Source organism: Pseudomonas sp. DL, from assembly GCF_047199225.1.
GTDB classification, from domain to species: domain Bacteria; phylum Pseudomonadota; class Gammaproteobacteria; order Pseudomonadales; family Pseudomonadaceae; genus Pseudomonas; species Pseudomonas aeruginosa.
In genome coordinates this window covers 1,689,513-1,743,522 of sequence record NZ_CP178323.1, presented here as the reverse complement: position 1 = coordinate 1,743,522, position 54,010 = coordinate 1,689,513, and the positions used below count along the sequence as shown (strand labels likewise).

Here is a 54,010-nt window from a genome sequence, read left to right as displayed (position 1 = left end):
GCCGCGACGCCCGGCAGGCCGCCGAACTCTACGCGAAGCGTACCGGCAGCCCGCGCGCGGGGATCGGCGAGGGACTCAGCCACCACATGCTCAACCTCGACCCGCCGGACCATACCCGCCTGCGCTCGCTGGTTGGCCGCGCGTTCACCCCGCGCCAGGTGGAGCGCCTGCAACCGCATATAGAACGGATCACCGAGGCATTGCTGGACGCCATGGCCGGCCGCGAACAGGCCGACCTGATGGCCGACTTCGCGATCCCGCTGACCATCGCGGTGATCTTCGAGCTGCTGGGCATTCCCGAGGCCGAGCGCGAACACGCCCGCCAGTCCTGGGAGCGCCAGGCGGAACTGCTGTCGCCGGAGGAGGCCCAGGCCCTGGCCGATGCGCAGGTCGACTACCTGCGCGTGCTGCTCGAGGCCAAGCGCCGGCAGCCGGCCGACGACGTCTACAGCGGGCTGGTGCAGGCCGCCGACGAGAGCGGCCAGTTGAGCGAAGCGGAACTCGTCTCCATGGCCCACCTGCTGATGATGAGCGGCTTCGAGACCACCATGAACATGATCGGCAACGCGCTGGTCACCCTGCTGGTCAACCCGGAGCAACTGGCGTTGCTGCGGGCGCAGCCGGAACTCCTGCCCAACGCCATGGAAGAACTGGTCCGCCACGACAGTCCGGTGCGCGCCTCGATGTTGCGCTTCACCGTGGAAGACGTGGAACTGGACGGGGTCACCATTCCCGCCGGCGAATACATCCTGGTCTCCAACCTGACCGCCAACCACGACGCCGAGCGCTTCGACGATCCCGACCGCCTCGTCCTCACCCGCAACACCGATGGCCATCTCGGCTACGGCTTCGGCGTGCACTACTGCGTCGGCGCCTCGCTGGCCCGGCTGGAGGGGCGGATCGCCATCCAGCGCCTGCTCGCGCGCTTCCCCGACCTCCAGTTGGCGGTGCCCCACGCGGAGCTGCAGTGGCTGCCGATCACCTTCCTCCGCGCCCTGATCAGCGTGCCGGTGCGCACCGGATGCAGCGCCCCGGCGAACACCGCCTCCCACGCCAACCCGATCGAGAGGATCGCCCAATGAATGCCAAGGAAATTCTCGTCCACAGCCTGCGCCTCCTGGAAAACGGCGATGCCCGTGGCTGGTGCGACCTGTTCCATCCGGAAGGCGTACTCGAATTCCCCTACGCCCCGCCGGGCTGGAAGACCCGCTTCGAGGGCCGCGAAACCATCTGGGCGCACATGCGCCTGTTTCCCGAGCACCTGACCGTGCGCTTCACCGACGTGCAGTTCTACGAGACCGCCGACCCCGACCTGGCCATCGGCGAATTCCATGGCGACGGCGTGGCCACCGTTTCCGGCGGCAAGCTGGCGCAGGACTACATCTCGGTGCTGCGCACCCGCGACGGACAGATCCTGCTCTACCGCGACTTCTGGAATCCGCTGCGGCACCTCGAGGCCCTGGGCGGGGTCGAGGCCGCCGCCAAGATCGTCCAGGGAGCCTGAGCCATGCCGCGCGCCGCCGTGGTCTGCGGCCTGGGCAGCTACCTGCCCGAGGCCGTGCTCAGCAACGACATGCTCGCCGCCGAGCTGGACACTTCCGACGCCTGGATCAGCAGCCGCACCGGCGTGCGCCAGCGGCATATCGCCGGCGACCTCGGCAGCGGCGACCTGGCCCTGCGGGCGGCCTCCGCCGCGCTCGCCTCGGCGGGGCTGGAGCGAGTCGATGCGGTGGTGCTGGCAACCAGCACCGGCGACTTCTGCTGCCCGGCCACCGCGCCCAGGGTCGCGGCGCGCCTGGGGTTGGTCGGCGCGCTCGCGTTCGACCTGTCCGCCGCCTGCACCGGCTTCGTCTACGGCCTGGCCAGCGTCGGCTCGCTGATCAGCGCCGGGCTGGCGGACAGCGCGCTGCTGGTCGGGGTGGACACTTTCAGCCATACCCTCGACCCCGCCGATCGCTCGACCCGCGCACTGTTCGGCGACGGCGCCGGAGCGGTGGTGCTGCGTGCCGGCGATGCCGAGGAAGAAGGCGCGCTGCTGGCCTTCGACCTCGGCAGCGACGGCCACCAGTTCGACCTGCTGATGACCCCCGCCGTCAGTCGCGCCGAACGCAGTTCCGGACAGGCCTCCAACTACTTCCGGATGGACGGCAAGGCAGTGTTCGGCCAGGCGGTGACGCAGATGAGCGACTCGGTGCGGCGGGTGCTCGACCGGGTCGGCTGGCAAGCTTCGGACCTCCATCACCTGGTCCCGCACCAGGCCAACACACGCATTCTCGCGGCGGTCGCCGACCAGCTCGACCTTCCCGTCGAGCGAGTGGTGAGCAACATCGCCGAGGTGGGCAATACCGTCGCCGCCTCGATTCCCCTGGCCCTGGCCCACGGCCTGCGCCAAGGCATCCTGCGCGACGGCGGCAACATGGTCCTCACCGGTTTCGGTGCCGGACTGACCTGGGGTTCGGTCGCCCTGCGCTGGCCGAAGATCGTTCCGACAATGGACTGAAGAGGGAAGAACAATGCCCAACGACATGGAAGACCATCTCCTCACCGTGCTCAGCGTCGCCAGCGGCGTGCCGAAGGAGGAAATCAGCCGGGACAGCAGGATGGAAGACCTGGCTTTCGATTCGCTGGTGGTCAGCGAGCTGTCGCTGAAGCTGCGCAAGGAGTTCGGCGTCACCGGGGTCGACGACGAACTCGACCTGCTGGAAACGGTGGACGAACTGTTCCAGCTGGTCGAGAAGCACCGCGCCGCCTGAGGCCAGCGAACGCCGGCGTTCCGTCGCTTCTCTGCCAGGCGAAGGCGGTGCCGGGACATGGGAACGCGCATCGCCTTCGATCAACCAACACCAGAGCGAGATTCGCTGGAGGAAGAGGTGAGTCAGAACATGGATCTCACGATCGGGACGCATCGGGAGTCGGCTTTCTACGAGCTGGAGTTCGGACCGAGGACGATAATGACCCTGGCCAACTTTCCGGACGACGTGCTGCCGTTGTTGCAAATGGAAAGCCTGATGACCTTCGAGGCGATGGCCTACCTGCGCTGCGACGCACTGGTCGAGCTAGGCTGCTACGACGGCCGGGCGCTGGAAATCGCGCGCCTGCTCAATGCCCGCTATCTCGGCGTCGACCTCGACCAGCGGGCGATCGAGACGCTGCGCACGCGGATCGAGCGCGAGGGCATGAGCGATCGCGCGGACACGGTGGTCGACGACATCCTCAACCACACCAGGCGCGGTGCCTCGGTCGGCTCGCGCGCGCTGTACCTGCTGCCGTTCAACCTGCTGGGCAACTTCCGCGAGCCGAAACGGCTGCTCGACTCCCTCGCCGAGCGCAGCGTGGCGGCGGTGGTCTCGGTGTTCGGCGACAGCGCCGAGGCCACCCGCGTCCGCCAGAGCTACTACCGCCGTTGCGGGGTGCAGGGCCTGGAGTTGCACACGCGGGACGACGGCACCGTGTTCACCGGCAGCGACGGCTTCTACTCGCGCTCGTATTCACGCGCCTGCCTCCACGCCCTGCTCGCCGAGTGCGGGCTGACCGTGGTGCGCAGCGCTTCGAACCTGTTCGCCCACTGCGTGACGGTGCTGCCCGAAGGCGCCGACCAGGGCTTCGGTTCGTCGGCGGCATGAGTCGCCGTCGTGCATTCATCGCGCGGCCACGGCACGGGCAGGTCGCCGTGGCTCGCTTCATCGTCGTCTGAACCGCTCGGGAGCTGGAAACATGCCTTTGATTGTCTACGTGCTCGGTGCCGCGATCTTCGCCCTGACCACCAGCGAATACATGGTCGCCGGGCTGATGCCGGCGCTGGCCGCCGAATTCGGCGTGTCCTTCGCCGCGATCGGCTACCTGGTCACCTTCTACGCCGGTGCGATGGCCGTCGGCGGCCCGCTGTTGACCACCGCCCTGCTCCGGGTGCCGCGCAAGAACGCCCTGCTCGGCCTGATCGCGCTGTTCGTGGTCGGCCAGGTCATCGGCGCCCTGGCGCCGGGCTATGCGGTGATGGTCGCGGCGCGACTGGTCACCGCGGTCGCCGCCGCGGCCTTCTTCGGCGTGGCGCTGACCGCCTGCGCCGAACTGGTCGAAGGCAACCAGTTCGGCCGCGCGTCGTCGCTGGTGCTCGGTGGCCTGATGGTCGGAACCGTGCTCGGCCTGCCCGTCGCCACCTGGCTGGGCGAATGGTACGGCTGGCGCGCGAGCTTCTTCGCGGTGGCGCTGGTGGCGGTGCTGGTCGGCCTGCTGGTGTTGCAGCTGATGCCGGCGATCCCGGGGTCGGCGGGCAGCGGCTCGCTGCGCGAGGAACTGAAGGTGTTCAGGAACGCCCATCTATGGTGGGTCTACGCCACCAGCCTGCTGCTGATCGGCGCCACCTTCGCCGGCTTCACCTATTTCGTGCCGATCCTCACCGAGGTCAGCGGCTTCTCCGCCTCGACCGTACCGCTGCTGCTGGTGGTCTACGGCCTGGCGACGCTGGTGGGCAACAACATCGTCGGCCGCCTGGCCGACCGCCATACCATCGCGGTCCTGGCCTTCGGCCTGCTGGCGGCCATCGCCGCGATGGTGGCCTTCGCCCTGTTCGGACAGGTTCCGGCGGTGGCGGTGGCGGCGCTGGTGGTGATCGGCCTGACCGGGGTGTCGATGAACCCGGCGCTGGTGACCCGCGGCGCACGGGTCGGCCATAACAACATGCTGGTCAACTCGGTGCACACCGCCTGCATCATGCTCGGCGTGATGGCCGGTTCCTGGATCGGCGGCCTGGGCATCGCCGGCGGATTCGGCCTGCAGGGCGCGCTCTGGGTCGGCGCGGCCCTCGGAGTACTGGCGCTGCTGACCCTGCTGCCGGAGCTGCGCTTCGCCCGCGCCCCGGTAGGCGGGGCACTGGGCCGCTGAGCAGGATCCCTCAGGCGCTGCGCGCCAGCCAGCGGCAGTAGCCGGCGACGCCCTCTTCCAGGCTCTGGAAATCGTCGCGGTAGCCCGCCTCGCGCAGCAGCTCCAGGTCGGCGCAGGTATGGCTCTGGTAGCGCGCCCGCAGCGACTCGGGGAACTCGCGGTAGCCGAGCAGGCCGCTTTCCACGGCCTGTTGCAGCGACAGGGGCGGCTGGTCGGCGTTGGCGCGGACGCTATTGATCACCGCCAGGGCGACCTCGTTGAAGGTCCGTGCCTGGCCGCTGCCGAGGTTGAAGATTCCCGAACGCTGCGGATGGTCGAAGAAATGCAGGTTTACCCGCGCCACGTCCTCCACCGCGACGAAGTCGCGCAGGTGGCCGCCGGGCGGGAAGCCGCCGTGTTCGCCGAACAGTTCGACCCGCCCGTCGCGGCGCAATTGCTGGTAGCAGTGGTAGGCCACCGAGGCCATCCGCCCCTTGTGTTCCTCGCGCGGCCCGTAGACGTTGAAGTAACGCAGGCCGACCACCTGGCTGCGCGCCTGCGGCAGCGCCCGCCGCACACGCTGGTCGAAGAGGAACTTGGAATAGCCGTAGACGTTCAGCGGCCGCTCGTACTGGCGCGCCTCGCGGAAGGTCCGGCCGGCGCCGTAGACCGCCGCCGACGAGGCGTAGAGGAACGGCACGCCGAGTTCCAGGCTGCTTTCCAGCAGGCGGCAACTGTAGCGGTAGTTGTTCTCCATCATGTAGCGGCCATTGCTTTCCAGGGTGCTGGCGCAGGCGCCCTGGTGGAACAGCGCGCGGACCGTGCCGAAGTCGCCGCGGGCGTAACGCTCGAGGAAGTCGTTCTGGTCCAGGTAGTCGGCGATATCGGCGTCCGCCAGGTTGCGGAACTGCTCGCCGTCGGTGAGATCGTCCACCGCGATGATGTCGGTCTCGCCACGCCGGTTCAGCGCCTGCAGCAGATTGCTGCCGATGAAGCCGGCGGCGCCGGTGACGATGATGCTCATGGGCACTCCCTTCGACAGGATGAATGCCCCCAGGCTATGCCTATGCGCCGTGCCGCCCGTTGACCTGCAACAAGCCATGGGCGGACGGCAGCGGTTCAGCGGGAAGGACGATCGTTGTGACCGAGGTCGCGTTGCGGGTCGATGCGGTCACGAACCCGCTGCTTGAGCGCCTTGGCCTCGGGGAAGCCGCCGTCGGCCTTGCGCTCCCAGACCTGCACGCCGTCGCAGGTGATGCGGAAGACGCCGCCGGTTCCGGGCTCCAGGCAGACTTTTCCGAGATCGTCGGCGAAGGTGCTGAGCAGTTCCTGGGCCAGCCAGGCGGCACGCAGCAGCCACTGGCACTGGGTGCAATAGGTGATGACGATTTCGGGCTTGGCGGTGGGCATGTCGGCGGCTCAGGGGAAACGGTCGCGCCTATAATAGCCGCCTTTTCACCCGGCTCCGGATCGTTCTCATGCGCCGCCTGCTGCTCGTACTGCTGCTCCTGCTTCCCCTGTCCGCCCTCGCCGCGGAGGCCCGGCCGAAGATCGGTCTGGTCCTCTCCGGCGGTGCCGCCCGCGGCCTGGCCCATATCGGCGTGCTCAAGGCCCTCGACGAACAGGGCATCCAGATCGACGCCATCGCCGGCACCAGCATGGGCGCGGTGGTCGGCGGCCTGTACGCCTCCGGCTACACCCCCGCCGAACTGGAGCGCATCGCCCTGGAGATGGACTGGCAGCAGGCGCTGTCCGACGCGCCGCCGCGCAAGGACGTGCCGTTCCGGCGCAAGCAGGACGACCGCGACTTCCTGGTCAAGCAGAAGATCAGCTTCCGCGACGACGGCACCCTCGGCCTGCCGCTGGGGGTGATCCAGGGCCAGAACCTGGCGATGGTGCTGGAAAGCCTGCTGGTGCACACCAGCGACAACCGCGACTTCGACAAGCTGGCGATCCCCTTCCGCGCCGTCTCCACCGATATCGCAACCGGCGAGAAAGTGGTGTTCCGCAAGGGCCACCTGCCCCAGGCGATCCGCGCCAGCATGTCGATCCCCGCCGTGTTCGCCCCGGTGGAGATCGACGGCAGGCTGCTGGTGGATGGTGGCATGGTCGACAACATCCCGGTGGACGTGGCGCGCGACATGGGCGTGGACGTGGTGATCGTGGTCGACATCGGCAACCCGCTGCGCGACCGCAAGGACCTGAGCACCGTGCTCGACGTGATGAACCAGTCGATCACCCTGATGACCCGGAAGAACTCCGAAGCCCAGCTGGCCACGCTCAAGCCCGGCGACGTGCTGATCCAGCCGCCGCTGTCCGGCTACGGCACCACCGACTTCGGCCGCGTGCCGCAACTGATCGACGCCGGCTACCGCGCCACCACGGTGCTCGCCGCGCGCCTCGCCGAGTTGCGCAAGCCGAAGGACCTCAACAGCGAAGCGCTCGACGTGGCGCGCACGCCGAACCAGCGCAAGCCGGTGATCGACGCGATCCGCGTGGAGAACAACTCGAAGGTCAGCGACGAGGTGATCCGCCACTACATCCGCCAGCCGCTCGGCACGCGCCTCGACCTCGGCCGCCTGCAGGACGACATGAGCACCCTCTACGGCCTCGACTACTTCGACCAGGTGCAGTACCGGGTGGTCAAGGAGAAGAAGCTCAACACCCTGGTGATCCACGCCACCGGCAAGAAAGGCGGCACCGACTTCCTTCGCCTGGGCCTCAACCTGTCCGACGACATGCGCGGCGAAAGCACCTTCAACCTCGGCGGCAGCTACCGCATGAACGGCCTCAACCGGCTCGGCGCCGAGTGGCTGACCCGGGTCCAGCTCGGCGACCGCCAGGAACTCTACAGCGAGTTCTACCAGCCGCTCGACGTCGGCTCGCGCTACTTCGTCGCGCCCTTCCTGTTCCACGAGGCACAGAACGTCGACGTCACCGAGGACAACGACCCGCTGCTGCGCTATCGCCTGGAGCGCTACGGCTACGGCCTCAACGTCGGCCGGCAGATCGCCAACAACGGCGAAATCCGCCTGGGCGCGGTGCAGGCCTACGGCAAGGCCGACGTGCGCATCGGCGACCCGAGCCTGCCGGACATCGACTTCACCGAGGGCTACTACGAACTGAAGTACTCGTTCGATACCGTCGACGACGTCAATTTCCCCCACGAGGGCGAGGAGATCGGCCTGACCATGCGCCGCTACGACAAGTCCCTCGGCTCGGACGACAGCTACCGGCAGTGGGACCTGCGGCTGAACAAGGCGCTCAGCTTCGGCGCCGACACCTGGGTGTTCGGCGGCGGCTACGGGCGCACCCTGGACGACGCCGAGGTGGTCACCTCCAGCTTCACCCTCGGCGGCGCCCGCGAGCTGTCGGGCTTCCGCCGCGACGCGCTGTCCGGGCAGAACTACAGCCTGGGACGGATCGTCTATTACCGGCGCCTCACCGAACGTTCCTTCCTGCCGCTGGACTTCCCGCTGTACCTGGGCGGCAGCATCGAGCGCGGACGCATCTGGAACAACGACAACGAATACGACAGCGGCTACATCAACGCCGCCAGCCTGATGATCGGCTTCGATACGCCGCTGGGGCCGCTGACCTTCAGCTACGGGATCAACGACGAGAACTTCAAGGCGTTCTACCTGAACCTCGGGCAGAACTTCTGAGCGGAGTTCAGGCGATCAGCGCCAGCAACTCGCGCGCCTCGGCCTTCTGCCACGGGTCGCCGTGCGCCACCACCAGGCGCAGGATGCGGCTGGCCTGGTCGAGATCGCCGCTGTCGATGCAGGCGCGGGCCCGGTCCAGGCTGGCCGAGGCCTCCTCCGGCGGCACCGTGGCCGGCTCCGGCTGGTCGAGTTCGAGGTGTTCGTACTCGGCGACATCCGGCAGTTCATGGAGATTGCTCTCGAACGCCAGGGGCTCCTCCGCCGGTTCCGCCTTGCCGGCAGCGGCGCGGCGCGGCAGGTCGGGGTTGTCCAGGGGATTCTCCAGGGCGCCCCAGTCGAGATCGAGATCGAGGTTGAGGTCGCCGAAGCCGTCGGCGCCCGAGGACGCATCCGGTTGCTGCAAAACGGGCGGCTCGGCCAGCGGCAGGTCGCTCCAGTCGTCGTCCTTGGTTGTTGCCGCCGGCGTCTCGGTCGCCGGCATCTGTAGCAGCGCCGGGTAGCGTCCGCGCAACTCGTCGATGGCCTCCGGGTTGCCGCCACTGGCCAGGGTTTCCTCGGCCAGCGCGTCGAAGCCGGCCGCATCGCCCAGCTCAGCCAGCACCAGCAACAGCTTCATCCGCGCGCTCAGGCGCTGCGGCTGCTCGGCGAGTACCTGACGCAGCAGGTCGCGGGCCTGTCCGTAGCGACCGTAGGCGATATAGATGTCGGCGCCGTCCAGCTTGTCCGCCGCAGCCATGGCGGCGCGCGGAGCGGCGGCCGGAGCAGGCGGAGGAGACGGCGGCGGGCTGGAGGGAGCGGCGACCGGCGGCCTGGCCTGTTCCTCGACCTTTGCCGGCGCCGGTGCGGCCGCCGGGGAGCGCGGCGCACGCCGCAGCGGCAGGTTCAGGGCGACCCGGCGCTTCGGTTCGACCGCCGGGACAGGAGCCTCTTCGCGGCGGCGACGCAACAGCAACACGCCGAGCAGAGCGAGGACCAGCAGCAGGACGATCATCCAGCGCCAGTACTGCGAGTCCGTCGGCGTTTCAACCGGTTGCGCAACCGAAGGCGCGGCCGCGGCGGGCGGCGGCGCCGCGGGCCGCACCGCCTGGCGCCGGGCCAGTTGCTGTTGCAGTTCGGCGACCTGGTGATCGCGCTGCTGCAGTTGTTCCTGCAAGGCCTGCAACTGGCGTTGCAGATCGTCCATCCGCTGGCTCAGTTCCTCCCGTTGCCGGGCCAACGCCTCGGCCTCGGCATCCGCCTGGCGCTGCGCCTCGACGAGAGCCGCCGGAGCGTTTTCCACCACGGCGGCATCGGCTGGCGGCAGGACTTCCACGGCCGCCTCCTTCACGGCGCCGGGCGCGCCTCGCTCCGGCTGGTAGCCGGCCGGCAGGCGCAGGCGCGCGCCGGCCTTGAGCCGGTGCCGGTCGGCATTGACGAAGGCCTGCGGATTGAGCTGGTACAGGGCCTCCATGAGTTGCGCGCGATCGGCGTTGCCGGCACCACGCAGGCGTCCGCTGATGGCCCAGAGGTTGTCGCTGGGGCGAGCCAGGTATTCGTCGCCCGGCTCCAGCAGTGCCGGGTCTACGACGACCGCGGCACTACGCGGCGCAGGCACCGGCGTCGAGGATTGCCGCTGCGGCTCGATCCCGCTGCGCGCGGCCGGAAGCATGCGCGGCGTATAACCGAGCGGATCGAGCAGTACGGTGAATTCGCGCACGATGCGGCCGTTGGGGCGGGCCACCTCCACCAGGAAATTCAGGTAGGGCTCCTGCACCGGTCGGCTCGAGGACACATGGATGCGATTGCCACCGCGCCCCTGGAGCACCGGACTGAAACGCAGCTCGTTGAGGAACTGCAAGCGTTCCACCCCGGCCGCGGCGAAGACGTCGGCGCCCGCCAGGCGGACCTCGATCTCGTCCGCGCCGAGATCGCCGACGTCGAGCAGTTCGATATCCGCATCCAGCGGCTGGTTGAGCGCCGAATGCAGGGTGATGTCTCCCACTCCCAGGGCGCTCGCCTGCCCGGCCAACAGGCACGACCAGGCACACAACATGACACGCAAGGCTTTACCGGGCATTCCGTTCTTTTCTCCGCACTTCGAGCACACAGCCGGCCAGCGGTCGACTGCTACATCTATTTCACGTTAGCCCGAATTTCGCCCCGTACAGGGCTGAACGCACCACATGGCGCAAGACATGGCTTTTTGCCATCACTGAATAGAGGAATGCCGTGGAAACGGTCAAGATTTTTCGTCAGAAAACCGACGAAAACCTCTGCAGAGGGCTTTCGGACGAAAGCCCAGGAGGTGATGCCATAAAAATGGCGATTCTAGCGGAATTTCGTGACGCAGTGCTCAGCGCTTTTCCAGGTTCGCCAGGATTCGCAAGAGCACCTGCTGGCACAGCGCCTGCTCGGACTCGTCGATGCCGGTCAGTACGTCGTTGCGAACGCTGGCGGCGATGGCCTCGATATCGGCGATCAGCACATCGGCCTTGGGCGTCAGCACGATGTGCTTGGCCCGCCGGTCCTCCGCCACCGCCAGGCGCCGTACCAGGCCCTGGGACTCGAGGCCGTCGAGCAGCCGCGCCAGGGTCGGGCCTTCGACCCCGACCGATTGGGCCAACTCGCGCTGGGTGGGCGAATCGCGATGGCGCGCCAGATGCAACAACACCAACCAGCGCGCCTGGGACAGGCCGAGGTGACTGAGGCGGCGGTCGAGTTCAGCGCGCCAAGCACGGGAAGTCTGGGCTAGCAAGGTGCCGAAATAGTGCTTGTCTGTCTGAGCCATAGGAAAAAGGAGGTCCGATATTTCATTTGACTAATTATTAGTCGGCTAATAATGCCCGTCCAATTTCCCCCCGTACAATGACAAATTGTCGCACGATATGCCCAGGCCAGGCCCTGTCTACCACTTCGCGTACTGGTCCTCGACGAAGCCCCAGAGCCGCTCGATCCTCACCTCGGCACGACCTCGCGGACGCAGCACACCGCTGAAACAACCGAATATCTGCTTGAAGTTGCTCGCCAGCAGACCGAGGTTCAGCCGCTCCTGATGCATGCCGTGAGCCTCGAAGCGCAGCTCCACCTGGCCATCGTATGAACGGATGGTCCAGGGCCGCAGCGGCTGGTCGCGGTCGAAGTCGAAGCGCACGCTGTCGACCTTCAGCAGTTCGCCGTCCAGCCAGTAGCAGTTCTCGGTGAAGCTGGTCTCGTTGACCCCGCACGACAGGTTCAGGCCGACCCGCAAGCCGTCCGCCTCGCCGGACAGGCAAGCCCAGTTCCAGAAGGTTTCCGGGCGCATGTAGCCCGCCGACCAGTCGTGATGGGCGAAGGCGTCCAGCGCCTGCAGGTCGTGGTCGCCGAGGGCGCTGCGCACGTCGCCGCGACAGCGCACGCCGGCCACCTTCTGCGCGTAGACCCAGCCGTTCACCGCGGTCGGCGTACACAGGCACATCGGCTGGAAGCTCGGCGCCTCCTCGCTGAAGCAGGCGTCGATGCGGGTGCCATCGTCGAGTTCCACCAGCAGGCGTTTCTCCCGGTGAGCCATACGGTTCTCCAGGCGTAGCAGGTTGCGCCCCTGGCGCAGTTCGCAGACGCCGTCGTCCGGGGTCTGGGAAAACCGGGTTCCGAACCCCAGCGGCAGCTTGAAGCGCCGCTCCAGCATGCGTCCGCTGGAAGGCTGGTAGAGGTAGACGAAGCCGACGCCAAGCAAGCTCAGCTGGGCCAGGGCGCAGCCGCCGATCAGCTCCGGGCTGATCAGGCCGAAGTACTGGAACTGATGGAAGCGTCGCCATTTGCCCAGGGCCCCCACGCGCCGGCCCATCGGCGAACGGAAGTCGAAATCGCGGTAATTGATGTGCTGCGGGGCACTCGGGAAGATGCCGTAGTGCGGTTGGCCGTTGGCCTGGATCAAGCGCTGCATGGGGTCCGTCCGGAAGTCGTCTCGCGGTGGGGCCGGCAGCTCTGCGAAGAGCGGCCGTGCCTGGCATTTTTTCCTGTCGAACCTAGCATTCGCCGCCTCGTCCCGCAGTCACCGGCGGCGCCAGCCACAGGGACAAAATCGGCCATGGACTCAGGCCACCACCTGGTTGCGGCCGAACGCCTTGGCTTCGTAAAGCGCGCGATCGGCATGCTCGTAGAGATCGTAGAGACGCTTCAGGTCGTTGCCCGGGGTCGGCCACAGGCAGGACACGCCGACCGACAGGGTCACTTCGCGCGCCGTGTCCGACGCCTCGTGCTCCATGCGCAGCGCCTGGACCTGTGCGCGCAGCGCTTCCGCGCGCAGCCTCGCCTCGTGCTCGTTGGCGCCGTACAGCAACAGGGCGAACTCTTCGCCGCCCAGGCGCACCGCCATATCCAGCGGACGCCTGGCATTCGCCTCGAACACCGCGCCGATGCGCTGCAGGACCGCATCGCCAGCCTGGTGTCCGTAGCGGTCGTTATAGGCCTTGAAATGGTCGACGTCGCAAAGCAGCAGCGCCAGGGTCTTCTGTTCGCGCTGGGCCTGGCGCCAGAGGCGGTCGAGGTGCTGGTTGAAGCTGCGCCGGTTGTGCAGGCCGGTCAGGCTGTCGTGGTCGGCCATCACCCGCAACAGGCGGCTGATGAGGAAATGCTCGCGCGACTTGAACTCCAGCAGGTAGCAGCCGACCGCGCCGATCAGGTTACCGAACAGCAGGAACAGCAGGTTGTTGCCCAGCGGCTCCTGGGTACCCGCCCACCACTCGAAACCCAGGTAGGCGAGCAGCACGACCAACGCACAGCTCAATGCCTGCGACAACCGCAGGCCGGCGAGGAAATAGGCGGCGAAACTGACCAGCAGCAGGCCTTCGTAGGGATAGCCGGGATCCGCCCGGTGCGCCAGGCCGACCACCGCCGCCGCACCGACGCCAAGGGCGAGGACGCAGGCGATGCTCAGCGGCACCATCAGCTGGATGTGCCGGCGCAGCATGATCAGGCAGCCGCAGACCAGTAGCAGGACCAGCACGCCAAGGCGCACCGCCAGTACGCCCCACAGCGGGGGGCCAGCGAGGATCAGCAGGTCGATGCCGATGAACGCCAGCCAGACGAGCATGCCGACGCTGAGGGCGATGCGTTTCAGCGCGAAGCTGTCCTCCAGCATGTAGCGCCGGTAGTCACGCTCCAGTTCGGGAAGGAAACGCAGACCGCGGAAACCGCGGTTCAATTGGTCGGCATAGAGATTGGAACGGGAGTCGTCCAACCGGTCCTTCTGTGTCACGCACACCTCTTCTCTTGGAGGGCTTGGCGTCACAGTAGACGCTTGCGAAGGACGTCACAAGATTGGCGTCAGAAAATACCGGCAAATGGCCATATCACGACTCCAGTTCCACCTGCAGGGCGGCGCGCACGCAGTGCAGCACGCCACTCGGCACCCGCTTGCCGAAACGCTCCTCCAGCGCCGCCACCGGCGGCAGTTCGCCGTCTTCCTCGAGGAAGGCGTCCTGGATTTCGCCGAGGAGTTCCTCGGGCAGATCCAGCGCCTGCTCCAGGCTCACCTGCTGACCGGCGATGGCCTCGGCGAGCATCGCGTAGACGTTCTTCTCGCTGCAATTGAGCTGGCGGGCTATCTGCGCCGGGGTCATCCCCGCACAGGCCAGGCTGGCCAATTCGTGGCGCAGGTCCTGCGGCGGCGCGGCGGGCGCCGCCGGCGAGTCGGTGAGGACATCGAGGAAGGCCTGGCCGTAGCGCTCCAGCTTGCGCGCGCCGACCCCGCTGACCTGGGCCATGTCGGATAGCGAGCGCGGCTGGCTGCGGAGCATTTCCAGCAGGGTCGCGTCGGGGAAGATCACATAGGGCGGCACCGAATGCTCTTCGGCCAGCTTGCGCCGCAGCGCGCGCAGGGCCTCCCACATTTCCCGCTCTTCGCTGCGCACCAATTGGCTGGCGGCGCTGGCGCCGCCGCTGGAGGAGCCCTTGGCGCGCTGGGGTTTGAGGTCGCGGCGCAGCTCCAGCCGCACCTCGCCCCGCAGCAGCGGACGACAGGCCTCGGTCAGGCGCAGGCCGCCGAAGCCGTCCAGGTCGACGTCGGCCAGGCCGCGCGCGACCAACTGACGGAACAGGGTCCGCCACTCGTCTTCGCCACGCCCCTTGCCGATCCCGAACACCGCCAGGTGCTGGTGGCCGAGACTGCGGATCTTCTCGGTCTCGCGGCCGAGCAGGATATCCACCAGATGGCCGACGCCGTAGCGCTGGCCGCTGCGGTAGATCGCCGACAGCGCCTGGCGCGCGGATTCGGTGGCATCCCAGGTTTCCACGCCGTCCACGCAGTTGTCGCAATGCCCGCAGGGCTGCGGCATCTCCTCGTCGAAATAGGCCAGCAGCGCCTGGCGCCGGCAACGGGTTTCCTCGCAGAGCGCCAGCATGGCTTCCAGCTTGTGCCGCTCGACGCGCTTGTGCCGCTCGTCGCCCTCGGAACTCTGCATCATCTGCCGCAGCAGCAGGACGTCCTGCAGGCCGTAGGCCATCCAGGCGTCGGCCGGCAGGCCATCGCGGCCGGCGCGGCCGGTTTCCTGGTAATAGGCCTCGAGGCTCTTGGGCAGGTCGAGGTGGGCGACGAAACGCACGTTGGGCTTGTCGATGCCCATGCCGAAGGCGATGGTCGCCACCATGATCAAGCCTTCCTCGTTGAGGAAGCGCTTCTGGTGGTGGGCACGCAGTTCGTTGGACAGTCCGGCGTGATACGGCAGCGCGGGGAAGCCCTGGTTGCCGAGGAATTCCGCGACCTCCTCGACCTTCTTCCGCGACAGGCAGTAGACGATGCCGGCATCGCCGCGCCGCTCGGAGAGGAAGCCGAGCAACTGCTTGCGCGGCTGCTCCTTGGGCACGATGCGGTAGAAGATGTTCGGCCGGTCGAAGCTGGAGAGGAACTGCTCGGCGTTCTGCAGGTGCAGGCGCTGGATCATCTCCTCGCGGGTACGCATGTCCGCGGTGGCGGTCAGGGCGATCCGCGGCACCTGCGGGAACAGCTCGGCAAGCTGGCCGAGCTGCAGGTATTCGGGACGGAAGTCATGGCCCCATTGCGACACGCAGTGCGCTTCGTCGATGGCGAACAGGCCGACCGGCAGTCGTTGAAGGAAGGCCAGCATGCGCGGCTGGACCAACCGCTCCGGTGCCAGGTAGAGCAGCTTGATCTCGCCACGCTGCAGGCGCTCGGCGATGTCCCGCTGCTGCTCGGGGTTGAGGGTGGAGTTCAGCGCCACCGCCGGCACGCCGAGTTCGTCCAGGGTGGCGACCTGGTCCTCCATCAGCGCGATCAGCGGCGACACCACCACCGTCAGGCCTTCGCGCAGCAGCGCCGGGACCTGGAAACACAGGGACTTGCCACCGCCGGTGGGCATCAGTACCAGCGCATCGCCACCCTCGGCCACCCGCTCGATGATCCGTGCCTGGTTGCCACGGAAGGCGTCGTAACCGAAAACGTCTTTGAGGATGCGTAGGGCTTGCTCGCGCATGAAGGACTCCAAATCGAGCGGCGCATTATACGCCAGGGAGGCTCGATCGGGCCGGTACCTTGTCGCCGGAAAGGACGAAAACCTCAGCGATAGCGCTGACGTTCCTGTTTGAAAAGGATGCGGACGATGGCGAATTCGCGCTCCATCTGTTCGATCAGCGCCGGCGCCCGTTGCAGGTCGCCGCGCCTGGCGCTTTCCTCCAGCTCCTTGCAGTAGCCGGCGAGGAGTACCGCGCCCATGTTGCTGCTGCCTCCCTTGAAGCTGTGTGCGGTATGCCGCAAAGCCTGGGCATCGCCGGCCTGGAGGGCGGCATGCAGGCTGCGCAGGCGCTCCTCGGAGTCGAGCACGAAGGTATCCAGCAGGACCGGATATTCGTCCTCCATGACCTCCTGCAGCGAAGCCAGAACACGATCATCGAGATGCGGCGCGGACATTCGATCGCTCCCTGAAGTCGACTTCCGATGCCCTACCCATTAGGAGCACCGCGACGAAAGCGCGATTATGCCTGAGGCGACCAGAAAAACTCCACGGACACCACCTTTCCGTCGGCCGACCACTGGCAACGATCGGACAATTCGCGGATCAGGCGCAAACCCCTGCCGCAGAGGCGTTCCTGGCGCTCCACGGCATTCAGCGCGCGCTCCACGTCGAAACCTTCGCCGCTGTCCTCGACCCGCACCAGCAGACGCCCCCCCGCGCCATGCGGCGCCAGGTCCAGGTGCAGTCGCACGTAGCCGTCGCGCAAGGCCTGCAGGCGGCTGACCCGCTCCTGGTAATAGCGGGCGAATCCCGCCGCGTCGCTCTTCATCGTCGAATCGAGGCCGATGACGCCATGTTCCAGGGCGTTCGAATAGAGTTCGGCGAGCACCGTATACAGCGCGCCGCCGCGCGCGCGCAGGTCGTGGACCTCGAGCAGCAGTTGCAGCACATGGGGCAGCGGGTTGAAATGCTTGAGGGTTTCGGCGCGGAATTCGAAGCTCACCGACCAGTCCAGCGGACTGCTCACGCCGCTATCGGAAAACGCCAGCGGCGGGCATTGCAGGCCGCTATCCGGCTGCAGCCGCACTTCGAGCATGCTCACGTCGTCCTGCACCGCGCCGCGGAACTGCGCCAGGCTGCGCTGGATCTCGTCGAACAGCGCGGACGGCTGGCGATTGCGCTCGAACAGCTGGAGCAGCCGCGCCTCGCCGAACATCTCGCCAGCCTTGTTGCTGGCCTCGAGGACCCCGTCGGAAAACAGGAATATCCGATCTTCGATATCCAGCGGATAGGTTTCGCAACGGTCGCTGAACGCCGCCGGTTCGAGGATTCCCAGCGGCAGGTGGCGGGACACCAGGGCGACCCGCTCGCCGCTGGCGGCGCGCAGCAGGTAGCCGTCCGGCAAACCGCCGTTCCAGACCTCCACCAGTTCGCGCTGGAAGCTCAGGTTGAGCAAGGTGGCGCAGCAGAACACGCCGACCGGCAGGATGCGCTTCAGCTTGGCGTTCATCTCGCGGAGGATGTCGGCCATCGGATAGCCCTTGGCGGTCATCCCGTAGAACACCTCGGCCAGCGGCATCGCGCCGATCGCCGCCGGCAGGCCGTGGCCGGTGAAGTCGCCGAGCAGCACGTGCATGCCGCCGGACGGCTTGTAGGCGGCCAGCAGCAGGTCGCCGTTGAACAGCGCGAGGGGCGATTGCAGGTAGCGCACGTTGCTGGCGTTCAGGCAGCCGGAATGGGCCACCTTGTCGAACACCGCCTTGGCCACCCGCTGTTCGTTGAGCAGGTGCTCGTTGTGCCGGACGATCAGGTCGCGCTGCTCCAGCACCGTTCGTTGCAGCAGGTGCAGGCGTCCCATGGCGTTGATCTTGGCTTCGAGGATCACCCGGTTGTACGGCTTGGAGAGGAAGTCGTCGCCGCCCGCCTCCAGGCTCTGCACCAGCGCCTCGGTTTCGCTGAGGGAGGTGAGGAAGATGATCGGCACCAACTCCTCGCCGGCCTGCTGCTTGATCCGCCGGGCAGCCTCGAAGCCATCCATCACCGGCATCATCACGTCCATCAGGACCAGTTGCGGCCGCTCGGTCTCGAACAGCGCCACCGCCTCCAGGCCGTTGCCGGCGGTCAGCACGCGATGCCCCTGGCGGCTGACGATGGTCGACAGCAGCAGGCGGTCGGCCGCGTTGTCCTCGGCGATGAGAATCGTCAGGCTCTCGATCCGCGCCGCCGGGGGATTCATCTCAGCTGATCTTGAACAACTGCTCGAAGTTGGAGATGGCGAGGATCTTGCGCACTTCCGGGCTGCAGTTCGCCAGGCTGATCTGCGCGTTCTCGCCGCCGGCGTGGTCGCGCAGCAGCAGGAGCATGCCGAGGGCCGAGCTGTCCAGGTAGGTGGCGTTGCGCAGGTCGACGACATAGCGTCGCGGAGTGATCGCGACGCGCTCGTAGGCGTCGCGGAAATCCTGATGGGCCCCGAAGTCGAAGCGCCCCTGGATCTGGATGGTCAACTCTTGCCCATCGGCCGAGGGCAGCGCAGTGATGGCCATGGAAGTCTCCTGGTAGGCGTGGCGGATCGAGGGAAGGCTTGAATCATGTAAGCAGTTCCCCGGCAAAGCGGCAACTTGCCAGATCACCTGACTATCAGAAATATCTGTCAATACAACTAGATCGCGCAGTCCTAAACTGCCCCGCTCCGAGCCAGCCGTCCTGTGCCGAGCGGGCTGCGACGGCGCCGCCGCGCGTGGCGCTCGGAGCCTGGGCAGTGGGCGAAAGTCTCGTCCCACCTGCCCGTCCCAAGCGGACCCGCGCCAGGCTGCCAGGTCACCCCCGGCGCAACCTGGCGCGGGTCCGCTTCCTTGCGCTACTTGGCCCGGTAGATGATGCCCGGGCTGCACTGCACCATCTGGTAGTGGTCGGGCAGGTTGTTCAACGCCTCGGAGGCGCCGAGGAACAGGTAGCCGCCAGGCTTGAGCGTGCCATGGATGCGCAGCAGGATGTCGCGCTTCACCTCGGCGGAGAAATAGATCAGCACGTTGCGGCAGAACACCATGTCGAACTTGCCGAGGCTGGCGTAGCTGTCCAGCAGGTTCAGGGCACGGAACTCGACGCGGCTGCGGATCGCCGGCTTGACCGCCCAGCGCCCCGGTCCCTTGGCGTCGAAATAGCGTTGCAGACGCTCCGGGGACAGACCGCGGCCCATCGCCAGGGTGTCGTATTCGCCGGCCTTGGCGGCGGTGAGCATCGACCCCGACAGGTCGGTGGCGACGATCTGCACGCCCGCCTTCAACTGCCCCAGGTTGGTCTTCTCGAACTCGTCGATGGCCATCGACAGCGAGTATGGCTCCTGGCCTGACGAACAGGCCGCCGACCAGATCCGCAGGCGCTGCCCGCCGTTGGCCTTGATCAGTTCGGGAAGAACCCGCTGCTTGAGCACCTCGAACGGGTAGGTATCGCGAAACCACAGGGTCTCGTTGGTGGTCATCGCGTCCACCACCATCTCGCGCAGGCCGCCGCGCTGGGTCTGGATGCGCTGCACCAGCTCTCCCAGGCTCTTGATGCCCTGCTGCTCCATCAGCTTGTTCAGCCGGCTCGAGACCAGGTACTGCTTGTTGCTGCCCAGCACAATGCCGCAGGTCTTCTCGAGGAAGACCCTGAACAACTCGAAATCCGCATTAGCTGCCGACACGCATAAGCCTCTTCGCCCTGGGCGACCGGAACGCAGCCGGTCGCCCGTATTCACATTGTTGTCGAGGGCCGATCGCTCAGCCCGCGTCCACCGCCTTGATCCGCTCCACCACCCGCGCCGCCAGATCGTCCGGACGGAACTTGGCGAGGAAGTCGTCCGCACCGACCTTCTTCACCATCGCCTGGTTGAAGACCCCGGACAACGAAGTATGCAAGAGAATGTGCAGTTTCTGCAGGCGGGGATCGCTACGGATTTCCGCCGTCAGGGTATAACCGTCCATTTCCGGCATTTCGATGTCGGAGATCAGCATCAGCAGCTCGTCTTCCGGACGCCGTCCCTCGGAGAGCATGTTCTGCAGGTACTCCAGGGCCTGGCGCCCGTCGTTGAGCGCGGTCATTTCCACGCCGACCGCCTCCAGGCAACGGATTACCTGCTTGCGCGCCACCGACGAATCGTCCACCACCAGCACCCGCTTGGTCACCGCGCGGCTCTGGGTCTCGGCGTCCACCACTCCGTGGGACACTTCCTCGGACGTCGGTGCGACCTCCGCGAGCACTTTTTCCACGTCGATGATTTCCACCAACTGATTGTCCACCCGGGTCACCGCGGTCAGGTAATGCTCGCGGCCGGCGCCCTTGGGTGGCGGATGGATCTCTTCCCAGTTCATGTTGACGATGCGCTCCACCGAGCGCACCAGGAAGCCCTGCACCTTGGTGTTGTACTCGGTGATGATCGCGAAGCTGTTGGTCAGGTCCTGCAACCCGCGGCGGCCGGTGGCCAGCGCCAGGTCGAGGATCGGAATGGTGCCTCCGCGGATGTTCGCCACCCCGCGCACCACCGGGCTGGACTTGGGCATCACCGTCAGGCGCGGGCACTGCAACACCTCTTTCACCTTGAACACGTTGATGCCGTAGAGCTGGTTGCCGTCCAGGCGGAACAGAAGCAGCTCCAGACGGTTCTGTCCGACCAACTGCGTACGCTGGTTGACTGAATCCAAAACACCGGCCATTGGCGCTCCCCTCAGACGGTCGTGCCGGACTCCGGCACGACCATTGCTTAACCCGTTGCATGAAACAGGCAACGACAGTTTTTCGACGAATAATGGCATGTAGCCATACTTCTCTACGGTTTTTACCCGTTTTGCTCGGGCTCGGCTACCTGTGCGCGGCTAACAACAGCCAGGCCCAGGGTTTTACCGCTCCCGAGGTACTTATCGGCTCCACCCAGGGGTTTCTTGAATTCAAGGTAGAAGAATATCTGCAGAATAGCGGACTCGACGGGCGCTACCAGATTCAGGTCAATCGCGTCGACCCGCGCTTGCGCCTGGCCGAATGCGACAGGGACTTGACGCTCAGCCAGGAAAGTCCGGCACAACCGATCGGCAGGGTCACCGTGCGCATCAGTTGCGAAGGCAGTGCGCCCTGGACCATCTTCATGCCGGCGCAGGTGAAACTGTTCCGCCAGGTAGTGGTCGCGGTGCAGCCACTCAAGCGCGCGCACGTGCTGGAGGATGCCGACATCGCCCTGGTCGAGCGCGACGTCGGCCTGCTGACCCAGGGCTACCTGACCGATCCGGCCCGCGTCGTCGGGCAGAAGCTGCGCCGACCGGTGGTCAACGACCAGGTGCTGGCGCCGGTCTTCCTCGAGCAGGCCGAGGCCGTGCGCAAGGGCGACCAGGTGGTGATCCTCGCACGCACCGCCACCATCAACGTCAAGATGCCCGGCGAGGCGCTGTCCGATGGCGCCCCGGGCCAGCAGATCCGCGTGCGCAACCTGCGCTCGCAGCGGATAATCAAGGCCCGCGTGATAGAACCCGGCACGGTCGAGGTGAATATGTAGAGGGAAAGCCGTGGCCGGTAGCGCTGGCGCTACCCCGGCGGGTTTCTCTAAACTGGGAAACGACGCACGAAAATAAGTCCTAAAGTTTTTCAAGCCTTCGCCGAAAAGCTAGGCAAGCGTCCAATACCTTCGAGGTTTACAACCATGGTCATCGACTTCAACCGGCTGAATCCCGGCAGCACGCCAGCCACCACCGGCCGTACCGGCAGCACCGCCGCAGGTCGCCCCGACGCCACTGGCGCCGACAAGGCAGGCCAGGCTGCGACTTCCGCTCCGAAGAGCGGCGAGTCGGTGCAGATCAGCGAAACCGCCCAGAACATGCAGAAAGTCACGGACCAGCTGCAGACCCTGCCGGTGGTCGACAACGATAAGGTTGCCCGGATCAAGCAAGCGATCGCCGATGGCACTTATCAGGTCGACAGCGAGCGTGTTGCCAGCAAGCTGCTCGACTTCGAATCCCAGCGCTGACCTCGAAGGACGCGCTGGAGGACATTGGACGCCGAATGAACTCCCGAGCCCGAGATGCCTGACTCCCCTACCCTGCTCGATCTGTTCGCCGAGGATATCGGCCACGCCAGCCAACTCCTGCAGTTGGTCGACGAAGAATTCCAGGCCCTGGAACGGCGCGAGCTGCCGGTCCTGCAACAGCTTCTCGGGGCCAAGCAGCCACTGATGCAGCAACTGGAGCGAAATGGCCGGGCCCGCGCGGAAATCCTCCGCGAAGCCGGCGTTTCCCTCGACCGCGAAGGCCTTGCCCGCTACGCCCGCGAGCGCGCGGATGGCGCCGAGCTGCTGGCGCGCGGCGACGAACTGGGCGAACTGCTGGAGCGTTGCCAGCAAGCCAACCTGCGCAACGGGCGGATCATCCGCGCCAACCAGGCTTCCACCGGCAGCCTGCTGAACATCCTCCGCGGCCAGGACGCCCCGAGCCTGTACGACAGCCGCGGCGGCACCGCCTCGAGCAGCCGGCAACGCCCGCTCAGCCAGGCCTGAACCCGACCAGCACACGTATCAAGGCACAGTGCTATCATTGAGGCATTCGTGCCCCAGGAGAGCATTGAAGGTGCCCAACCCGTTCGTCGAAGAAGCGGGGCCGCAACCCCCGAAGGTGCTCAAGGCCCCCGTGGAAATCCAGGCCAACCTGCGCCTGCTGCAGGATAGCCGCGACTCCCTGCTGATCACCTTTGCCGATCGCAACCAGCGCTTCCAGAGCTTCCTGGTGGACATCGACCGCGACCGCGGGATGGTCGCGCTGGACGAACTCATCCCCAACACCGGCGAACGTTTCCTGCAGAATGGCGAGGCGTTTCGCGTCGAAGCCTTCCACGAAGGCGTGCGTATCGCCTGGGAATGCGAGCGCCCGGTGCAGTTCGGCGAACACGACGGCGTTCCCTGCTACTGGGCCGCCCTTCCCGCCGAAGTGCTCTACCACCAGCGCCGCAACGCCTACCGCGCCAGCATCAAGCAGAGCCAGCCGATCGCCGCGGAAATCGCCGGGGAGAAACTCCGCGCGCCGCTGAGCGGACAACTGCTGGATATCTCCGCCACCGGCGCCAAGCTGCGCTTCGCCGGCAATGTCGCCGAACGCCTGCATCCCGGCGAGATCTACGAAGACTTCAGCGCCCAGCTGCCACAGGGCGCGATCAGTAGCGCGATCGAACTGCGTCACGTGCGCTTCGACGAAAAGCTCGACGCGACCTTCGCCGGCGTCCGCTTCAGCGAGATGAGCGGCCTCGCCCAGCGTCAGGTGGATCGCTTCGTCTACCAGTTACAGCGCGAAGCGCGGCGCTTCGAGAAAGACGAACTGTTCTGAGTTTCACAGGACCAGCCCCAGCGCCGCCAGGCGCGGCAGGTCCTCGGGACGGTCGACGTCCCAGAGCGCCGGCAACAGGTGATGCTCCCAGCCCAGTTGCCGGAGACGCTCGCAGGTCAGCGCCAGCAGGCGGTCTCCGCCCCAGGGCATCGACTCGAACAACAGCGGGTCGACCCGGGTCAGGCCGAGCAGCGCGTAGCCGCCCCGCTCCACCGGCCCCAGCACCGCCTGGTGGCGGCCCAGGGCGGTGCAGGCCGCTTCCAGGTAGTCGCCGTCCAGCACCGGGCAGTCGTGGCGAATCAGCAGTACCGCCTCGCTTTCCGCCAACCCCAGCGCCGCGATACGCCGCATGCGCTCGCCGGGGTCGCCGGCCGGCTGGCTCATCAGGCTCCAGCCCAATGCCACCGCCAGCGCCTGCAGATCGCTGTCCAGATCGTCGTCGAACCAGAGGATGCGGGCGCTGAAGCCGCGATCGGGCAGGCGCAGGGCGCGTTCCAGCAATACCCGCTGCAAGCGTCCCGCGCTCTCCTCGCCGATGGCCTGGGCGATCTTCGGCCGCCGCTGCCCGGGCGGCAGGTTGCGCACCATCAGGTGAAGGGAAAGCGTCGGACTCATCGCAACCTCTCCTGCCTATCGGCTCCCGCGGCGAGCGGAGTTCAGTTCTGCGTCGCACCGTCGGCCTGCGGCGCGTCGGGCTCGCCATCGACCATCTGCTCCTGCACCGCCTGTTCGTCCACCCGCGGATCGAGCGCCGCGACCAGCGGGGAGCTGGTCATGTTGTCCGGGGTCGGCACGTGGTGCAGCGGCGCGTCGTCGACCCGGTGCAGGCCGCTGACCTTCTCCGGATGGACCCGCCAGACCAGGATCAGCGCGCAGGCGCTGACGAACGCATATAGCATGTTAGCGCCAAACAGCCGCATCAGCGCGCCGGCCGCCAGCGGCCCGATGCAGGCGCCGACGCCGAAGGTCACCAGCAGCATGGCGGTCAGCGAAACCCGTCGCTCGGTCTCCACATGGTCGTTGGAAAAGGCCACTGCCAGCGGATAGAGGGTGAACTGCAACATGCTCGCGGCGATTCCCAGGGCCAGCAGCAACGCCAGCGGCATCTGTTGCAACAATGCCAGCGGCAAGGCGAACAGGCACAGCAGGATGGCGCAGGCGCGGATCAGCCAGGCGCGGTCGCGACGGTCGGACAGCCAGCCGAGCGGCCACTGCACCAGCAGCCCGGCGAAGATGCAGGCGCCCATGTACAGGCCGACCTGCTCGTTGGGCAACCCCAACTGGTTGGCATACAGCGGCGCCAGGCCATAGAAGGAGCCGACCACCAGCCCCGAGACCAATACGGTGGTCAGCGACTGCGGCACCCGGCGGATGAAGAAACGTGGTTCGAGCGGCGCCGGGCGCAGCGCTGCGGGGTGGATCTTGTGGGTCAGGGCCAGCGGCACCAGGCACAGGGCGAAGCAGAAGGCCACCAGCATCAGCAACTCCGGCCCCAGTTGCGGATGCGCCACCAGGATCATCTGGCCGAGCACCAGGCCCAGGTAGGAAGCCGCCATGTAGCCGCCGAACACCGCGCCGCGCTGGCTGGCATCGGCCTGCTCGTTGAGCCAGCTCTCGATCACCATGTACTGGCACATCAGGCCCAGGCCCATCACCATGCGCAAGGCGATCCAGGCCGGCAGCCAGGGCAGCAGGCCATGGCCGAGGACCGCGGCGGTGACCACCCCGGCGCAGGCGACGTAGGCGCGGATGTGTCCGACCCGGGCGATCAGCCGGTGACCGACCTTGCCGCCCAGCACCAGGCCGAAGTAGTTGGCTGCCATCAGCGCGCCGACCCACAGGCCGTCGACCTTGTCCGCCGCCAGGCGCAGCGCCAGGTAGGTGCTGAGCAGGCCGGAGCCGGTGAGCATCAGCAGGGTAGCGAAATAGAGAGCGCGAAAAGAGAAGAAAATCCGCCGCATCGGACCTCCGGTCCCGTACAAGGGAGCCGGCGCCGCTCGCGGACTGCCCGGCTCGCACAGCGTTGGAGTCCCGGGGAGGCCCCGGGACAGGACGCGGGATGCCGAAGCCGGCACCCGACACCACGACCCTGCCGCCGCGAGGCGGCAGGGGGTGACACAGGGCTAGGAAAGTACCACGGTGGATCAGGCCTGGGCTGCCAGGACGCGACGCTCCCAGGGGCTGATCTCGTCGAAGAAGCTGGTCAGCTCCATGCTCTTGGTCGCCACGTAGCCTTCGACGAACTCGCTGCCGAACAGTTCGCGCGCCAGCGCGCTGCCTTTCAGGCGCCGCAGGGCGTCGTACATGGTGCAAGGCAGGGTCAACTCCTCCGGTACCTCGAACTCACCCTGGATCGCCGGGCTCGGCTCCAGTTCGTGCTCCAGGCCGTAGAGACCGGCGGCCAGGCTGGCGGCGATGGCCAGGTAAGGGTTGGCGTCGGCGCCCGGCAGGCGATTCTCGACGCGCCGCGCGGAGGCTCCGCTGGCCGGGATGCGCAGGCCGGCGGCGCGGTTGTCGTGGGACCAGCAGGCGTTGTTCGGCGAAGCGTAGGGATGGCAGAGGCGCTGGAAGGAGTTCACATGCGGCGCGAAGAAGGGCGTGAAGTCCGCCAGGCAGGCCTGCTGGCCGCCGATGAAGTGGCGGAACGCGGCGGAAGGCTCGCCATCGGCTTCGCTGAAGATGTTTCGCCCGCCGTCCAGTTCGACGATGCTCTGGTGGATGTGCATCGAGCTGCCCGGCGTCTTCGCCAGCGGCTTGGCCATGCACACCACGATCAGGCCGTGCTTGAGCGCGACCTCCTTGAGCAGGTGCTTGAACAGGAAGGTCTGGTCGGCCAGCAGGACCGGGTCGCCATGCAGGAAGTTGATCTCGAACTGGCTGGTGCCCATCTCGTGCATGAAGGTGTCGCGCACCAGGCCCAGCGCATCCATGCAGCGGTAGACGTCCTCGAAGAACGGCCGCAGGCCGTTGTTGGAAGACACGCTGAAGGCCGAATAGCCCAGCTCGCGCCGGCCATCCGGCCCCAGCGGGGCCTGGAACGGCTCGTTGGGATCGGTGTTCGGGGCGAAGACGAAGAACTCCAGTTCGGTGGCCACCACCGGTTGCCAGCCGTGGGCGGCGTAGCGCGCCACCACCTGCTTGAGCAGGCCGCGGGTGGACAGCCCGGACGGCGTGCCATCCAGTTCCTGCGCATCGCAGATGGCGAAGGCGCGCGGAGTGTTGCTCCAGGGCAGGCGATGGACCTGGGTCGGCTCGGCGACCAGCGCCAGGTCGCCATCGTCGCTGCCATAGAAGCGCGCCGGCGGGTAGCCGCCCATGATGCATTGCAGCAGCACGCCACGGGCGAGCTGCAGGCGCCGGCCGCTGAGGAAGCCCTCGCCGGTCATCACCTTGCCGCGCGGCACCCCGTTGAGGTCGGGGGTGACGCATTCGATTTCTTCAACTCCAGCCAGCCGTTCGGCGAGTGAGCCTTGGCCTTCGATAGTCATGACTTCTTATCCTTGTTGGTATCGCGGATGCCGCACCGGGCGGCGGCCGCGTACAAAATACGCATCGCTTGTTCAAGATATCAAGCATGCGGCACATTCTCGCGTGTGCAAAGCCTTTCGCCGCAGAGGCGTTCTGCCTTGCCTGCCGGGTACGAGGAAAAACGCCGGCCAGGCGTATATCCTCTGTGCCTTCGCCGCCCTACCCGCCACAGGAGTACTGCCGTTGATTCTCGGAACACCCAAGGCCGACTGGCTCGCCGAATTCCCGCGCCTGGCCGACCTCATCGCCCTGCGTCCGAGCGAGTGGTTCAACCCGGCCATCGCGCCGAGCGCCGAAGCCCTGGCCGACGTCGGCCTCGGCGCCGCCGACGTGGCCGACGCCAGCGCCCGCCTGCAGCGCTTCGCCCCGCTGATCGCCCGGCTGTTTCCGGAAACCGCCGCCAGCGGCGGCATCATCGAGTCCGACCTGGTCGAGGTCGCCACCTTCCACGATGCCCTGCGCCAGCATTACGCCGCCGAACTGCCCGGCCGGCTCTGGCTGAAACGCGATAGCCACCTGCCGATCTCCGGCTCGATCAAGGCCCGCGGCGGCATCTATGAAGTGCTCGCCCATGCCGAGCGCCTGGCCCTGGAGCACGGCCTGGTCGGCCTCGACGACGACTACTCGCGGCTGGCCGAGGCGGATTGCCGGGCATTCTTCGCCCGCCACCGGATAGCGGTGGGCTCCACCGGCAACCTGGGCCTTTCCATCGGCATCATCGGCGCCGCGCTGGGCTTCCAGGCCAGCGTGCACATGTCCGCCGACGCCCGCCAGTGGAAGAAGGACAAGCTGCGCGCCCACGGCGTGACGGTGGTGGAGTACGCCTCCGACTACAGTGTCGCGGTGGAACAGGGCCGCCGCGAAGCGGCCGGCGATCCCTACACCCATTTCGTCGACGACGAAAACTCCCGCGACCTGTTCCTCGGCTACGCCGTCGCCGCCGAGCGACTGCGCGGCCAGTTGGACGCCGCCGGCATCCGCGTCGACAGCGAGCACCCGCTGTTCGTCCATCTGCCCTGCGGGGTCGGCGGCGGTCCCGGCGGGGTGGCCTTCGGCCTCAAGCTGGCGTTCGGCGACGCGGTGCACTGCCTGTTCGCCGAGCCGACCCATTCGCCCTGCATGTTCCTCGGCGTCTATACCGGCCGCCACGAGCAGGTTTCGGTGCAGGACTTCGGCATCGACAACCGCACCGCCGCCGATGGCCTGGCGGTGGGGCGTCCGTCGGGCTTCGTCGGCCGCGCCATGCAGCGCCTGCTCGACGGCTACTACACGGTGGACGACGACGAGTTGTTCCGCCTGCTCGCCTTGCTCGAGCGCAGCCAGGGCATCCGCCTGGAACCCTCGGCCCTGGCCGGCGCGCCGGGCATCGCCCGGGTCACCCGTGAGCCGCAGGGCTATCGCGAACGCATGGGGCTGACCTCGGCGCGCCTGGCCAATGCCACCCACCTGGTCTGGGCCACCGGCGGCGGCATGGTGCCCGAGACGGAAATGCGCGCCTACCTGGAGCGAGGCCGCTCGCTGCTGGACTGACACCGACACGCGCGGGGCGCCACGACCGTCCCGCCACCTCCCGACGAGGACCTTGCATGCGCACACCCGCCTGGCTCGGCAGCGGCATGCCGCTGCTCTTCGTGCTGCTCTGGAGCACTGGATTCCTCGGCGCCAAGTTCGGCCTGCCGTACGCCGAGCCCTTCACCTTCCTGGCCATCCGCCTGCTCCTCGCGGCCACCCTGCTGGCCGCCTTCGCCCTGCTCAGCGGTGCGCCCTGGCCGGGCTCGGCACGGCTGGCCGGGCATGTCGCGGTCGCCGGCCTGCTGGTCCATGGCCTGTACCTGGGCGGGGTGTTCCTCGCCATCGAGCACGGCATGTCGGCCGGCCTGACCTCCCTGTTGGTCGGCCTGCAACCGCTGGCTACCGCGGCCCTGGCCGGCATCTGGCTCGGCGAGCAGGTCAGCCGCCGGCAATGGCTGGGACTGGCGCTCGGCCTGGCTGGCGTAGCCCTGGTGGTACTCGGCCGCATCCACGGTGGCGCCGACGGCCTGGCCTGGGCTGCGGTGCTGGTGGCACTGGCGGCGATCACCTGCGGCACGCTGTACCAGAAGCGCTTCTGCGGCGGCATGGACCTGCGCACCGGCGGCGTCGTCCAGTACCTGGCCAGCGGCGCCCTGCTCGGCCTCGCCGCGCTGCTTTTCGAAAGCCGCGAGGTGCAGTGGAGCACGCCGTTCGTGCTGACCCTCGGCTGGCTGGTGCTGGGACTCTCGTTCGGCGCCGTCGGCCTGCTCTACACGCTGATCCGGCATGGCGCCGCGTCAAAGGTGGCGAGCCTGTTCTACCTGGTGCCGCCAGTGACCGCGCTGGCCTCCTGGCTGCTGTTCGACGAGCGCCTGGCGCCGGCGGCGATCGGCGGCATGCTGCTGGTGATGCTCGGCGTCGCGCTGGTCAACTGGCCGGGCCGGCGCGCCTGAGGCCTCAGTGGCTGTAGTGCCGGGTGGCGGCGAAGCGGTTGAGGAACAGGTGGATCACCAGCACCGTCATCAACGTGATCAGCACCGCGAAGCACACCGAGGTAAATCGGTAGAGCACGCTGTACATCATGTCGTGGGTTGGCGTCAGGTACTGGCCGAGGACGATCGCCAGGGTGGTCAGCGCGCCGAAACCGATCCCCGGTACGCCGTTCTCCAGCATGTGGATGCGCGCGCAGAACATCGCCGAGATCCACAGCAACAGGGCGACGAAGGGCAGGATGTCGTAGTGATCGTAGAGCAGCACCTGCAAGCCCACCGCCAGCGCACAGCCGAGCAGCGTACCGAGGGCGCGGATGCGCCCGGCGAAGTGCACGCCCTTCCAGTGCATGGGAAACAACACCAGGATCGAGGCGATCTGCGCCGACAGCGAGTCCTTCAGGTCGAAGGTCTGGAAGACCACGAAGGACAAGGTCGCCACCGTGGCCCCGAGCAGCGTCTCGTGGCGCCGGCTGGGGGCGTCCTTGGCCGGCGCCTGGCGCGGCGACCGCGGTTCGACGTCGGGGAACAGGTAGAACATCAGCACGGCGATGGCCACCGTCAGCCAGGTGGCGACCATGTTGCTGGCGAGCATGTCGAACAGATCGACGTCCGGATAGCTGGCAAAGTGCAGCAGCATCGAGAGGAACACCGAACTCAGTGCGCCGAAGAAGAACAGCGGGCCGCGCGCCATCAGGGCGAAGCGGTAGACGAAGAGGCCGAAGACGATAGGCGTCATCAGCAGCGGCCGGTCGCCGAACAACCCGTACAGCACCAGTACCTCGACGCTGATCACCACCGAGTTGGCGAGGAACTGGCGGACGATGTGCAGGTTGATCACCGGCGTCAGGCCGAGCAGCAGCATCGGGTAGACGCCGAAGAACGAGCCGTAGTCCCAGTTCATCAGCTTGCAGACGAAGAACCCCAGGGTGCCGCCGCCGGCGATGCGCAGGCACTGACGCAGGTCGTTGGCGGACATCGCGAGCTTGGCCGGCATGGCGTCAGTAGACGTAGTGCAGCAGGCTGATGGCGACGATCTGCGCGCGACCGAGCAGATGGCTCAGGCCGTCGCCGGGATAGAGCTGCACGGTGGCCTTGGCACCGGTGGGCAGCAGGCCTTCGGGAAGTTCGTCGAGCACCACGTGCAGGCGCTGGCGCTGGGCGTCGCGGACCCAGCGGTCGGAGGTGACCGGCGCGGCGAGGTCGCCGTTGGCGTCCAGCTGGCCCTCCTTGACCCCGGCGTCGATGGCCGCCACCCGCGCGCCGAACACTTCGCCGGGACGCGCGTCGAACACCACCGCCGCACGGTCGCCAGGGCGCACGTAGCGCAGCGATTTCTCGCGGAAGTCGGCGACGATGTCGATACGGTCGTCCACCAGCGCCGCCACCGGCGTTCCGGCCGGAACGTAGGTGCCCGGGGTCAGTTGCAGGTTGCTCAGGGTCCCGGCGCGGTCGGCCCGGACGCTGCTGTATTGCAGTTGCAGACGAGCCTGGGCCAGGGCATTGCGCGCCTGGCGCAGGCGCAGGTTGTCCTCGCCGGCCGTGCCGCGTCGCGCGGTCAGCTCGCCGATCCGCGCCTGGGCCGCGGCGACCCGGGCACGGGCGGCCTGGGCCTGGGCGCTGACCTGCTCGTGCATCTGCTGCGACACATGGTGGCGCTGCACCAGTTGGGCGGTGCGGCGCGCCTCGCTGTCCAGCTCGCCGGCGCTGCTGCGCGCGGCCAGGAGGTCGGCCTTGGCCGAGGCGATGGCGGCATCCAGTTCGCGGTTGGTGCGCTCGGCTTCCTCCAGTGCCAGTTCGGCCTGGCGCACGGCCAGTCGGAAAGGCTCGGGATCGAGGCGGAACAATACTTCGCCGGGCTGCACGTGGCCGTTGTTGGACACCAGCACCTCGGCGACCTGACCGCTGACACGCGGCGCGACGCGCACCACCGGCCGGGTCAACTGGGCCTGCGGGGTGAGCGGCATCCACAGGTCGGCGACCAGGAAGTAGACGAACAGCAACACGAATACCGCGATAGCGACTTGAACCCAACGGGCAAATCGTTGATCGGGAGTCATAGGGTACGAGCCTCGAATCCAGCGGGAATGCAGTCGCCGCAGCGGGGCCTGAATGCGGGGGTTGGCGCGGCCGGGATGGAACCGGCGACCCGGACGACGGCCAGTGGGTAGCCGTCGCCGCTGCGGCGACCAGGTGACGCAGTATATTTCGAGACAATCGCCCCTGGCCTGCCGGCATCGGCAATAGATCGTTACAGACAGCGTAACAATCGAACCAGCCGGCACGGCAGGCCGCTGCCGCAGTCCGGCACCGGGCCATGCATCGCCAGTGCCAGGACACCCCTGTAGCCCTCCTGCGAACTCTAGCAGTGGTCGCGCCCGGTCGACGGCGTAGATTGGCTGAACGATGCGTCCTTCCTGCCTGCGCATCGCCTGCCGCCAAGGACTGCGGATTTCTCCCGACACGCCATACCGCGCGCCAGACGGCTGCCTGAAAAGGCAGGCCAGGTATTCAGTGGAGATACACCATGGCAACACAAGGAGTGTTCACCCTTCCCGCCAACACCCGGTTCGGCGTCACCGCCTTCGCCAACTCGTCCGGAACCCAGACGGTGAACGTGCTGGTCAACAACGAGACGGCCGCGACCTTCAGCGGGCAAAGCACCAATAACGCCGTCATCGGCACCCAGGTGCTCAACTCCGGCAGCAGTGGCAAGGTACAGGTCCAGGTCAGCGTCAACGGCCGCCCCTCGGATCTGGTCTCGGCACAGGTAATCCTGACCAACGAGCTGAACTTCGCCCTGGTCGGCTCTGAAGACGGCACCGACAACGACTACAACGACGCCGTCGTGGTGATCAACTGGCCGCTCGGCTAGGAGTTCGGAAGGGACGGGATGGCGGCAAGCCGCCATCCCTTTCCGACTTCCTGCTATGCCTTGAGCACCTGCCCGAGCAGCAGCAGGCCGGGCAACCAGGCGGTGAATATGGCGCTGGCCAGGGTCAGGTAGGCCACCGGCTTCTGGATGCTGCGGGACAGCCCCAGCAGCAGGAAGAAACAGAACCAGAGCAACGCCCAGACTGTCCAGTTGACCGCGTTCCACAGGCCGAACGGACCACTGGCGCCGGCGAACGACTCGATCGCCACGGTGCAGGCGGTGAGGCTGACGAACAGGCAGAACCAGCCGAGGCCCTTGCCGTCCACCTCGAGGAACTGGTTGGCGGCCACCCACAGATAGGTAAAAGCGAATAGCAGGGTTAGCGCTCCGGCCTTCAGCGAGCCCTGCCCGGCTGCTGCGGAAAAGATCAGGTAGAACGCGACGCAGGCGCTCAGCACGCCGACCAGGAAGTTGATCACCGCCACCTCCCGACCACTGATCTTGCCCAGCAACCAGACGGCATTGAGAAACAGCACCGCGCCAACGTACAGCAGAACCAGTCCCAGCATCATGACGATACCCCTCTTGTTATTGTTCTGGTCGGCCCGGATCGCTCAGGCGGACGGCTCGTTTCCCAGCAACTCCTGAGCGATCTTCAGGATCGGCTCGCGCCGCTTCATCGCTTCCCGCGACAGGTACTGGTGCGCCTCGCGCTCGTCCCAGCCATGGCGCTGCATCAGCAACGCCTTGGCCTGGTTGATCCGGGCCTGGCCGGCGATGCGTTCCTGAAGCTGCTCGGTCTTCTGCTTCAGCTTCGCCATTTCCTCGCTGATGCGCCGCGCCGATACCAGCACAGGCAGCACCCGGTGGGCGTCGAGCGGCTGGGTGATCACGCCGTGACACTCCAGCTCGATGATCTGCGAGAGCACCGCGGGGCTTTCGTACTCCACCAGCGCCACCAGGGTAGTGCGCGGAGTTCCGGCGGCGAGCAGCGCAGCGATCTCGTCGTGGTGGCGATTCTGGAAAATGCTGGTGAAGACCACGTCCACCGGCACGTCGAAAGCTTCCGGCGGCGGCCAGCACTGGCGCACCGAACAACCGATGCGGATCAGCTGCAAGACCAGGGCGTCGCTGACCTCTCCCGGCGGGTTGAGTACCAGCACCTGCAACTCGCGCAGGCTGCCGAGCAGCGAGTTGGCGCTCATGGGAGCGCTCCCCCGCCCATGCTGGCGGACCAGTCGTCGAGGTTATGCACGACGACATAAGGATCGGGGCGAATCGGTTCGGGCGACTGCCAGCGGACCTGGAACACGCCGCGCGCATCGATTTCCGCGATGCGCGAAGACAGGCGGCTGTGGTTGTTCTGGCGCTCCACCCGGACCGGCCCCTGGGGCGCGTCGATGTCGATGTCGTACAGGTGCCGCTGCACGTCTTCCACCCGCCAGCTGCCTGCGGCCTGCGCGGCGCGGCCGAGCAACAAGGTCTGCCAGTAGGCCGCCTCGGCCCAGGCAGTGATGGTCGCGTTCTCCGGGAAGAAACCATGGCAGGCCTGGACGAAGGCTCGGCTGGCGGGCGTATCGATGCTGGAGAAGTAAGGCGCGACCACCACCTGCCCCTCTGCCACGTCGCTCTCCATCTTCGCCACCTCCGCCTCGCTGGTGGTCAGGCTGGCGATCGGCGGCCGCCTGCCATCGCCGTAGCGACGGGCGATGGCGCGATACAGCTCGGCGGTGCCGGTGCCCACCACGGTGGAGAAGACCACGTCGGCGCGCGCCTGGTAGATGCGCTCGACGGCGCGCTGCACGTCGTCGTCGGAGGGATACAGCGGAATGTAGATTTCCTCGAGCACCGTGCCGCCGTGCTGGCGGTACAGGTGGCGCATCACATGGTTGCTTTCCCGCGGATAGATGTAGTCCGAGCCGATGAACACCACCCGCTCGCCGTAGTGGCGAATCAGGTACGCCGCCAGCGGCGCACTGTTCTGGTTCGGCGCCGGACCGCCGTAGACGATGTTCGGCGAATACTCGAAGCCCTCGTAGGGGGTCGGGTAGCAGAGCAGCGCGTCGGCGCGCTCGACCACCGGCATCACCGCCTTGCGCGTGTGCGACATGTAGCAGCCCACGAGGAACCGTACCCCCCGGTTGCGAATGAAGTCCTCGGCGCACAGCCGATAGCGGTCCGGGTCGCCGCCAGGGTCCTGGGACAGCGTTTCGATCGGGCGACCGCCGACGCCGCCCTCGCGGTTCAGTTGCTCGACCGCAAGCAATGCGCCATAGCGCTGCGAGCGCTCGATATCGGCGGTGACGCCGGTTTCGGAGAACAGCAGGCCGATCAGCGGCCGCTCCTGGTGCGATCCCATCCGTTTCCTCTCCTGTGACTGTCGCTCAGCGCCGCACGAAGCGAACCCGCTCGTGCTCCAGGCTCGCCAGGTAGGTCGTGCAGTTCCCGTCGCCCGGCTGGTGGTGGTCGAGCAGATGCTCGGCCAGCGGTACCTCGAGATGATGACGGACGCTGCGGCGCAACGCACGGGCGCCGAACTGCCGGTCGAAGCCGGCGCGGGCGATCTTCGCCAGCACCTCCGGGGTCGCCTCCAGGCGGCAGCGATGCTTCTCCAGGCGCCGGTTGAGCCGCTGCACCTCCAGCTCGACCAGGCGCGCGACGACGTCGCGTTCGATCCAGTTGAAGGTGACCACGCTATCGAGGCGATTGACGAACTCCGGCGAGAAAGTCTTCAGCAGCCGGGCCCGGACCATCCCGTCGATGTCCCGCCGCCGGCGCTCGCCGCCGACCGGCAGCAGGCGCCAGGGCAGGCGCTGGCGACGCTCGTCGTAGCGCTGGATCTCATGGGCGCAGAGATTGCTGGTCATGAACACCAGGGTATTGCGGAAATGGTAGGTGCGTTCGCCGGAAGCGACCCGCAGCAGGCCGTTGTCGAGTACGTTGAGCAACGCATGGACCACTTCCGGGCTGGCCTTTTCCAGTTCGTCGAAGAGAACGATGCCGGGGCGCCCGGGACTGCCGTCCAGCTTGTCCTGCTCCAACAGGGTGGTGCCCTCCTTCGCCCCGACGTAGCCCGGCGGCGCACCGGTGAGGGCGGCGGCATAGTGCTCCTGGGACAGGGTGTTCATGTCCACCCGGCAGAACCCCTCGGCGTCGCCGTGCAGGGCCCTGGCCAGGGCGCGCACGATCTCGGTCTTGCCGACCCCGGTGGGGCCGAGGAACAGCGCGCTGAACAGCGGACGGCGCGGGTCGGCGATGTCCGCGCGAACCACCTTGAGCATGTCCTCGACGGCCTGTAGCGCCGGTTCCTGGCCGAGCACCTCGGCGCGCAGGCAGTCCATCACCGCCGCCGGGTCGAAACGGAAACGGCTGTGCAGGGCGCTGCGGTGACTCAGGTGGGCCTGGAGCAGACTTGCCTCGGCAAGATTCTCCCGCGCCAGGGCCTGTTCCTCGTCCTGCTGCCGGCGGGACTGGTCGAGCATGTCGCTCAGAAAAGGCATGGATGAAACTCCTTCTGCCACAGGGGGAAATGGCGGAGACGGCGTGCCGCACGACGGCACGCCGGGCTGGCGGCGTCTGCCGTCAGGCCTCCTTCTCCAGTCCCTCGTAGGGCAGCCGGCCGACCGGGCATTGCGCCACACCGGTAGTCGAGCGGGTCAGTCGCTCGACATTCTCGCGCGCCTTCTCGGCGTCGGTGACCCAGGTGCGGTAGAACTCGAACGGACACTCCGCCAGGCCCCGGTCGCCATCGCCGGACGCCTGCAAGCCGCTGTAGCCGCGGTGGAGGATCTTGAACAGGTGGTTCTGCGACTGATCGTTGGCGCGCGCATCGCGGATCTGCGAAAGCGACAGCTGGGCGTACTGGATACCCATTTCCTCCTCGCCGCACTCACCGAGGGTACGACCGTCGAAGCCGATGATCGCCGAGTGGCCGAAGTAGGAATACACGCCGTCGAAGCCGGCGGCGTTGGCCACCGCCACATAGCAGTTGTTGGCCCAGGCCATGGCCTTGGCCATCATCACCTGCTGGTCCTTGGCCGGATACATGTAGCCCTGGCAGCGCACGATCAGCTCGGCGCCCTTCATCGCGCAGTCGCGCCAGATTTCCGGGTAGTTGCCGTCGTCGCAGATGATCAGGCTGATCTTCATGCCCTTCGGCCCTTCGCTGACGTAGGTCTGGCCACCGGGATACCAGCCCTCGATGGGGCACCAGGGAATGATCTTGCGGTACTTCTGGACGATCTCGCCGTTGTTGTCGATCAGCACCAGGGTGTTGTACGGCGCCTTGCGCGGATGCTCCTCGTGCCGTTCGCCGGTGAGGGAGAATACGCCCCAGACGTTGGCCTTGCGGCAGGCGCGGGAGAATATCTCGGTTTCCTCGCCGGGGATCGCCACCGCGGTTTCCATCATCTCCGCCGGATCGTACATGATGCCCTGCAGGCTGTACTCGGGGAACACCACCAGGTCCATGCCGGGCAGGCCCTGCTTCATGCCAACGATCATGTCGGCGATCTTCCGGGCGTTGTCCAGGACCTCCGCCGCGGTGTGCAGGCGCGGCATCTTGTAGTTGACCACCGCCACTCCGACGGTGTCGTTGCTGCTGGAAATATCGCCGTGACGCATGGGTATCACCTCTTGTTGTTATTTTTTCGGGACGAAAAAAGGCCCTCCCGGGTAACCCCGGGAGAGCCCATTTGCTCTGTGCGTATGCGTTAGGTTCGGTCCCGCGACATCGACGCTGATGCGCACGACCTGATGGCGCCACTTATAAGCCCCGTCGGAAGGAGCTGTCAAGGTTCATGTATCGTTATGTAAAACATGGAAGTGACAAGCGTATGCAAACGGCATCCGAAGCATCCAGCCTTCTGGGCGACGTACCAAGCCTCTATGGGAATTCTACACAGTCAGGCACTGGAAACAGTCGCTTGCCGCGCCCCGATGGTGACGAAGACAGGCGGCAAGGCAATCCCAAGAGGTGAAAACAAGCTCAGAGACATCAGGAGCGATGCGGGGAATCCCCAGGGTAACACCACATGGCAATGAATACTGGGAAAAGAAAAATTGCTCTGAAGTTCGTGAGGAGCGGATAACCGAGATCCGCCAAAACAACTATTCCGACAGCAAAAGCAATAGCAACCATCCCCCTCAAGGAGGAAAGAAAATAAACAACAACGGAAAAAAGAACTGCAAGATAACCAAAAACACCAGTCCTAATCACATAGTCAGATATAAAATTATCACCAAACGCTATCTGCGGAGAAGACGTCATCCCGATCGCCATCAGAGGATTATTAAGCAAAAATTCATAAGTTCCATCAAGTCGATTACCGGCGGAATACCTGCCGCGCAAGCCATTGGCGTCGCTCGACAAAAGTTTCTCAATGAGCTCATAGAAAGATGTAAGATCAACGAGGGAAAACACACAAACAATCAAAAATCCCATAAATAGTATTGCCAGCACTTTAGCGCGAGACAGCAACCAAAGAAAATACATAGACGCAAGCAAGGAAGAAATCGCAATAGCTGAAAATGATTTAAGAAGAACAATCAAAGAAAAAAACAAGAGCGACAGCAAGAAATAAGCTACCGACTTAGCCCCACTAGAAACATGCGATAGACGAAGATAAATAATAGCGAAAACAGCGTATATAAAAGCAGATATAGAATGAGTCGCAAAAGGCCCTACTGGCTTATCCCCATATTCGACCATATACAAATACAGGTCTTCATAGTACGCCTGATAAAATTTAAATATAAACTGCCTTATAAAATCCACATGAAACACCACCCCAAACCCTAAAATTACAAGGAGAACAGCCATCAGATGAAACAGTCTTCTTGAGCAATCGCCAACATCAATAGAAGGCGAAATCATAAGAACCACGCCCATTGCCAAATAGGGAAAAATGGCGCCAAAAGTATACTCTTGAAACGGAGATATTATTGTAAAAAAAAGCAGCAACAAAAAGAAAAAGCAAAAAACAAAAACATTGATCGCTATAAATTTCCCACCAACCGAATAGATAAGTAAAAGAAAGCAAGATAACAAAATTGATACTATTGGTAGATAGCTGACAATCACTCCCCCTACCGAGGTCGGCCAGAAAAGCGATAGAAAAGCGGCAAAAAACATGAGACAGGAACCCTTTCGTTCAGAAATATCCTGATAATCCCTATACCGGGCACTCCCACTGTCAACGTACTGCTCCACACTACCCCCTGAGCGCCACCCAACAATAGCTACTGAGGCGATTTTGGCACAGATTTTGTTGTGCGTCATGCAGTGCACAGCAGCTATCAGCACTTATGTGACGGACGGAGCCAATCGCCTATAGTACTGCATACAAGCAGTGAAAAGACGAGAAAAATTTAAACTTTCACCAAAAACAAAAAATCAGCAGTCATTCATAAAACGTCTCCAACCTAGACTTAACATTGCGCAGATTTAACACTGCGCTAAAAGAGCAGAAAATTCGAACCTGCTCAGTAGCAGCTAGAAACATGCAAGTCACTCAAGTATCGACTCCATTGCCAAATACATTCTCTCTTTATGGAGTTGGCGCATATGCGTACGTACGAGACATGGAATGGAAGTCTCTGATTCTGCAACGCGGAACGACGCAGTTCGGGGTATGGCGTCCCGGAGAGGGGTCGAACCTCCAACCTTCCCCTTAGGAGGGGGATGCTCTATCCAATTGAGCTACCGGGACACGCCGGACATGGCGAGCGGTGCGCCGCGTCCGGGCGGCATGTTAACGGCAGAGAAAGCGTTTGTCATGCCACTGCCACCAAGGCTGCGCATAATTTTCCGCAACCCTGGAGGTGCAGCATGAACCAGACCGTTGCCATTCCCGCCGCACAGGACCTGCCGGACGCCCCGCGCCAGCCGCGGATACCGGACTCCCCCTTCGCCAGCTTCGACGTGCGGATCGCCAGCGAGCACGACGCGCCGCGCCTGTCGTTGCTGCTACAGCAACTCGGTAGCGCCGATCCGCGCCCGGACCCGGCGTTGCTGGCCATCCAGCTGCAACGACCGCGCGGCGACCGGGTCACCCTGGTGGCCGAGCGCGGCGAGCGCCTGCTCGGCACCTGCACCCTGCATCTGATCGAACACCTGGCGCACGATTTCGCCCGCTCGGCGATTCTCGAAGACATGGTGGTCGACCGCCACGCCCGCGGCCAGGGCGTAGGCCGCGAACTGATCGGCCGGGCCGTGGAGCGCGCGCGCAGTTGGGGCTGCTACAAACTGGCGCTTTCCAGCCACCAGGACCGGGAAACCGCGCAGCGCTTCTATGCCGCGCTAGGGTTCACCAGCCACGGCGTAAACCTGGCGCTGCATCTGGGCTGACATCATCATGCATTTTGCAACCGGTAAAATGCCCATCCGTGCAAAGTGCATGTGAGAGAGTCTCAGGCAAATATATAATTCATTGATTTAAAAGGATTTTTTATAGAAAAAAGTTGGCACAACCGCTGCTACAAGACCCTCAGGATCAAACCTTGGCCATCTGCCTGGCAAAGCTACGAAATGGAGGTGAACATGAGCAGCTCACGCAACCTGGTCGGCACCGGACTTCTTTCCCTGCTGGCTCTCGTAGTCTTCCAGAACAGCGCACTGGGCGACGAGGACAGGACGCAGGAACGCAACGGCGAAAGGCCGGTAGTGCTGGACAGCAACGCAACGCCGCAGTGGGCACCCGCTGCGCAACAACTGGTGATCCAGGCGCCCGACGAATCCCCGCGCATCGTCACCGTAGGCGAGGACGAGCGCGGCACGGCGCTGGTGACCGCGGCCGACGAACAGGCCTGGACATTCTGACGAAGCAAGCGCCGGGAGACCGGCATCCAACGACGCTACACCGCCGCACAGGTCCCCGGGATGCTGGCGAGCGGAAAGGGAGAAAGAACATGTGGATCCTGGCTTTGCCGCTGACCGCCCTGGCCCTTTCGGTCGGCGTCTACGGGCTGCTCTGGCTGATAGAGCGCGGAGGAGACGAATATCCAGCGAAGCTTCCGCTGAGCGACAAGGGCGCCACGGAACCTCGGCGCCACTGAGCCGGCACAAGGAACAGCGAGCCCGACGGAGAGGGCTCCGGGAGTGAAACCATGTCACGATCCGCCGTCATTCTTCTGTTCGTGGTGATCGCCAGCGCGATCCTGGCGCTGAGCCTGCCGCCCGACGCCACCCTCCTCGCCTGGTGCGCCTGGGGACTGCTGGGTATATCCGGCGCCTGGCTGCTGTTTGCGCTGGTGGTAGGTCGGCGAATCCGCTTCGATCCCAGCCTGGACTGATTTCGCCCACAACGCCTTGCCGGGCGCTACAGCGGCAGGCACATGCCGTCGTGTGCCAGTTCCACCCCCTCGGGCAACGCAGCGGGGTGGTCCAGCAGCCAGGCGTCCAGCGTATGCCCGACGTGAGTCAACACGGCCCGCCGGGGACGCAGCGAGTCGATGCACTCCAATGCCCGCGTGAGGTCGTTGTGGTTGCGCGGCGGCCGCTCCTGCGGCGGCATCGAGCAGTCCAGCACCAGCAGGTCCAGCGGCGCCGCGAGCAATCGCGAGGCGCTGTCCGCCGGCAGCCCGACGGTATCGGTGAGGTAGGCCAGACGCCGTATCGTTCCCTCCTCGGAAGCCCCCTCCAGCAAGTAGCCGAAGGTCGGCTTCGAGTGGACCAGCGGTAGCGCGGTCGCCGCCAGCGCGCCCCACTGGCGCCGCTCGAAGGCGCCGAAGGGCTGGCTGAAATCGAGGATGCCCGGATGCTTGTAGAGGTCGGCGAGGCCCTCCGGGTCGGCCGGGCCGTGCACCGGGATCACCAGACCCTGGCCCCAGCGCAGGTGCAGCAGGCCTTGGGCGTGGTCGGCGTGGTAATGGGTCTGGAGGATGCCGTCGAGGCTATGGGGCGGGAAGCGCTCGCAGAGATCGACCAGGCCGCTGTCGATCAGCCAGCGCTGGCCGGCGCACTCCAGCAGCGCGCTACAGGGACGGCGACGCAGGCCGGCGTCGGCGCGCGCGTTGCGACAGGCCGGGCAATCGCAACCGTAGACCGGCACCTGGCGGGCATCGCCGGTGCCGAGCAGGGTCAGGCGCATGCGCGGTCGCTGCCGAGACGGGCCAGGAGGCTGCGTAGCGTGTCGTCGAGGTCACCGGAGTTGTCCAGTTGGAACAGCGGGCCCTCCAGGCCGGCGGCGAACTCGGCGTTGCGCGCCAGGCGCGCCTCGATTTCCTCGGGGCTTTCCCGGCCGCGCGCCAGCAGGCGCTGGCGCAGCACCTCGGGTTTCACCCCGAGCAGGACCGCGAGCAGATCCGGATAGCGCCGGCGGGCCTGCGCCAGGTAGCCGCGCGAGCCGTTCACCAGCACGTCGTAGCCCTGCGCCAGCCACTCGTCGATCTGCACCGGAATGCCATAGCAAAGGCCGTTCGCGCGCCAGCTCATGGCGAACGCCGAGGCCCGCTCGAGGGTGTCGAACTGCGCCGGGGTCACCGCCTGGGCGTCCTCCCCCACCGCTTCCGCGGAGCGCGTGATCACCCGCCGCACGATACGGCAGCCGCGCAGCGCCAGGGGCTCGCGCGCGGCCTGCAACAGGCTGTCCTTGCCCGAGCCGGAAGGCCCCATCAGATAAATCAGTCTGCCTGTCATCAGAACACTCTCTGCCCGCCGCGCCAGACCTGACGCACCACCGGCTGGTTGTTGCCGAGCGCCCGCGCCTGCAGCAGATCGGCGCGCAGGCCGACGCGGATTTCGCCACGATCGGTCAGCCCGGCGGCCAGCGCCGGGGTACGGCTGACCATCGCCACCGCGCGCGGCAGGTCGTAGCGGATCGCATCATACTCGCTGTGCTCGCCGGCGAGCAGCAAGGCCGCATGCAGCAGGCTGGCCGGATAGTAGTCGCTGGAAAGGATATCCAGCACGCCGATTCCCGCCAGTTGCGCCGCCGCCACGTTGCCCGAGTGGGAACCGCCGCGGACCACGTTGGGCGCGCCCATCAGCACCTGCAGGCCGTGCTCGTGGCTGGCCCTGGCGGCCTCCACGGAGGTCGGGAACTCGGCGATGGCCATGCCGTAGCCGGCCGACTCGCGGACATGCGCGAGGGTCGCGTCGTCATGGCTGGCCACCGACAGGCCGCGTCCCTGGCAGACATCGACAATGGCCGCACGGGCGGCGTCGCTGTAGCGCTCGGAGTTGGCTACCTGCTCGACGATGAAGGCGTCCATCTCGGCATCGCTCAGGTGGTACTTGCCCTGGTAGTACTCGCGGTACTTCTCCAGCCTGGCGAACTGGCGCTGGCCGGGGGCGTGGTCCATCACCGAGACCAGTTGCACCAGCGGATGCTCGACCAGTTCGCGGAACACCTCCAGCGTCTGCGGATGGCTGACCTCGCAACGCAGGTGCAGGCGATGGTCGGCGCGCGCGTCGCCGCTGGCGGCGGCCTCGCCGATGGCCTCGAGCATCTTCGGCAACTGCTGCATGCGCTTGCCCTTGGGGTTGACGTCGCCGATGGACAGCGCGTCGAACACCGTGGTGATTCCCGCGGCGACGATCTGCGCGTCGTGCGCCAGCACCGCCGAGGCCGATGGCCAGTCGACGCCGGGACGCGGGGTCATGTGCTTCTCCAGGTTGTCGGTGTGCAGCTCGACCAGACCGGGCAGCAGGTAGTCGCCCCCCAGGTCCTCGGCCCCGGCCAGGTGGCTGCGGCCTTCGTCGACCGCAGCGATCAGGCCGTCGCGCAGCAGCACGCTGCCGACGAAGACCCGCTCGGCGCTGACTACCCGGGCATTGCTGAGAACGCGTTCAGACGACATGGGCTTGCTCCTGACGGGAAAGCTCCTGGCTCATGTCCAGGTAGCGGCTGGCCACCGCCTCGCGGGCGGCGCGGTCGTGGAAGATGCCGATCAACGCGGCGCCAGCGGCCTTGGCTTCGCCGATCAGCTCTAGCACTACCTGGCGGTTGGCTTCGTCGAGGGACGCGGTCGGCTCGTCGAGCAGCAGGATCGGCCACTCGACCATGAAGCCGCGGGCAATGTTGACGCGTTGCTGCTCGCCGCCGGAAAAGGTACCCGGCGCCAGTTGCCAGAGGCGTTCCGGGATGTTCAGCCGGGCCAGCAGGCTGCGCGCCCGCAGTTCGGCGCTGTCGCGGCTCCAGCCACGGGCCAGGGCCGGCTCCATGACCACGTCGAGGGTCGCCACCCGCGGGATCACCCGCAGGAACTGGCTGACATAGCCGAGGGTCTGGCGACGCACGGCGAGCACCTCGCGAGGCTCGGCGCCGACCAGTTCCAACCAGTCGCCGGCGTGGCGCAGGCGGATGCTGCCGCCGGCCGGCAGGTAGTTGCCGTAGAGCGTGCGCAGCAGGGTGCTCTTGCCGGCGCCGGAGCGTCCGTGGAGCACCAGGCATTCGCCGCCGGCGACATTGAAGTTGAGCCCGCGCAGCACATTGAGCACTACGCCCTGTTGCTGGTGCAGGGTGAAGGTCTTGCTGAGGTCGCGGACCTCGATCAGGTTGTTCATCGCTACTTCTCCGGGCGCCCGTCGCGCGGACCGGCGCCGACGCTTCGGCTCAGGGTTGCAGGACCGACGACACCAGCAATTGCGTGTACGGATGCTGCGGGTCGTCGAGAATCTGGTCGGTGAGACCGGCTTCCACCACCCGCGAACGGCGCATGACCATCAGGCGGTCGGCGAGCAGGCGCGCCACCGCCAGATCGTGGGTGACGATCACCACCGCCAGGTCCAGCTCGCGCACCAGGCCGCGCAGCAGGTCGAGCAGGCGCGCCTGCACCGACACGTCGAGGCCGCCGGTGGGTTCGTCCATGAACACCAGGCGTGGCGCCGAGACCAGGTTGCGGGCGATCTGCAGGCGCTGCTGCATGCCGCCGGAAAAGGTTCGCGGCAGGTCGTCGATGCGCAGCGGATCGATCTCCACCTGTTCCAGCCAGTCCAGCCCGGCCTGGCGCAGCCGACCGTAGTGGCGCACGCCCTGGGCCATCAGCCGTTCGCCGATGTTGGCGCCGGCGGACACGCCCATGCGCAGGCCGTCGCGCGGGTTCTGCTCGACGAAGCCCCACTCGGTGCGCAGCAGGGTGCGCCGCTCGGCTTCGCTGGCGGCGTAGAGGTCCAGCCAGCGGTCGCCGTCGTCGCGGTAGGCGACCGTGCCGGCGTCCGGCGGACAGCGCCCGGAGAGCAACGAGAGCAGGGTCGACTTGCCCGAGCCGGACTCACCGACGATGCCCAGCACCTCGCCGGGGTAGAGATCGAAGTCGACCTCCTGGCAGCCCTTTTCCGGCCCGTACAGGCGGGTCAGGCCACGCACCGAGAGCAGCGGCCGGTCGCGCGCGTCGAGGTTCGCATCGATGGATTCGCAGACCGCGTTCATTGCGCGTCCTCCCCTTCTTCCTGGCAGGCACGCCGCTGCGTGCAGTAATCGGTGTCGGAACAGACGAAGCGCTTGCCGCCACGGTCGTCGACGATCAGTTCGTCCAGGTAGGACTCGTGGCTGCCGCAGAAGGCGCAGCTTTCTTCCCAGCGCTGGACTTCGAAGGGGTGGTCCTCGAAGTCCAGGCTCGCCACCCGGGTGAACGGCGGCACCGCGTACAGGCGTTTCTCGCGACCTGCGCCGAACAGCATCAGCGCCGGGCTCATGTCCAGCTTGGGGTTGTCGAACTTGGGAATTGGCGAGGGATCCATCACGTAGCGCTCGTCCACCGTAACCGGGTAGGCATAGCTGGTGGCGATATGGCCGAAGGTGGCGATGTCCTCGTAGAGCTTCACGTGCATCACCCCGTAGTCGTCGAGCGCATGCATGGTCCGGGTCTCCGCCTCGGAAGGCTCGATGAAGCGCAGCGGCTCGGGGATCGGCACCTGGTAGACCATGATCTGCTCGCCGCTCAGGGCGGTTTCCGGTATCCGGTGGCGGGTCTGGATCACCGTCGCCTCCGGGGTCCGTTCGGTGGTGGCGACCCCGGCGGTGCGGGCGAAGAAACGCCGGATGGATACCGCGTTGGTGGTGTCGTCGGCGCCCTGGTCGATCACCTTGAGCACGTCGTCGGCACCGAGGATGGCCGCGGTCACCTGCATGCCGCCGGTGCCCCAGCCGTAGGGCAGCGGCATCTCGCGGCCGCCGAAGGGCACCTGGTAGCCGGGGATCGCCACCGCCTTGAGCAGGCCGCGGCGGATCATGCGCTTGGTCTGCTCGTCGAGGTAGGCGAAGTTGTAGCCCTGCTCCGGCGCGGCGCTGGCTTGCGGGGAAAGGCTCATGCGCGCTTCTCCTGGACAGTGGGTTGCGCGGATTCGGCGACGCCGGGACGACGCAGCTTGCGAATCAGCTCCAGCTCGGACTGGAAATCGACGTAGTGCGGCAGCTTCAGGTGCGAGACGAAGCCACCGGCCTCGACGTTGTCGCAGTGCATCAGGACGAACTCTTCCTGCTGCGCCGGCGACACCACCTCCTCGCCGTATTCCTCGGCGCGCAGGGCGCGGTCGACCAGGGCCATGCCCATCGCCTTGCGCTCGGCGTAGCCGAAGGCCAGGCCGTAGCCACGGGTGAATTGCGGCAGCTCCTCGCGGGAACCGACGAACTGGTTGACCATCTCGCACTCGGTGACCTCGATCTCGCCCACCGGCACCGCGAAGCCCAGTTCCTCGGGCTCCAGCCAGACCTCGCAGGCGCCGATGCGGATCTCCCCGGCGAACGGATGGTTGCGGCCGTAGCCGCGCTGGGTCGAATAGCCCAGGGCGAGAAGGAAGCCCTCGTCGCCGCGGGCCAGGGCCTGCAGGCGCTGGGCGCGGCCGGTGGGGAAGTCGAGCGGCTCGCGGGTGATATCCGGCACCGCGCCGGGCAGTTCGTACTCCGGCGTCATCAGGCCTTCCCGGTCGAGCAGGCCGAGCACGCGCGGACAAGGCTCCAGGGACGCGCCCCGCTCCACTTCGGGGCCGGGGTAGTCGCCCTCGGCGAGCAGGCTGAAGTCGAGCAGGCGATGGGTATAGTCGAAGGTCGGACCGAGCAGTTGCCCGCCCGGCAGGTCCTTGTAGGTCGCCGAGATCCGCCGTTGCAGGCGCATCCCGGCGGTATCCAGCGGCAGGCTGGCGGCGAAGCGCGGCAGCGTGGTGCGGTAGGCGCGGAGAAGGAAGATCGCTTCCATCAGGTCGCCGGCCGCCTGCTTGATCGCCAGTGCCGCCAGTTGCTCATCGTACAGCGAACCCTCGGTCATCACCCGCGACACGGCCAGTGGCATCTGCTGGCGGATCTGCTCCACCGACAGCTCCGGCAGCGCGGTATCGCCGCGGCGCTTGCGCGCCAGCAGGCGATGGGCGTTGTCGATGGCCTTCTCGCCACCCTTGACGGCTACGTACATCAGGCCACCTCCTCGACGGGTTCGCTGACCCGGGTACTGCGTGGCAGGCCGAGGATGCGCTCGCCGGCGGCGAAGAAGGCATCCAGGCCCCTGGGGAATTCGGTGCGTGCGGCACGCTGCGCCCAGAACCCGGTGCTCACCGGCAACGCCACCTGGCGCACCTCGGCGATGCCCGGTCCGCGCCACTCCAGCGAGGCGCCGCCATCGAGGCCGGCAAGCTGGATCAGCAGGGTGCAGGACTGGTCCGGATAACGGTCGCTGCCGCTGTCGAAGCCGCTCAGGTCGTCCAGCTCGCCTTCGTCGAGCAAGGCGAACAGCGCCTGCTCACGCTCGGCGACGATCGGGCAGCCGCAATGGAAGGCCAGGTTGGCGCGCAACGTCGGGCTGTCGAGACCCGGCGCCAGCCACAGCGGGGTGTCGGAGTCGAGGAAGCTCAGGCACAGCGCGTAGCTGGCCGGTTGCAACGCGGCCAGCGCCGGTGCGCGGTCGAGGTTGCGCACCAGCCCCGGTTCGGCGAGGGCCTTGAGCGCCGCGCGGAAACTCCGCTGGGCATCCAGGACCGGGTCCTGGAACGCCGGTTGCAATAGCGCGGCGGTATCCGCCGGGCTGGGAAACGAAGCGCTGGTCATCAATCTTCTCCTCGGACCAGGGTGAAGAACTCCACCTTGGTAGTGGCGATTTCCGCCTCCTGGGCGGCGCGGCGCTCGGCCTGGGTGCGGGCCAGCGGTTCGATCAGGCGCGCCTGCCAGGCCGCCGCGTCGGCGCCCTGCAGGTGCGCGTCGGCCAGGGCGGCCAGTTCGGCGTGGCGCTTGTCGCGCCCGGCGACATAGCTGTAGCCGGTGCGTCCGTCACCGAGCCGCACCACGCAGCGGGTCACGGTCATCTCGCCGAGGTTGAACGGGCTGCCGGTGCCGCCCATGCGTCCGCGCACCAGGGTCATGCCGGTCTCGGCGGCGCGCAGCAGGTGATAGTCGGCATCGCGCAGGGCGTCCGCATGGGCGTCCAGCTCCTCGCGACGGGCGCGGGCGAGCACGCCCATCCAGCGCTGTCGTGCGGCGATGGTGGGATCGGAATGCAAGGCGGTCATGGGCTTCTCCTAGGGGGCGACCTGGTACTGGAAGCGATCGGCGCGGCTGATCGACTGGGCCAGTTCCACCGGTTGGCCGGTACGGTCGCGGGACAGGGTGAGGACGGTGAGCAACGGCGCATGGCGGGGCATCAGCAGGCGCGCCGCCTCCTCGCGATTGGGCAGGCGCGCACCGATCAGGCTGTAGGTGCGGGTCAGCGGCAGGCCTTTGTCGGCCAGGTAGCGACGCAGCGAACCGCCCTGGTAGTCGGCGAGCAGCTCGCTGCGGGAAACGGCGTAGCAATGGCGGATCAGGCTCACTGGCTGTCCGTCGAGGTAACGCAGGGTGGTCAGTTCCAGCACCCGCCCGCCCTCGCCGATCCCCAGGTGGGTGGCCTCGGCGGCGCCGGCCGGACGCTGGCGCGCCTCCAGCAGCCGGGCCTCGACCCGGTGGCCCTGGGCCGAGAGCGACTCGGTGTAGGCGTTGGCGGCGCCCATCGGGTAGATCGTCGGCGCCTCCAGGACCTGGGTGCCCTTGCCCTGGCGCCGCAGCACGCGGCCTTCGAGCACCAGTTCGTCGAGCGCCCGGCGCAGGGTATGGCGGTTCACCGCGAAGCGCTGGGCCAGCTGGATCTCGCCGGGCAGGTAGTCGCCGGGGCGGTAGGCCAGCAGTTCCTGGCGCAGCCGTTCGGCCAGTTCGCGGTACAGCGGTTCGCTTTGTCTAGACAAGTGCATGGTTTGGAAAGGGCGCACCAGGCGCCCTCCTCGCGTCGTCAGATGAACAGCTTGCGCAGGCGTTGTGACAGAACGTCGATCAGGCTCACCACCACGATGATCACGATCAGCACGGCGCAGGTCTGGCCGAACTGGAAGCCGCGGATGGCCTCCCAGAGGATCACGCCGATGCCGCCGGCGCCGACCATCCCGACCACGGTGGCGGAACGCACGTTGGACTCGAAGCGGTACAGCGAATAGGAGATCCACAGCGGCAGGACCTGCGGGATGACCCCGAAGATGACCTCCTGCAGGGCGCTGGCACCGGTGGCGCGGACGCCTTCGACCGGACCGGGGTCGATCGCCTCGACCGCCTCGGCGAAGAGCTTGGCGAGCACCCCGGTGGTACTGATGAACAGCGCCAGCACGCCGGCGAACGGGCCCAGGCCGACGGCGACCACGAAGAGCATGGCGAAGACCATCTCGTTGATCGAACGGCAGGCATCCATCACCCGCCGCACCGGCTGGTAGACCCACCAGGGCACGATGTTCTCGGAAGCCAGGATCGACAGCGGGATGGCGCAGACGATCGCCAGCACCGTGCCCCAGAGGGCGATCTGCACGGTGACCAGCATCTCGCTGAGGTAGAGCTTCCAGTTGCCGAAGTCCGGCGGGAAGAAGTCGGCGGCGAAGGTCGCCATGTTGCCGGCGTCGCGGAACAGCACGGCCGGGTTCATTTCCGCGCCCTTCCAGGACCAGGCGAGGATGGCGAGGAACAGGCCCCAGCCGACCAGGCGTCCCCAGGATGGCTTGCCGGTGGCGGCCGCCGCGGCAGTGGTGCTCAGAGTGCTCATATCGGGAATCTCGACAGCGGTATTGGCGAATCGGGTGGGGCGCGGCGCCGGCCGCGCCCGGGGTGGATCAGCCGGCGTTGGCGGCGGTTTTCTGCTCGCGCTCGGCCATGCGTTTCTCCAGCTTGGCCAGCTCCTCGTCGAGGGCCTTCAGCTTGGCGGCCTTCTCCTCGGCGCCGAGGTTGGCGTTGTTCGCCACGTCGGTGCGCTGCTTGAACAGCTCGAGCTGGCGGATCGGCAGCAACTGGTCGTCGTCGGAGGGCTGGAACTTCGACCATTGCAGGTCGGCGAGGACCTTCTTCTGCTCGGCGTTGGCGCCGTACTTGAAGAAGAAGTCGCGCAGCTTGTTCTTCTGCTCGTCGCTCAGGTTGTTGCGCCACACCAGCGGGTCGCCCGGGATCAGCGGCGACTTCCAGATCACCTTGAGCTGCCTGGCCTTCTCCGGCTGGGTCAATTCCAGGCGCTCCATGCCCTCGGTATTGAAGGTGGCGACGTCGACCTGCTTGTTGGCCACCGCCAGGGCGTTGACCTCATGGCTGGAGTTGAGGGTGCGCTTGAAGGCCTTGACCGGGTCGACGTTGTTCTTGGCGAACACGTAGTAGCCGGGCACCAGGTAGCCGGACGTGGAGTTCGGATCGCCGTTGCCGAAGGTCAGGCTCTTGGCGTTCGCCAGCATGTCCTCGAGGCTGTCGATCTTGCTGTCCTTGTTGGCGATCAGCAGGCTCCAGTAGCCCGGCGCGCCACTGGCGGCGACGGTCTGGGCGAAGATCTCGCCGTGGGCGCGATCCACCGCTTCCATGGCGGCCTTGTTGCCGTACCAGGCGATGTCGACCTTGTCGAAACGCATGCCCTGGATGATCCCGGCGTAGTCGGGGGCGAAGAAGGCCTTCACCTGGTAGCCGGTCTGCTGGCTCATGTCCTTGAGGAAGGGTTCCCAGATGCTCTTGAGGTTCTGTGACGACTCGGTGGAGATGATCCCGAAATTGATCACCGGCTGGTCGGCGTGCGCCATCCCGGCAAGGGAGCCGGCGAGCAGGGCGGAAGCCGCGAGCACACGGCTGAAGCGTTTCAACATGGAGAGAACTCCTGGGCAGGGTTTGGCGGGTTTTTATGCGGTTCGAATGACGTCAGGCGCGCGCGAGGGTCAGTTCCGGCTGGCTCTCCGCCCCGCGCCGGGCACGGTCGGAAAACAGCAGCGGGGTGTCCCCTTCGGCGCCGTAGAGTTCGTTGAGGAAGCCTTCGGAAAGGTGCTCGCTGCTGCCGTCGAAGAGGATCCGGCCGCCCTTCAGGGCCACCGCGCGCGGGCAATAGCGCAACGCGTAGTCGACCTGATGCAGGGTCACCACCACGGTCTTGCCGTCGTGGCGGTTGATGTCGGCGAGAATGTCCATCACCTTGCGCGCCGACTCCGGGTCGAGCGAGGCGATCGGTTCGTCGGCGAGAATCACCTCGGCCTTCTGGGTCAGGGCGCGGGCGATGGCCACGCGCTGCTGCTGGCCGCCGGAAAGGGTCGAGGCGCGCTGCCCGGCGAAATCGGCCAGGCCGACCCGCGCCAGCGCTTCCAGGGCCTGGCGCTTCTGCTCGGCGCTGAACAGCCCCAGCGAACCGCGCCAGCGCGGCATGCGACCGAGGAAGCCGAGCAGGACGTTGTCCAGCACGCTGAGGCGGTTGACCAGGTTGAACTGCTGGAAGATGTAGCCGATGTCGGCGCGCAGGCGACGCACTTCGCCGCTCAGGCGGCCGGACGCCTGCAGGCGGCGACCCAGCACGTCGATGCTGCCGCCGTTGTCGCGGTCGCAGCGGGCGAGCCCGGCGACGTGACGCAGGAGCGTGGATTTGCCGGAGCCGGATGCACCGATCAACGCCACCATCTCGCCCGCCTGGATCTCCAGCCTCAGGTTGAAAAGCGCCTGCTTGCGGGCAAAGGTCTTGTTCAGGCTGTCGACACGGATCACCGCGCTCATCGTTCTCCCTCCAATCGGTTGCACGAAGACGCCAGCGGCGCCATCTGGTGTAGACCAAGATAGAAGGAGACTGTGTCAGCCCGGTGAAGTGACGATGACAGTCGAGTGACAATCCCTTGAACGACCGGTGGTCAGAAGGCCATCATCCAACCCCCAGTAAAAAACTAGGCTTTTGCTGAATCGCTCGCATTTCAGATAGCTGGTACTGGCAAAACGCCGGCACGCAACGCACAATTGACGTCAACTAATTGTTGTTTCCGAAATAACAGACTGAACGGCTAGCGGAAATCGTGGTCATAGGCCCGAGAACAATGAACGCTTCCTCGGCACCGCTTTTCCCTGACTCTACAGGTTCAATGTATGCGCCCACTGAAACAGGCAACTCCTACCTACTCCAGCCGTACCGCTGACAAATTCGTCGTTCGTCTGCCCGAGGGCATGCGTGAGCAGATCGCAGAAGTCGCTCGCAGCCATCACCGCAGCATGAACTCCGAGATCATCGCCCGACTCGAGCAGAGCCTGCTCCAGGAAGGGGCGCTGCAAGACAATCTCGGTGTTCGCCTGGACAGCCCGGAACTCAGCCTGCACGAGCGCGAGCTGCTGCAGCGTTTCCGCCAGCTGACCCACCGTCAGCAGAACGCGCTGGTCGCCCTGATCGCACACGATGCGGAGCTGGCCCAGGCCTGAGCGCCGAAGCCCACGCGTAGCGCTTGAAATGGCCGGCATTCGCCGGCTTTTTCTTTATGGATGGCCAAACCATGGGCGAGTAACCGCAAGGCGGTTATCCGCCGGCCCCTGTAGCGGTGGCGTTATCCCTCCAACGCCACGAGGGAGAGCCGAATGAGCTATCGCCTGGCCGCCGATGCCCTGGTCTGGCTGCACCTGGGCTTCATCCTGTTCGTCCTGTTCGGCGGCCTGCTGCCGTTGCGCTGGCCACGCCTGGCCTGGCTGCACCTGCCGGCGGTGGCCTGGGGCTGCGCGGTGGAGTTTCTCGGCCTGCCCTGTCCGCTGACCCCGCTGGAGAATCGTCTGCGCCGGGCCGCCGGGGACGCCGGCTACAGCGGCGGCTTCGTCGAGCACTACCTGTTGCCGCTGATCTATCCCGCCGGCCTGACCCCGGCGGTGCAGTGGATCCTTGGCGCCATCGTTCTGCTGCTCAACCTGATCGCCTACCTGTATCTGTTGCATCGCCGCGGTAGCCGCTGAGCCACGGATGCCACGTCATTCCGTACCTGGATAATGCTGCGCCGGCAGCGAGGCGAATCGTAGGCTGGTCTCCCCTGCCCAGCCCGGAGTCATTCCCATGCATCCCTATTTCAGTCTCGCCGGTCGCGTCGCCCTGGTCACCGGCGGCAGCCGCGGCATCGGCCAGATGATCGCCCAGGGTCTTCTCGAAGCCGGCGCCCGCGTCTTCATCTGCGCACGTGACGCAGAGGCCTGCGCCGACACCGCCACACGCCTCTCGGCCTACGGCGACTGCCAGGCGATCCCCGCCGACCTTTCCAGCGAAGCCGGTGCCCGGCGCCTGGCGCAGGCGCTCGGCGGACTCAGCGCGCGGCTGGATATCCTGGTGAACAACGCCGGCACCAGTTGGGGCGCAGCGCTGGAAAGCTATCCGGTGTCCGGCTGGGAAAAGGTCATGCAGCTCAATGTCACCTCGGTGTTTTCCTGCATCCAGCAACTGCTGCCGCTGCTGCGCCGCTCGGCCAGCGCGGAGAACCCGGCGCGGGTGATCAACATCGGCTCGGTGGCGGGCATCAGCGCCATGGGCGAACAAGCCTATGCCTACGGGCCGAGCAAGGCCGCGCTGCATCAACTGTCGCGGATGCTGGCGAAGGAACTGGTCGGCGAGCACATCAATGTCAATGTGATCGCTCCCGGACGCTTTCCGAGCCGCATGACCCGTCACATCGCCAATGACCCGCAGGCACTGGAGGCGGACAGCGCGTCGATTCCCATGGGCCGCTGGGGTCGCCCGGAGGAGATGGCGGCGCTGGCGATCAGCCTGGCCGGCACCGCCGGCGCCTACATGACCGGCAACGTGATCCCCATCGACGGCGGTTTTCATCTCTGAGCGCCGCCAATCCGGGTAACATGACGCCCCCGACCGCTCGCCTCGTCCCGCCATGACCCACAGCGTTTCTCCCATCGGCTACATCCGCTCCTGCTTCATGGAGAAGTTCGCCATCCCGCGCCAGCCGCTGCTCGCGCCGGCGGCGCGGGGGACCCTGGAACTGCTGCCGCCGTTCGACCAGGTGGAAGCGCTGGAAGGCCTGGAGCAGGTCAGCCATGTCTGGCTGCTGTTCCTCTTCCACCAGGCCCTGGAAGACAAGCCGCGACTGAAGGTGCGCCCGCCGCGCCTGGGCGGCAACCGCTCGCTGGGAGTCTTCGCCACCCGCGCCACCCATCGGCCGAACGGCATCGGCCAGTCGGTGGTGCGCCTGGAGGGCTTCGAAGCGGGGCGCCTGTGGCTTTCCGGAATCGACCTGCTCGACGGCACCCCGGTACTCGATATCAAGCCCTACGTACCCTACGCCGACGCCGTGGCCGACGCCCGCAACGGCATCGCCGACGCGCCGCCGCCGGGCATCGCCGTGGAGTGGAGCGAGCAGGCGCGGCGCCAGGCCCATGAGCACGGCCAGCGGTTGCGGCAGCCGGTAGCCGAGCTGATCGAGCAATGCCTGGCGCAGGACCCACGCCCGGCCTACCAGAAGCCAGAGCCCGGGCGCCGCTACGGGGTGCGCCTGTGGGACCTCGACGTGCATTGGCACTACCCGCGCCCGGACCTGATCCGCGTGCTGGACGTCGCCAGCGGCGATTGAGCCTTCTCAGCGCAGCGGATTGAGCGCCAGCGCGTCGCTTTCGAAGACTTCCTG

General features: G+C 66.5%; 59 protein-coding genes and 1 tRNA gene (2 of these 60 only partly in view). 22 read left to right on the top strand and 38 right to left on the bottom strand.

The features are described from left to right. The 6 genes from ACI766_RS08180 to ACI766_RS08155 form a co-directional block, all read left to right on the top strand. Positions 1-1,082, top strand: the 3' portion of a protein-coding gene (locus ACI766_RS08180; protein WP_087823938.1) for a cytochrome P450 family protein. The gene continues 175 nt to the left of window position 1, outside the view; the window shows 1,082 of its 1,257 coding nt (coding positions 176-1,257); its start codon lies beyond the left edge, outside the window; its stop codon occupies positions 1,080-1,082. Continuing rightward, complete coding sequence (locus ACI766_RS08175) at positions 1,079-1,504, top strand: nuclear transport factor 2 family protein (protein WP_003091711.1); 426 nt, start codon at positions 1,079-1,081, stop codon at positions 1,502-1,504. Before ACI766_RS08180 ends, ACI766_RS08175 begins: the two co-directional genes overlap by 4 nt. A 3-nt stretch (positions 1,505-1,507) precedes the next feature. Then, positions 1,508-2,500: a beta-ketoacyl-ACP synthase III gene (locus ACI766_RS08170; RefSeq protein ID WP_003091712.1), complete on the top strand. Its 993-nt coding sequence runs from the start codon at positions 1,508-1,510 to the stop codon at positions 2,498-2,500. 13 nt (positions 2,501-2,513) lie between these two features. Further along, on the top strand, positions 2,514-2,753 hold the full coding sequence (locus tag ACI766_RS08165; protein ID WP_003106204.1) for an acyl carrier protein: 240 nt from the start codon (positions 2,514-2,516) through the stop codon (positions 2,751-2,753). A 117-nt stretch (positions 2,754-2,870) separates the two neighbouring features. Then, positions 2,871-3,623 (top strand): SAM-dependent methyltransferase, encoded by a 753-nt coding sequence (locus tag ACI766_RS08160; RefSeq protein ID WP_003119643.1) that lies wholly within the window; start codon positions 2,871-2,873, stop codon positions 3,621-3,623. Positions 3,624-3,714: 91 nt separating this feature from the next. Beyond that, a complete protein-coding gene (locus ACI766_RS08155; RefSeq protein ID WP_003106206.1) occupies positions 3,715-4,881 on the top strand; it encodes an MFS transporter in 1,167 nt (388 codons plus the stop codon). 10 nt (positions 4,882-4,891) lie between these two features. On the opposite strand, the gene rfaD is transcribed toward ACI766_RS08155, so the two are convergent. Both rfaD and ACI766_RS08145 read right to left on the bottom strand, forming a co-directional pair. Next, positions 4,892-5,884: an ADP-glyceromanno-heptose 6-epimerase gene (rfaD, locus tag ACI766_RS08150; RefSeq protein ID WP_003106207.1), complete on the bottom strand. Its 993-nt coding sequence runs from the start codon at positions 5,882-5,884 to the stop codon at positions 4,892-4,894. A gap of 95 nt (positions 5,885-5,979) precedes the next feature. After that, positions 5,980-6,270, bottom strand: a complete 291-nt coding sequence (locus tag ACI766_RS08145; RefSeq protein WP_003091717.1) for a SelT/SelW/SelH family protein — start codon at positions 6,268-6,270, stop codon at positions 5,980-5,982. A 68-nt stretch (positions 6,271-6,338) separates the two neighbouring features. Here ACI766_RS08145 and plpD point away from each other — a divergent pair, with 68 nt between their 5' ends. Continuing rightward, a complete protein-coding gene (gene plpD / locus ACI766_RS08140) occupies positions 6,339-8,525 on the top strand; it encodes a patatin-like phospholipase PlpD (RefSeq protein WP_003113139.1) in 2,187 nt (728 codons plus the stop codon). A gap of 7 nt (positions 8,526-8,532) precedes the next feature. Here the strand turns inward: plpD and ACI766_RS08135 are convergent, their stop codons facing one another. The 10 genes from ACI766_RS08135 to ACI766_RS08090 all read right to left on the bottom strand — a co-directional run bounded on the left by ACI766_RS08135 (position 8,533) and on the right by ACI766_RS08090 (position 20,643). Further along, entirely contained in the window at positions 8,533-10,581 is a 2,049-nt protein-coding gene (locus ACI766_RS08135) for a FimV family protein (RefSeq protein ID WP_073664835.1), read from the bottom strand. 276 nt (positions 10,582-10,857) lie between these two features. Beyond that, a complete protein-coding gene (locus ACI766_RS08130) occupies positions 10,858-11,292 on the bottom strand; it encodes a MarR family transcriptional regulator (RefSeq protein WP_003091721.1) in 435 nt (144 codons plus the stop codon). A gap of 117 nt (positions 11,293-11,409) precedes the next feature. Then, a complete protein-coding gene (locus tag ACI766_RS08125; protein WP_003098754.1) occupies positions 11,410-12,426 on the bottom strand; it encodes a DUF2804 domain-containing protein in 1,017 nt (338 codons plus the stop codon). Between the two features lie 150 nt (positions 12,427-12,576). After that, entirely contained in the window at positions 12,577-13,746 is a 1,170-nt protein-coding gene (locus ACI766_RS08120) for a diguanylate cyclase (RefSeq protein ID WP_003119637.1), read from the bottom strand. Between the two features lie 88 nt (positions 13,747-13,834). Continuing rightward, entirely contained in the window at positions 13,835-15,973 is a 2,139-nt protein-coding gene (gene recQ, locus ACI766_RS08115) for a DNA helicase RecQ (protein WP_003091724.1), read from the bottom strand. An 83-nt stretch (positions 15,974-16,056) separates the two neighbouring features. Continuing rightward, a complete protein-coding gene (gene htpB, locus ACI766_RS08110) occupies positions 16,057-16,407 on the bottom strand; it encodes a two-component system sensor histidine kinase HtpB (protein ID WP_003091725.1) in 351 nt (116 codons plus the stop codon). A gap of 65 nt (positions 16,408-16,472) precedes the next feature. Further along, positions 16,473-18,188, bottom strand: coding sequence for a two-component system response regulator HsbR (gene hsbR, locus ACI766_RS08105; RefSeq protein ID WP_003098751.1), 1,716 nt, complete (start codon positions 18,186-18,188; stop codon positions 16,473-16,475). Position 18,189: 1 nt separating this feature from the next. Next, positions 18,190-18,495, bottom strand: coding sequence for an anti-anti sigma factor HsbA (hsbA, locus tag ACI766_RS08100; protein ID WP_003091727.1), 306 nt, complete (start codon positions 18,493-18,495; stop codon positions 18,190-18,192). 314 nt (positions 18,496-18,809) lie between these two features. Then, on the bottom strand, positions 18,810-19,634 hold the full coding sequence (gene cheR, locus ACI766_RS08095; RefSeq protein WP_003091728.1) for a protein-glutamate O-methyltransferase CheR: 825 nt from the start codon (positions 19,632-19,634) through the stop codon (positions 18,810-18,812). A gap of 76 nt (positions 19,635-19,710) precedes the next feature. Further along, on the bottom strand, positions 19,711-20,643 hold the full coding sequence (locus tag ACI766_RS08090; RefSeq protein ID WP_087823939.1) for a chemotaxis protein CheV: 933 nt from the start codon (positions 20,641-20,643) through the stop codon (positions 19,711-19,713). Between the two features lie 131 nt (positions 20,644-20,774). Between ACI766_RS08090 and flgA the strand changes: the two genes are divergently transcribed. The 4 genes from flgA to flgZ all read left to right on the top strand — a co-directional run bounded on the left by flgA (position 20,775) and on the right by flgZ (position 23,286). Beyond that, positions 20,775-21,473 (top strand): flagellar basal body P-ring formation chaperone FlgA, encoded by a 699-nt coding sequence (flgA, locus tag ACI766_RS08085; RefSeq protein ID WP_003098745.1) that lies wholly within the window; start codon positions 20,775-20,777, stop codon positions 21,471-21,473. 144 nt (positions 21,474-21,617) lie between these two features. Then, complete coding sequence (gene flgM / locus ACI766_RS08080) at positions 21,618-21,941, top strand: flagellar biosynthesis anti-sigma factor FlgM (RefSeq protein WP_003098742.1); 324 nt, start codon at positions 21,618-21,620, stop codon at positions 21,939-21,941. 54 nt (positions 21,942-21,995) lie between these two features. Continuing rightward, positions 21,996-22,466, top strand: a complete 471-nt coding sequence (locus ACI766_RS08075; RefSeq protein WP_003091733.1) for a flagella synthesis protein FlgN — start codon at positions 21,996-21,998, stop codon at positions 22,464-22,466. Positions 22,467-22,494: 28 nt separating this feature from the next. Beyond that, positions 22,495-23,286, top strand: a complete 792-nt coding sequence (gene flgZ, locus ACI766_RS08070) for a flagellar brake protein FlgZ (protein ID WP_003119635.1) — start codon at positions 22,495-22,497, stop codon at positions 23,284-23,286. A gap of 3 nt (positions 23,287-23,289) precedes the next feature. Here the strand turns inward: flgZ and ACI766_RS08065 are convergent, their stop codons facing one another. From ACI766_RS08065 to ACI766_RS08055, 3 genes are all read right to left on the bottom strand, one after another. After that, positions 23,290-23,901, bottom strand: a complete 612-nt coding sequence (locus tag ACI766_RS08065) for a TIGR04282 family arsenosugar biosynthesis glycosyltransferase (RefSeq protein WP_003113134.1) — start codon at positions 23,899-23,901, stop codon at positions 23,290-23,292. A gap of 41 nt (positions 23,902-23,942) precedes the next feature. Next, positions 23,943-25,247 (bottom strand): MFS transporter, encoded by a 1,305-nt coding sequence (locus ACI766_RS08060; RefSeq protein WP_003098737.1) that lies wholly within the window; start codon positions 25,245-25,247, stop codon positions 23,943-23,945. Positions 25,248-25,430: 183 nt separating this feature from the next. After that, on the bottom strand, positions 25,431-26,672 hold the full coding sequence (locus ACI766_RS08055) for a glutamine synthetase family protein (protein ID WP_003119633.1): 1,242 nt from the start codon (positions 26,670-26,672) through the stop codon (positions 25,431-25,433). Between the two features lie 325 nt (positions 26,673-26,997). On the opposite strand from ACI766_RS08055, the gene dsdA reads away from it, so the two are divergent. After that, positions 26,998-28,344, top strand: coding sequence for a D-serine ammonia-lyase (gene dsdA / locus ACI766_RS08050; RefSeq protein ID WP_004351142.1), 1,347 nt, complete (start codon positions 26,998-27,000; stop codon positions 28,342-28,344). 56 nt (positions 28,345-28,400) lie between these two features. Further along, on the top strand, positions 28,401-29,279 hold the full coding sequence (locus ACI766_RS08045) for a DMT family transporter (RefSeq protein WP_003119631.1): 879 nt from the start codon (positions 28,401-28,403) through the stop codon (positions 29,277-29,279). 4 nt (positions 29,280-29,283) lie between these two features. Here the strand turns inward: ACI766_RS08045 and ACI766_RS08040 are convergent, their stop codons facing one another. Continuing rightward, positions 29,284-30,294 (bottom strand): DUF2955 domain-containing protein, encoded by a 1,011-nt coding sequence (locus tag ACI766_RS08040; protein WP_003122410.1) that lies wholly within the window; start codon positions 30,292-30,294, stop codon positions 29,284-29,286. A gap of 22 nt (positions 30,295-30,316) precedes the next feature. Then, positions 30,317-31,375, bottom strand: a complete 1,059-nt coding sequence (locus ACI766_RS08035) for an HlyD family secretion protein (RefSeq protein ID WP_003119629.1) — start codon at positions 31,373-31,375, stop codon at positions 30,317-30,319. Between the two features lie 467 nt (positions 31,376-31,842). Here ACI766_RS08035 and lecB point away from each other — a divergent pair, with 467 nt between their 5' ends. After that, the gene (gene lecB / locus ACI766_RS08030) at positions 31,843-32,190 is read left to right on the top strand and encodes a fucose-binding lectin LecB (protein ID WP_003098728.1); all 348 of its coding nucleotides are present in this window, start codon (positions 31,843-31,845) and stop codon (positions 32,188-32,190) included. A gap of 53 nt (positions 32,191-32,243) precedes the next feature. Here the strand turns inward: lecB and ACI766_RS08025 are convergent, their stop codons facing one another. The 7 genes from ACI766_RS08025 to ACI766_RS07995 all read right to left on the bottom strand — a co-directional run bounded on the left by ACI766_RS08025 (position 32,244) and on the right by ACI766_RS07995 (position 38,900). Beyond that, on the bottom strand, positions 32,244-32,762 hold the full coding sequence (locus ACI766_RS08025) for an AmiS/UreI family transporter (protein ID WP_003098725.1): 519 nt from the start codon (positions 32,760-32,762) through the stop codon (positions 32,244-32,246). Between the two features lie 42 nt (positions 32,763-32,804). After that, complete coding sequence (gene amiR / locus ACI766_RS08020) at positions 32,805-33,395, bottom strand: transcriptional antitermination factor AmiR (RefSeq protein ID WP_003098722.1); 591 nt, start codon at positions 33,393-33,395, stop codon at positions 32,805-32,807. Then, positions 33,392-34,549, bottom strand: a complete 1,158-nt coding sequence (amiC, locus tag ACI766_RS08015) for an aliphatic amidase expression-regulating protein AmiC (RefSeq protein ID WP_003117566.1) — start codon at positions 34,547-34,549, stop codon at positions 33,392-33,394. The genes amiR and amiC overlap by 4 nt, the downstream gene beginning before the upstream one ends. A gap of 25 nt (positions 34,550-34,574) precedes the next feature. After that, positions 34,575-35,690 carry an AAA family ATPase gene (locus ACI766_RS08010; RefSeq protein WP_003098718.1) on the bottom strand — a complete coding sequence of 372 codons (1,116 nt, stop codon included), beginning with the start codon at positions 35,688-35,690 and terminating at the stop codon, positions 34,575-34,577. An 82-nt stretch (positions 35,691-35,772) separates the two neighbouring features. Next, positions 35,773-36,813, bottom strand: coding sequence for an aliphatic amidase (locus ACI766_RS08005; RefSeq protein ID WP_003091756.1), 1,041 nt, complete (start codon positions 36,811-36,813; stop codon positions 35,773-35,775). Positions 36,814-37,186: 373 nt separating this feature from the next. Further along, on the bottom strand, positions 37,187-38,470 hold the full coding sequence (locus ACI766_RS08000) for a hypothetical protein (protein ID WP_412828494.1): 1,284 nt from the start codon (positions 38,468-38,470) through the stop codon (positions 37,187-37,189). 353 nt (positions 38,471-38,823) lie between these two features. Further along, a tRNA-Arg gene (locus ACI766_RS07995) sits at positions 38,824-38,900 on the bottom strand. A gap of 119 nt (positions 38,901-39,019) precedes the next feature. On the opposite strand from ACI766_RS07995, the gene ACI766_RS07990 reads away from it, so the two are divergent. The 4 genes from ACI766_RS07990 (at position 39,020) to ACI766_RS07975 (ending at position 40,482) form a co-directional block, all read left to right on the top strand. Further along, positions 39,020-39,538 carry a GNAT family N-acetyltransferase gene (locus tag ACI766_RS07990; protein WP_023086009.1) on the top strand — a complete coding sequence of 173 codons (519 nt, stop codon included), beginning with the start codon at positions 39,020-39,022 and terminating at the stop codon, positions 39,536-39,538. Between the two features lie 192 nt (positions 39,539-39,730). After that, positions 39,731-40,009 (top strand): hypothetical protein, encoded by a 279-nt coding sequence (locus tag ACI766_RS07985; protein WP_003113127.1) that lies wholly within the window; start codon positions 39,731-39,733, stop codon positions 40,007-40,009. A gap of 89 nt (positions 40,010-40,098) precedes the next feature. After that, positions 40,099-40,245 (top strand): hypothetical protein, encoded by a 147-nt coding sequence (locus ACI766_RS07980; RefSeq protein WP_003091766.1) that lies wholly within the window; start codon positions 40,099-40,101, stop codon positions 40,243-40,245. Positions 40,246-40,296: 51 nt separating this feature from the next. Further along, entirely contained in the window at positions 40,297-40,482 is a 186-nt protein-coding gene (locus tag ACI766_RS07975; protein ID WP_003091768.1) for a PA3371 family protein, read from the top strand. 26 nt (positions 40,483-40,508) lie between these two features. Here the strand turns inward: ACI766_RS07975 and phnP are convergent, their stop codons facing one another. The 13 genes from phnP to phnC all read right to left on the bottom strand — a co-directional run bounded on the left by phnP (position 40,509) and on the right by phnC (position 51,134). Continuing rightward, entirely contained in the window at positions 40,509-41,279 is a 771-nt protein-coding gene (gene phnP / locus ACI766_RS07970; protein WP_003163380.1) for a phosphonate metabolism protein PhnP, read from the bottom strand. After that, a complete protein-coding gene (phnN, locus tag ACI766_RS07965) occupies positions 41,270-41,827 on the bottom strand; it encodes a phosphonate metabolism protein/1,5-bisphosphokinase (PRPP-forming) PhnN (protein WP_003109293.1) in 558 nt (185 codons plus the stop codon). The genes phnP and phnN overlap by 10 nt, the downstream gene beginning before the upstream one ends. Next, entirely contained in the window at positions 41,827-42,990 is a 1,164-nt protein-coding gene (locus ACI766_RS07960; protein WP_087823940.1) for an alpha-D-ribose 1-methylphosphonate 5-triphosphate diphosphatase, read from the bottom strand. Before ACI766_RS07960 ends, phnN begins: the two co-directional genes overlap by 1 nt. Continuing rightward, positions 42,980-43,696, bottom strand: a complete 717-nt coding sequence (gene phnL, locus ACI766_RS07955) for a phosphonate C-P lyase system protein PhnL (RefSeq protein ID WP_003098702.1) — start codon at positions 43,694-43,696, stop codon at positions 42,980-42,982. The genes ACI766_RS07960 and phnL overlap by 11 nt, the downstream gene beginning before the upstream one ends. 49 nt (positions 43,697-43,745) lie before the next feature. Then, positions 43,746-44,561 (bottom strand): phosphonate C-P lyase system protein PhnK, encoded by an 816-nt coding sequence (gene phnK, locus ACI766_RS07950; protein ID WP_003098701.1) that lies wholly within the window; start codon positions 44,559-44,561, stop codon positions 43,746-43,748. After that, positions 44,558-45,442, bottom strand: coding sequence for an alpha-D-ribose 1-methylphosphonate 5-phosphate C-P-lyase PhnJ (locus ACI766_RS07945; RefSeq protein WP_003098700.1), 885 nt, complete (start codon positions 45,440-45,442; stop codon positions 44,558-44,560). Before ACI766_RS07945 ends, phnK begins: the two co-directional genes overlap by 4 nt. After that, positions 45,439-46,539, bottom strand: coding sequence for a carbon-phosphorus lyase complex subunit PhnI (locus ACI766_RS07940; protein WP_003091786.1), 1,101 nt, complete (start codon positions 46,537-46,539; stop codon positions 45,439-45,441). Before ACI766_RS07940 ends, ACI766_RS07945 begins: the two co-directional genes overlap by 4 nt. Then, positions 46,539-47,168: a phosphonate C-P lyase system protein PhnH gene (phnH, locus tag ACI766_RS07935; protein ID WP_003452968.1), complete on the bottom strand. Its 630-nt coding sequence runs from the start codon at positions 47,166-47,168 to the stop codon at positions 46,539-46,541. Before phnH ends, ACI766_RS07940 begins: the two co-directional genes overlap by 1 nt. Beyond that, positions 47,168-47,626, bottom strand: coding sequence for a phosphonate C-P lyase system protein PhnG (gene phnG / locus ACI766_RS07930; RefSeq protein ID WP_003098697.1), 459 nt, complete (start codon positions 47,624-47,626; stop codon positions 47,168-47,170). The genes phnH and phnG overlap by 1 nt, the downstream gene beginning before the upstream one ends. A 9-nt stretch (positions 47,627-47,635) precedes the next feature. Continuing rightward, positions 47,636-48,358 (bottom strand): phosphonate metabolism transcriptional regulator PhnF, encoded by a 723-nt coding sequence (gene phnF / locus ACI766_RS07925; RefSeq protein ID WP_003091792.1) that lies wholly within the window; start codon positions 48,356-48,358, stop codon positions 47,636-47,638. 20 nt (positions 48,359-48,378) lie between these two features. Further along, positions 48,379-49,173 (bottom strand): phosphonate ABC transporter, permease protein PhnE, encoded by a 795-nt coding sequence (phnE, locus tag ACI766_RS07920; protein WP_003091793.1) that lies wholly within the window; start codon positions 49,171-49,173, stop codon positions 48,379-48,381. A 67-nt stretch (positions 49,174-49,240) separates the two neighbouring features. Continuing rightward, positions 49,241-50,245, bottom strand: coding sequence for a phosphonate ABC transporter substrate-binding protein (gene phnD / locus ACI766_RS07915; protein ID WP_003113119.1), 1,005 nt, complete (start codon positions 50,243-50,245; stop codon positions 49,241-49,243). Positions 50,246-50,297: 52 nt separating this feature from the next. After that, the gene (phnC, locus tag ACI766_RS07910; RefSeq protein WP_003098696.1) at positions 50,298-51,134 is read right to left on the bottom strand and encodes a phosphonate ABC transporter ATP-binding protein; all 837 of its coding nucleotides are present in this window, start codon (positions 51,132-51,134) and stop codon (positions 50,298-50,300) included. Between the two features lie 360 nt (positions 51,135-51,494). Between phnC and amrZ the strand changes: the two genes are divergently transcribed. The 4 genes from amrZ to tsaA all read left to right on the top strand — a co-directional run bounded on the left by amrZ (position 51,495) and on the right by tsaA (position 53,956). Then, a complete protein-coding gene (amrZ, locus tag ACI766_RS07905; RefSeq protein ID WP_003091802.1) occupies positions 51,495-51,821 on the top strand; it encodes a transcriptional regulator AmrZ in 327 nt (108 codons plus the stop codon). A gap of 153 nt (positions 51,822-51,974) precedes the next feature. Further along, positions 51,975-52,340: a DUF2784 domain-containing protein gene (locus tag ACI766_RS07900; RefSeq protein ID WP_003098694.1), complete on the top strand. Its 366-nt coding sequence runs from the start codon at positions 51,975-51,977 to the stop codon at positions 52,338-52,340. 97 nt (positions 52,341-52,437) lie between these two features. Then, entirely contained in the window at positions 52,438-53,208 is a 771-nt protein-coding gene (rhlG, locus tag ACI766_RS07895; protein WP_003098693.1) for a 3-oxoacyl-ACP reductase RhlG, read from the top strand. Between the two features lie 52 nt (positions 53,209-53,260). Next, positions 53,261-53,956 carry a tRNA (N6-threonylcarbamoyladenosine(37)-N6)-methyltransferase TrmO gene (tsaA, locus tag ACI766_RS07890; RefSeq protein WP_003119612.1) on the top strand — a complete coding sequence of 232 codons (696 nt, stop codon included), beginning with the start codon at positions 53,261-53,263 and terminating at the stop codon, positions 53,954-53,956. Positions 53,957-53,962: 6 nt separating this feature from the next. On the opposite strand, the gene ACI766_RS07885 is transcribed toward tsaA, so the two are convergent. Continuing rightward, a protein-coding gene (locus ACI766_RS07885; RefSeq protein ID WP_003098690.1) for a putative quinol monooxygenase crosses the window boundary here: on the bottom strand, positions 53,963-54,010 show its 3' end. The gene runs 255 nt beyond the window's last position; the window shows 48 of its 303 coding nt (coding positions 256-303); its start codon lies beyond the right edge, outside the window — the gene reads right to left on this strand; the stop codon is at positions 53,963-53,965.

What these genes read in the sequence shown, in the direction of transcription:
- ACI766_RS08035 (WP_003119629.1), bottom strand. Translation starts at nt 31,375, where the DNA reads ATGACTCCCGATCAACGATTTGCCCGTTGGGTTCAAGTCGCTATCGCG.
- ACI766_RS07975 (WP_003091768.1), top strand. Translation starts at nt 40,297, where the DNA reads ATGTCACGATCCGCCGTCATTCTTCTGTTCGTGGTGATCGCCAGCGCG.
- ACI766_RS08055 (WP_003119633.1), bottom strand. Translation starts at nt 26,672, where the DNA reads ATGACCGGCGAGGGCTTCCTCAGCGGCCGGCGCCTGCAGCTCGCCCGT.
- ACI766_RS08125 (WP_003098754.1), bottom strand. Translation starts at nt 12,426, where the DNA reads ATGCAGCGCTTGATCCAGGCCAACGGCCAACCGCACTACGGCATCTTC.
- ACI766_RS08090 (WP_087823939.1), bottom strand. Translation starts at nt 20,643, where the DNA reads ATGGCCGGTGTTTTGGATTCAGTCAACCAGCGTACGCAGTTGGTCGGA.
- ACI766_RS08065 (WP_003113134.1), bottom strand. Translation starts at nt 23,901, where the DNA reads ATGAGTCCGACGCTTTCCCTTCACCTGATGGTGCGCAACCTGCCGCCC.
- ACI766_RS08130 (WP_003091721.1), bottom strand. Translation starts at nt 11,292, where the DNA reads ATGGCTCAGACAGACAAGCACTATTTCGGCACCTTGCTAGCCCAGACT.
- ACI766_RS08005 (WP_003091756.1), bottom strand. Translation starts at nt 36,813, where the DNA reads ATGCGTCACGGCGATATTTCCAGCAGCAACGACACCGTCGGAGTGGCG.
- phnK (WP_003098701.1), bottom strand. Translation starts at nt 44,561, where the DNA reads ATGAACGCGGTCTGCGAATCCATCGATGCGAACCTCGACGCGCGCGAC.
- htpB (WP_003091725.1), bottom strand. Translation starts at nt 16,407, where the DNA reads ATGTCCGCGCCGCATCTCGATGATCGTGTTCTGGCTTCGCTGCAGGAG.
- ACI766_RS07960 (WP_087823940.1), bottom strand. Translation starts at nt 42,990, where the DNA reads ATGTCGTCTGAACGCGTTCTCAGCAATGCCCGGGTAGTCAGCGCCGAG.
- phnE (WP_003091793.1), bottom strand. Translation starts at nt 49,173, where the DNA reads ATGAGCACTCTGAGCACCACTGCCGCGGCGGCCGCCACCGGCAAGCCA.
- phnC (WP_003098696.1), bottom strand. Translation starts at nt 51,134, where the DNA reads ATGAGCGCGGTGATCCGTGTCGACAGCCTGAACAAGACCTTTGCCCGC.
- ACI766_RS07940 (WP_003091786.1), bottom strand. Translation starts at nt 46,539, where the DNA reads ATGTACGTAGCCGTCAAGGGTGGCGAGAAGGCCATCGACAACGCCCAT.
- ACI766_RS08175 (WP_003091711.1), top strand. Translation starts at nt 1,079, where the DNA reads ATGAATGCCAAGGAAATTCTCGTCCACAGCCTGCGCCTCCTGGAAAAC.
- phnN (WP_003109293.1), bottom strand. Translation starts at nt 41,827, where the DNA reads ATGACAGGCAGACTGATTTATCTGATGGGGCCTTCCGGCTCGGGCAAG.
- ACI766_RS07980 (WP_003091766.1), top strand. Translation starts at nt 40,099, where the DNA reads ATGTGGATCCTGGCTTTGCCGCTGACCGCCCTGGCCCTTTCGGTCGGC.
- amrZ (WP_003091802.1), top strand. Translation starts at nt 51,495, where the DNA reads ATGCGCCCACTGAAACAGGCAACTCCTACCTACTCCAGCCGTACCGCT.
- ACI766_RS08060 (WP_003098737.1), bottom strand. Translation starts at nt 25,247, where the DNA reads ATGCGGCGGATTTTCTTCTCTTTTCGCGCTCTCTATTTCGCTACCCTG.
- ACI766_RS08075 (WP_003091733.1), top strand. Translation starts at nt 21,996, where the DNA reads ATGCCTGACTCCCCTACCCTGCTCGATCTGTTCGCCGAGGATATCGGC.
- hsbR (WP_003098751.1), bottom strand. Translation starts at nt 18,188, where the DNA reads ATGAATCCCCCGGCGGCGCGGATCGAGAGCCTGACGATTCTCATCGCC.
- ACI766_RS08040 (WP_003122410.1), bottom strand. Translation starts at nt 30,294, where the DNA reads ATGTCCGCCAACGACCTGCGTCAGTGCCTGCGCATCGCCGGCGGCGGC.
- ACI766_RS08000 (WP_412828494.1), bottom strand. Translation starts at nt 38,470, where the DNA reads ATGACGCACAACAAAATCTGTGCCAAAATCGCCTCAGTAGCTATTGTT.
- ACI766_RS08170 (WP_003091712.1), top strand. Translation starts at nt 1,508, where the DNA reads ATGCCGCGCGCCGCCGTGGTCTGCGGCCTGGGCAGCTACCTGCCCGAG.
- amiR (WP_003098722.1), bottom strand. Translation starts at nt 33,395, where the DNA reads ATGAGCGCCAACTCGCTGCTCGGCAGCCTGCGCGAGTTGCAGGTGCTG.
- ACI766_RS08045 (WP_003119631.1), top strand. Translation starts at nt 28,401, where the DNA reads ATGCGCACACCCGCCTGGCTCGGCAGCGGCATGCCGCTGCTCTTCGTG.
- ACI766_RS07990 (WP_023086009.1), top strand. Translation starts at nt 39,020, where the DNA reads ATGAACCAGACCGTTGCCATTCCCGCCGCACAGGACCTGCCGGACGCC.
- ACI766_RS08145 (WP_003091717.1), bottom strand. Translation starts at nt 6,270, where the DNA reads ATGCCCACCGCCAAGCCCGAAATCGTCATCACCTATTGCACCCAGTGC.
- phnL (WP_003098702.1), bottom strand. Translation starts at nt 43,696, where the DNA reads ATGAACAACCTGATCGAGGTCCGCGACCTCAGCAAGACCTTCACCCTG.
- phnH (WP_003452968.1), bottom strand. Translation starts at nt 47,168, where the DNA reads ATGACCAGCGCTTCGTTTCCCAGCCCGGCGGATACCGCCGCGCTATTG.
- rhlG (WP_003098693.1), top strand. Translation starts at nt 52,438, where the DNA reads ATGCATCCCTATTTCAGTCTCGCCGGTCGCGTCGCCCTGGTCACCGGC.
- lecB (WP_003098728.1), top strand. Translation starts at nt 31,843, where the DNA reads ATGGCAACACAAGGAGTGTTCACCCTTCCCGCCAACACCCGGTTCGGC.
- ACI766_RS08025 (WP_003098725.1), bottom strand. Translation starts at nt 32,762, where the DNA reads ATGATGCTGGGACTGGTTCTGCTGTACGTTGGCGCGGTGCTGTTTCTC.
- ACI766_RS07945 (WP_003098700.1), bottom strand. Translation starts at nt 45,442, where the DNA reads ATGAGCCTTTCCCCGCAAGCCAGCGCCGCGCCGGAGCAGGGCTACAAC.
- rfaD (WP_003106207.1), bottom strand. Translation starts at nt 5,884, where the DNA reads ATGAGCATCATCGTCACCGGCGCCGCCGGCTTCATCGGCAGCAATCTG.
- ACI766_RS07900 (WP_003098694.1), top strand. Translation starts at nt 51,975, where the DNA reads ATGAGCTATCGCCTGGCCGCCGATGCCCTGGTCTGGCTGCACCTGGGC.
- tsaA (WP_003119612.1), top strand. Translation starts at nt 53,261, where the DNA reads ATGACCCACAGCGTTTCTCCCATCGGCTACATCCGCTCCTGCTTCATG.
- hsbA (WP_003091727.1), bottom strand. Translation starts at nt 18,495, where the DNA reads ATGGCCATCACTGCGCTGCCCTCGGCCGATGGGCAAGAGTTGACCATC.
- phnP (WP_003163380.1), bottom strand. Translation starts at nt 41,279, where the DNA reads ATGCGCCTGACCCTGCTCGGCACCGGCGATGCCCGCCAGGTGCCGGTC.
- ACI766_RS08155 (WP_003106206.1), top strand. Translation starts at nt 3,715, where the DNA reads ATGCCTTTGATTGTCTACGTGCTCGGTGCCGCGATCTTCGCCCTGACC.
- ACI766_RS07985 (WP_003113127.1), top strand. Translation starts at nt 39,731, where the DNA reads ATGAGCAGCTCACGCAACCTGGTCGGCACCGGACTTCTTTCCCTGCTG.
- flgM (WP_003098742.1), top strand. Translation starts at nt 21,618, where the DNA reads ATGGTCATCGACTTCAACCGGCTGAATCCCGGCAGCACGCCAGCCACC.
- ACI766_RS08010 (WP_003098718.1), bottom strand. Translation starts at nt 35,690, where the DNA reads ATGCCTTTTCTGAGCGACATGCTCGACCAGTCCCGCCGGCAGCAGGAC.
- plpD (WP_003113139.1), top strand. Translation starts at nt 6,339, where the DNA reads ATGCGCCGCCTGCTGCTCGTACTGCTGCTCCTGCTTCCCCTGTCCGCC.
- ACI766_RS08135 (WP_073664835.1), bottom strand. Translation starts at nt 10,581, where the DNA reads ATGCCCGGTAAAGCCTTGCGTGTCATGTTGTGTGCCTGGTCGTGCCTG.
- ACI766_RS08165 (WP_003106204.1), top strand. Translation starts at nt 2,514, where the DNA reads ATGCCCAACGACATGGAAGACCATCTCCTCACCGTGCTCAGCGTCGCC.
- amiC (WP_003117566.1), bottom strand. Translation starts at nt 34,549, where the DNA reads ATGGGATCGCACCAGGAGCGGCCGCTGATCGGCCTGCTGTTCTCCGAA.
- phnG (WP_003098697.1), bottom strand. Translation starts at nt 47,626, where the DNA reads ATGACCGCCTTGCATTCCGATCCCACCATCGCCGCACGACAGCGCTGG.
- phnD (WP_003113119.1), bottom strand. Translation starts at nt 50,245, where the DNA reads ATGTTGAAACGCTTCAGCCGTGTGCTCGCGGCTTCCGCCCTGCTCGCC.
- recQ (WP_003091724.1), bottom strand. Translation starts at nt 15,973, where the DNA reads ATGCGCGAGCAAGCCCTACGCATCCTCAAAGACGTTTTCGGTTACGAC.